The 43972-nt window shown below is 35.3% G+C and carries 39 protein-coding genes (1 of these 39 running past the window's edge); 20 read left to right on the top strand and 19 right to left on the bottom strand.

The annotated features are described in order from the left end of the window. Positions 1-61: 61 nt before the first annotated feature. Entirely contained in the window at positions 62-1423 is a 1362-nt protein-coding gene (locus ACYQZV_RS01110; RefSeq protein WP_459892322.1) for an MFS transporter, read from the top strand. Positions 1424-1449: 26 nt separating this feature from the next. Here the strand turns inward: ACYQZV_RS01110 and ACYQZV_RS01105 are convergent, their stop codons facing one another. From ACYQZV_RS01105 to ACYQZV_RS01070, 8 genes are all read right to left on the bottom strand, one after another. Continuing rightward, positions 1450-2019, bottom strand: coding sequence for a sulfurtransferase TusA family protein (locus ACYQZV_RS01105; protein ID WP_459892320.1), 570 nt, complete (start codon positions 2017-2019; stop codon positions 1450-1452). A gap of 64 nt (positions 2020-2083) precedes the next feature. Then, positions 2084-3205: a bifunctional phosphopantothenoylcysteine decarboxylase/phosphopantothenate--cysteine ligase CoaBC gene (coaBC, locus tag ACYQZV_RS01100; protein WP_459892318.1), complete on the bottom strand. Its 1122-nt coding sequence runs from the start codon at positions 3203-3205 to the stop codon at positions 2084-2086. Further along, the gene (locus ACYQZV_RS01095) at positions 3202-4656 is read right to left on the bottom strand and encodes a GspE/PulE family protein (protein ID WP_459892316.1); all 1455 of its coding nucleotides are present in this window, start codon (positions 4654-4656) and stop codon (positions 3202-3204) included. Before ACYQZV_RS01095 ends, coaBC begins: the two co-directional genes overlap by 4 nt. A gap of 1 nt (position 4657) precedes the next feature. After that, positions 4658-4948 (bottom strand): 2Fe-2S iron-sulfur cluster-binding protein, encoded by a 291-nt coding sequence (locus tag ACYQZV_RS01090; protein WP_459892314.1) that lies wholly within the window; start codon positions 4946-4948, stop codon positions 4658-4660. 14 nt (positions 4949-4962) lie between these two features. Further along, a complete protein-coding gene (locus ACYQZV_RS01085) occupies positions 4963-5811 on the bottom strand; it encodes a zinc metalloprotease HtpX (protein ID WP_459892312.1) in 849 nt (282 codons plus the stop codon). Beyond that, positions 5808-7532, bottom strand: a complete 1725-nt coding sequence (gene rpoD / locus ACYQZV_RS01080; protein WP_459892310.1) for an RNA polymerase sigma factor RpoD — start codon at positions 7530-7532, stop codon at positions 5808-5810. Before rpoD ends, ACYQZV_RS01085 begins: the two co-directional genes overlap by 4 nt. A gap of 43 nt (positions 7533-7575) precedes the next feature. Beyond that, a complete protein-coding gene (gene dnaG, locus ACYQZV_RS01075) occupies positions 7576-9252 on the bottom strand; it encodes a DNA primase (RefSeq protein ID WP_459892308.1) in 1677 nt (558 codons plus the stop codon). Positions 9253-9297: 45 nt separating this feature from the next. Continuing rightward, positions 9298-12066 (bottom strand): AAA family ATPase, encoded by a 2769-nt coding sequence (locus ACYQZV_RS01070; protein ID WP_459892306.1) that lies wholly within the window; start codon positions 12064-12066, stop codon positions 9298-9300. A 156-nt stretch (positions 12067-12222) separates the two neighbouring features. Here ACYQZV_RS01070 and petA point away from each other — a divergent pair, with 156 nt between their 5' ends. Genes petA through ACYQZV_RS01055 form a run of 3 tightly spaced genes read left to right on the top strand, consistent with a single transcriptional unit; the run spans position 12223 to position 14686 of the window. Beyond that, complete coding sequence (gene petA / locus ACYQZV_RS01065; RefSeq protein WP_459892304.1) at positions 12223-12774, top strand: ubiquinol-cytochrome c reductase iron-sulfur subunit; 552 nt, start codon at positions 12223-12225, stop codon at positions 12772-12774. 17 nt (positions 12775-12791) lie between these two features. Further along, a complete protein-coding gene (locus tag ACYQZV_RS01060) occupies positions 12792-13979 on the top strand; it encodes a cytochrome b (RefSeq protein ID WP_459892302.1) in 1188 nt (395 codons plus the stop codon). Next, positions 13976-14686 (top strand): cytochrome c1, encoded by a 711-nt coding sequence (locus ACYQZV_RS01055; RefSeq protein WP_459892300.1) that lies wholly within the window; start codon positions 13976-13978, stop codon positions 14684-14686. Before ACYQZV_RS01060 ends, ACYQZV_RS01055 begins: the two co-directional genes overlap by 4 nt. A 75-nt stretch (positions 14687-14761) precedes the next feature. Here ACYQZV_RS01055 and alaS read toward each other — a convergent pair whose 3' ends face one another. Further along, entirely contained in the window at positions 14762-17326 is a 2565-nt protein-coding gene (alaS, locus tag ACYQZV_RS01050) for an alanine--tRNA ligase (protein WP_459892298.1), read from the bottom strand. A 77-nt stretch (positions 17327-17403) separates the two neighbouring features. On the opposite strand from alaS, the gene ACYQZV_RS01045 reads away from it, so the two are divergent. Together ACYQZV_RS01045 and ACYQZV_RS01040 are read left to right on the top strand one after the other, a co-directional pair. Further along, positions 17404-18078: an ATP-binding cassette domain-containing protein gene (locus tag ACYQZV_RS01045; RefSeq protein ID WP_459892296.1), complete on the top strand. Its 675-nt coding sequence runs from the start codon at positions 17404-17406 to the stop codon at positions 18076-18078. 68 nt (positions 18079-18146) lie between these two features. Further along, the gene (locus ACYQZV_RS01040; RefSeq protein ID WP_459892294.1) at positions 18147-20423 is read left to right on the top strand and encodes a heavy metal translocating P-type ATPase; all 2277 of its coding nucleotides are present in this window, start codon (positions 18147-18149) and stop codon (positions 20421-20423) included. On the opposite strand, the gene metF is transcribed toward ACYQZV_RS01040, so the two are convergent. Together metF and thiE are read right to left on the bottom strand one after the other, a co-directional pair. Then, entirely contained in the window at positions 20420-21283 is an 864-nt protein-coding gene (metF, locus tag ACYQZV_RS01035) for a methylenetetrahydrofolate reductase [NAD(P)H] (protein ID WP_459892292.1), read from the bottom strand. The genes ACYQZV_RS01040 and metF overlap by 4 nt on opposite strands. Next, positions 21280-21924 carry a thiamine phosphate synthase gene (gene thiE, locus ACYQZV_RS01030; RefSeq protein WP_459892290.1) on the bottom strand — a complete coding sequence of 215 codons (645 nt, stop codon included), beginning with the start codon at positions 21922-21924 and terminating at the stop codon, positions 21280-21282. Before thiE ends, metF begins: the two co-directional genes overlap by 4 nt. Before the next feature lie 58 nt (positions 21925-21982). Between thiE and ACYQZV_RS01025 the strand changes: the two genes are divergently transcribed. Continuing rightward, complete coding sequence (locus ACYQZV_RS01025; protein ID WP_459892288.1) at positions 21983-22852, top strand: LptF/LptG family permease; 870 nt, start codon at positions 21983-21985, stop codon at positions 22850-22852. Between the two features lie 3 nt (positions 22853-22855). Here the strand turns inward: ACYQZV_RS01025 and flgF are convergent, their stop codons facing one another. Next, on the bottom strand, positions 22856-23617 hold the full coding sequence (gene flgF / locus ACYQZV_RS01020) for a flagellar basal-body rod protein FlgF (protein WP_459892286.1): 762 nt from the start codon (positions 23615-23617) through the stop codon (positions 22856-22858). A 3-nt stretch (positions 23618-23620) separates the two neighbouring features. Further along, on the bottom strand, positions 23621-25225 hold the full coding sequence (gene pyrG / locus ACYQZV_RS01015; RefSeq protein WP_459892284.1) for a CTP synthase: 1605 nt from the start codon (positions 25223-25225) through the stop codon (positions 23621-23623). Positions 25226-25321: 96 nt separating this feature from the next. Here pyrG and ACYQZV_RS01010 point away from each other — a divergent pair, with 96 nt between their 5' ends. Beyond that, positions 25322-26860 carry an ATP-binding protein gene (locus ACYQZV_RS01010; protein ID WP_459892282.1) on the top strand — a complete coding sequence of 513 codons (1539 nt, stop codon included), beginning with the start codon at positions 25322-25324 and terminating at the stop codon, positions 26858-26860. 31 nt (positions 26861-26891) lie between these two features. After that, positions 26892-27527: a hypothetical protein gene (locus tag ACYQZV_RS01005; protein ID WP_459892280.1), complete on the top strand. Its 636-nt coding sequence runs from the start codon at positions 26892-26894 to the stop codon at positions 27525-27527. Here the strand turns inward: ACYQZV_RS01005 and ACYQZV_RS01000 are convergent. Genes ACYQZV_RS01000 through ACYQZV_RS00980 form a run of 5 tightly spaced genes read right to left on the bottom strand, consistent with a single transcriptional unit; the run spans position 27516 to position 31334 of the window. Then, on the bottom strand, positions 27516-27803 hold the full coding sequence (locus ACYQZV_RS01000) for a hypothetical protein (RefSeq protein WP_459892278.1): 288 nt from the start codon (positions 27801-27803) through the stop codon (positions 27516-27518). The genes ACYQZV_RS01005 and ACYQZV_RS01000 overlap by 12 nt on opposite strands. Further along, on the bottom strand, positions 27800-29035 hold the full coding sequence (gene mtaB / locus ACYQZV_RS00995; RefSeq protein WP_459892276.1) for a tRNA (N(6)-L-threonylcarbamoyladenosine(37)-C(2))-methylthiotransferase MtaB: 1236 nt from the start codon (positions 29033-29035) through the stop codon (positions 27800-27802). Before mtaB ends, ACYQZV_RS01000 begins: the two co-directional genes overlap by 4 nt. After that, positions 29035-30018 carry a GTP 3',8-cyclase MoaA gene (gene moaA / locus ACYQZV_RS00990; RefSeq protein WP_459892274.1) on the bottom strand — a complete coding sequence of 328 codons (984 nt, stop codon included), beginning with the start codon at positions 30016-30018 and terminating at the stop codon, positions 29035-29037. Before moaA ends, mtaB begins: the two co-directional genes overlap by 1 nt. Next, the gene (locus ACYQZV_RS00985) at positions 29987-30406 is read right to left on the bottom strand and encodes a molybdenum cofactor biosynthesis protein MoaE (RefSeq protein ID WP_459892272.1); all 420 of its coding nucleotides are present in this window, start codon (positions 30404-30406) and stop codon (positions 29987-29989) included. The genes moaA and ACYQZV_RS00985 overlap by 32 nt, the downstream gene beginning before the upstream one ends. A 49-nt stretch (positions 30407-30455) precedes the next feature. After that, positions 30456-31334, bottom strand: coding sequence for a F0F1 ATP synthase subunit gamma (locus ACYQZV_RS00980; RefSeq protein ID WP_459892270.1), 879 nt, complete (start codon positions 31332-31334; stop codon positions 30456-30458). Positions 31335-31419: 85 nt separating this feature from the next. Here ACYQZV_RS00980 and ACYQZV_RS00975 point away from each other — a divergent pair, with 85 nt between their 5' ends. From ACYQZV_RS00975 to ACYQZV_RS00935, 9 genes are all read left to right on the top strand, one after another. Next, positions 31420-34392, top strand: coding sequence for a valine--tRNA ligase (locus ACYQZV_RS00975; protein WP_459892268.1), 2973 nt, complete (start codon positions 31420-31422; stop codon positions 34390-34392). Beyond that, complete coding sequence (locus tag ACYQZV_RS00970) at positions 34389-34895, top strand: murein hydrolase activator EnvC family protein (RefSeq protein WP_459892266.1); 507 nt, start codon at positions 34389-34391, stop codon at positions 34893-34895. The genes ACYQZV_RS00975 and ACYQZV_RS00970 overlap by 4 nt, the downstream gene beginning before the upstream one ends. Positions 34896-34941: 46 nt before the next feature. After that, positions 34942-36318, top strand: a complete 1377-nt coding sequence (locus ACYQZV_RS00965; RefSeq protein ID WP_459892264.1) for a hypothetical protein — start codon at positions 34942-34944, stop codon at positions 36316-36318. Positions 36319-36405: 87 nt separating this feature from the next. After that, entirely contained in the window at positions 36406-37287 is an 882-nt protein-coding gene (locus ACYQZV_RS00960; RefSeq protein ID WP_459892262.1) for a hypothetical protein, read from the top strand. Positions 37288-37294: 7 nt separating this feature from the next. Then, positions 37295-38080 (top strand): YMGG-like glycine zipper-containing protein, encoded by a 786-nt coding sequence (locus tag ACYQZV_RS00955; RefSeq protein WP_459892260.1) that lies wholly within the window; start codon positions 37295-37297, stop codon positions 38078-38080. Then, positions 38077-39399, top strand: a complete 1323-nt coding sequence (locus ACYQZV_RS00950) for a caspase family protein (protein ID WP_459892258.1) — start codon at positions 38077-38079, stop codon at positions 39397-39399. The genes ACYQZV_RS00955 and ACYQZV_RS00950 overlap by 4 nt, the downstream gene beginning before the upstream one ends. A 12-nt stretch (positions 39400-39411) precedes the next feature. Further along, entirely contained in the window at positions 39412-40278 is an 867-nt protein-coding gene (locus ACYQZV_RS00945) for an ABC transporter permease family protein (RefSeq protein WP_459892256.1), read from the top strand. Between the two features lie 10 nt (positions 40279-40288). Then, positions 40289-41182, top strand: coding sequence for a tetratricopeptide repeat protein (locus ACYQZV_RS00940; protein WP_459892254.1), 894 nt, complete (start codon positions 40289-40291; stop codon positions 41180-41182). Positions 41183-41200: 18 nt separating this feature from the next. Then, entirely contained in the window at positions 41201-41740 is a 540-nt protein-coding gene (locus ACYQZV_RS00935) for a DUF996 domain-containing protein (protein ID WP_459892252.1), read from the top strand. Between the two features lie 50 nt (positions 41741-41790). On the opposite strand, the gene ACYQZV_RS00930 is transcribed toward ACYQZV_RS00935, so the two are convergent. Continuing rightward, complete coding sequence (locus ACYQZV_RS00930; protein WP_459892250.1) at positions 41791-42456, bottom strand: Bax inhibitor-1/YccA family protein; 666 nt, start codon at positions 42454-42456, stop codon at positions 41791-41793. 182 nt (positions 42457-42638) lie between these two features. Here ACYQZV_RS00930 and ACYQZV_RS00925 point away from each other — a divergent pair, with 182 nt between their 5' ends. Together ACYQZV_RS00925 and ACYQZV_RS00920 are read left to right on the top strand one after the other, a co-directional pair. Next, on the top strand, positions 42639-43739 hold the full coding sequence (locus tag ACYQZV_RS00925; protein ID WP_459892248.1) for a tRNA (guanine(26)-N(2))-dimethyltransferase: 1101 nt from the start codon (positions 42639-42641) through the stop codon (positions 43737-43739). Next, positions 43730-43972: the beginning of a polysaccharide deacetylase family protein gene (locus tag ACYQZV_RS00920; protein ID WP_459892246.1), read on the top strand. The gene runs 777 nt beyond the window's last position; 243 of the gene's 1020 nt are visible here — the first part of the coding sequence; the start codon lies at positions 43730-43732; its stop codon lies off the right edge, out of view. The genes ACYQZV_RS00925 and ACYQZV_RS00920 overlap by 10 nt, the downstream gene beginning before the upstream one ends.

Raw genomic sequence — 43972 nt, 5'->3', positions numbered from 1 at the left:
GGTTTACAATTTATTATATGCTTAATAAAATATTAAAAAATAGGTGATATTATATTTATAAATGAGGAATCCCTTTGAGAGCATTGATAGAACTAATTTAAACGCTTTTCATATAAAAAGCCTTATAATATCTGCCATTGGAACCTTTACTGATGGTTATGACCTTACCGCTCTTGGCTTAGTGCTTCCTTTTGTTTTATCAAGCTTTCATATAGACTCTATCACTTCAAGAGAGGGTATATTCTGGGCTACTTGGCTAAATGCTATACCTATATTTGGATTTTTTATAGGGGCTCCTCTTTTTGGGTTTTTGTCTAATAAAGGTAGAAAGAAGCTTTACGGTTTTGACCTGCTACTCATGAGCTTAGGGGCTTTTATGCAGATGTTCTCTAAATCTTTATACGATTTGGCATTTTATAGACTTATCATGGGGATAGGGCTTGGAGGAGATTATGTGATGTCTCCTATGATACTATCTGAGAACGCTACCGCTAAAGATAGAGGAAGGCTTTTGGGTATAGGTTTTGGCGGGTTTTGGGTGTTGGGTTCTTTGGTAAGTAGCCTTGTGGCTATATTTTTAAAATATCTTGTAAATGCTCATGTAATTTCTTACGATTATTACTGGCGACTTTTATTGGGCTTTGGTGCATTGCCACCTATAAGTGTTGTTTATTTTAGAAGAAGATTACCAGAAACTCCTAGGTTTTTAGCTCGTATATTGGGGGATAAAGAAGGATTTAAAAGTGTTGTATTTCATATATCAAAGAAAGAGGTTGAAACGGAAATCTCTCCAGAACTCAGAAGCTCTTTTGAGCTTTTAAAAATCTATTGGAGGTATATACTCCTTGGAGCTGTTCTTTGGTTTTTGTTCGATATACCAGCTTACGGTCAAAGTTTTTTCATATCTTATATATCAGATATTATCCATTTTGGAAATCCACCACTTTTGCAAGCTATAAGCGTATTGTTTGTATTTGTGGGAGCCGTAAACTTTTGGTATTTTCAGCCAAAGCTAGGTTCGAGGTTTATGCAAGTTATTGGGTTTTTGGGCATGGGTGTTACCTTCTTCTTATTTGCGGTGCTTATAAAGCTAAACCTCATAAATGCTCTTATTGGTATTTTTCTGTTTGGCCTCGCAAAATACTTCAGTCAGATAGGTCCAGGTTCTGTGGTAGCTGTTGGAGCTTACGGTGTAGAGCTTGTGCCCACCAAAATAAGAGGTTTATCAGGTGCTGTAAATACCATAGGTGGAAGGTTGGGAGTTTTGGTATCGACGTTCTTGCTTCCTAAAATGCTGTCTTCTACCGCTCAGTCCGCTTATTATTTCATGGGTGCAGTGGCTATAATAGGGGCTATAATCACATATCTTTTTACCCCAGAGACTGCCAATAGAGGTTTAGAGGAGATAACTAAAGAACTTTGATATGTTGAAATCTTTATAAGTTAATGTTATGTTAGCTTCGGATACTTACCCTTTTCTATAGAAAATATGTCTTCCACCGCAAATTTGTTTTGTTTTAAGAAGTTGTAGGTTTCAAAGGCTTTTTCTTTTGATGAAAAGCCAAATACAATGCCGCAATGAGGGTATATCTCCTTTGGGACTGGTAATTTTACGTAAGAGTTCATGTTTTTTTCTTGCAAAAATTTATCTGCTCTAACACCTTCTGATACGGACACAAAAGTAATTAGGTATTTGGGTTTTCTAAAGGGTACTATATCAAGTAGGTGTTTTATAGCATGTAGCTTAACTCCTAAGGCTATAAACTTTATCTTATCTATCAATTTTTCACCTTTAAAACCTTTGCCACGCTCTACTATAGCTACATAATAGCCGTTTTCTTCTTTAAAATCTATAAGCTTGTTGCCAGATTCAAAAGCCCATATCTCTATATCTTTTTTGAAGGCTTTGTCATCTGCCATCACCATGAGCTTTTCGCCCACTGGAATTTCCTTTAGCTTTCTCGATACCAACGTAAGTGGCAATGGACAAAACAACCCTCTCGTATCCACAGTTTCCATAAGCGCTCACCTCACAAAATTATAAATATAACACAACATTTTCACAATAAAAGGATAAAAATCATCATAAAATATCACCAAGGGCTTTTAAAATCTCTAAACTAGCCAAATCCTTCGGCATCTTTTTTATGCTTTTAACAGCTTTATTTGTTATTACAAAGCCTTCAAACTCTTCAGCACCCATCACAGATATAGGGTTTGCCACGATAGCATCTAAATTTTTGTTTAACAGTTTTGACTTGGCATTTTCTATGAGATTTTGCTCTTCTTCCAAAGCAAAGCCTATTAGCTTCTGGTGGGGTTTTTTCATATAGCCTAGTTCTTTTAATATGTCTTTTGTTTTTAAAAGCTCCAAAACTAATTTATCTTCGTTTTTCTTGAGCTTTCCTTTATATTTTGAAGACACCTTGTAATCAGATATGGCGGCGTTCATCACAACAATATCGTAGTCTTGAAAAATATTTGTTATATAGCTGTAGGCTTTTTCAACGTCCATATTTGACACATCAAGGAAATCAGCTTTAGCTCCTAATGCTTTAAATCCCATCGTCAGATACTTTGCCATTTTACCAGAAGACCCATTTGATATAAACCTCACATCGTCTATATACTCTTTCGTGGCTCCTCCTACTACAAGAGCTTTTTTACCTTTAAAAATAGGCTCGTCGTTGGCACTTTGTATATAAAATAGTATTTCTTCTGGTTCTGCCATCTTGCCAACGCCCTCTTCGTTGCAGGCAAGAAGTCCATATATTGGTTCTATGATTTTAAAATGATATTTTTCTATATCTTTTATGCTCTCTTGGGTAATATCATTTTCATACATAACGGTGTTTGCCGAAATTGCCAAGAGAATATAGCTTTTGTAAGCTAAAGCTGTGGTGGTGAGAAGGTTATCGGCAATGCCATGTCTTAGCTTTGAAAGGGTGTTTATAGTGCATGGGGCTATTACAAAAGCCTCTGCCCACCTTGCCAAATCTATATGGCAAAGGGGGTAATCTTTCCATATTTCATCGGTGTAAACTTCATCTTGGGAAAGGGTTTTTACTATCATGGGACTTATAAACTCTTTGGCAAAATTTGTCATGATGGTTTTTACGTTGTGATGTTTTTTCTTTAAAAGCCTTATTAGTTCTAAGGTTTTATAGCAAGCTATCCCACCGGATATGCCAACGAGCACATTCATTGAGATTCCTCAATTTTGCAAACTTGGAGCACCTCTTCTGTGGTGGTGATACCTTTTAATATCTTCTCTATACCATCTTCTAAAAGGCTCTTGTAGTTTATATGGTTTTTGATATATTCCCAAGAGGGGTTTTGAGATATTAAATTTTTTAGTTTATCATCTACGCTTATTATTTCGAAAAGCCCAATACGACCTTTATATCCAGAGTACATACAGTGCTCACATCCCAAACCTTTGTAAAAGGTATAATTTCCTTGTAATCCAAGCTCTTTTAACTCTAACTCTGACGGTGTGTAGGGGCTTTTACAATGAGGACAAATTTTCCTTACGAGCCTTTGGGCTATTAGCCCTTCCACTGAAGAAGCGATTAAAAACGGCTCTATACCTATATCAAAAAGCCTCGTAATGCTTGATAGCGCATTTTGGGTATGAAGGGTAGATAGCACCAAATGACCAGTGAGAGCTGCTTGAATGGCAATCTCTGCAGTTTCTTTATCTCTTATTTCTCCTATCATTATTATATCTGGGTCTTGTCTTAGTATAGACCTAAGTCCAGATGCGAATGTAAGTCCCACTTTTGGATTTACTTGAATTTGTGATATACCTTCTATCTGATACTCCACCGGGTCTTCTATGGTGATGATATTTTTTGACGGGTTTTTTAGCTTTTTTAAAAAAGCGTATAGACTTGTGGATTTTCCGCTACCAGTTGGTCCTGTGACAAGTATAATGCCGTAGGGTTTTGAGATAATATTTAGTATTTTTTGATAATCTTCTTTTAAGAGCCCTAAATCTTCAAGTTCTAAAGCTGTGTTTGATTGGTCTAAAATCCTCAACACCACTCTCTCGCCAAACAAAGACGGTACTGTAGATACCCTTATGTCTATCTCTTTTTTGGATATCTTTATTCTAAATCTGGCATCTTGAGGAAGCCTTTTTTCCGCTACATTCATATTTGCTATAACCTTTATGCGAGATAGTACGCTTTGATAAAAACTGTTGGTAAGCTCCTCTGTGGTTATTAATTTTCCATCTATTCTCATTCTTACATATACGTTTTTTTCGTAGGGTTCTATGTGTATGTCGGACGCCCCTGTTTTTATAGCTTTTAGCAAGATGTTGTTAACAAATATGATAGCTGGACTTTCAAGCTCATCTTTTGAAAGGTCTATGGTTTCAAATTCTAACCTTATGTCTTGGTTATCCTCTTTTTGATAAGTTTGGGATAAAAAGTTGTTCCAATGCTCTAGAAACTCTTCTTCACTTAATACCATCGTTTTTATCTTTTTGTTTGTAAAAAAATAAAGGGCGTTTTTAATAAAAGCTACATCTTGAGTATTTGATAGCTCTATAGTTAAGCTATCTTCATCTTCTTTTAAGGGTATAAATCTTAGGCTTTTTGTTAAAGCTAATACGTTGTCCTCTTTGATATCTAAAAAAGAGGAGTACATTTTAATCTGTTTGAAGTTCTATAACATCGGTATCTTTCACTATTTCAAGCTGACATGTAAGCCTTCTATTTTCATCATACTCTCCTATACGCCATAGGGTATCTGATTCTTTTTCAGAAATCTCGTTTAAGGCTTCGAGCCCTTTTAATACGGTAGCCACGCAAACACCGCATTGGCCATCGGTGCATCCAAATTCAACACCAGCCTTTTCTATAAGATCGTGTATATCCTGAAACTTTGTTCCTACGTCAAAATTGCCTATAACCTTTTTGTTTACAATAAGTTTTGCCATAACACATGCTCCTTTTAGATTTGTCCCATTTCTTTTGCCATGTCAACCAGCCTTTTTATACGTTCTTCTGTGGGTGGATGAGTAGAAAAAAGCTGACCCAAACTACCCATAGGGTTTTCTATGAAAAGAGCTGCTGTACCTTGATTTACTTCCACAGGTGCTCTCTCTACATAATCGTGTATCTTTTTAAGGGCTTTTGCTAAAGACAATGGACATCCACATATATGAGCTCCTGTGGCGTCTGCGGCAAACTCTCTAGAACGAGATATTGCAAACTGTATTATAGATGCTATTATCGGAGTTATTATTATAAGAAGTATAGCTATTATGGGGTTTGAATTCCTGTCTCTGCCTTGCACTCCAAATATAAGGCTAAATTGAAATATGTTTACAAGAGCGCTTATTGCTCCTGCTATGGTGGCAGCTATGGTGGATATCAATATGTCCTTGTTCTTAATATGTGAGAATTCATGAGCTAAAACGCCCATTATCTCATCTTCGTTTAAAAGTCTTAAAAGACCTGAGGTTACAACTACCTTGCCATGATGCTCGTCTCTTCCGGTGGCAAAGGCGTTTGGCTGGTCCATATCTATTATATAAAGTTTTGGCGTCGGTATGTTTGCTCTTTGGGCAAGCTTTTCCGCTATTTTAAAAAGACCGGGGGCCTCTTGAGGTGTAAGCTCCCTTGCTCCATACATAGAGATAATAATAGAGTCTGAGTAGTAATAGCTTATAAAGTTTGTAAAAGCTGAAAAAATAAGCGCTAAAATAAGACCAGATTGGCCTCCCAACATATAACCCACTGCTAAAAATATACCTGTTAAAACACCTAAGAGTATGGTTGTTTTAAACAAGTACCTCATATCTCAAAGTCTTTTAAATACTTTGCCCTGCTTGGATGTCTTATTTTTCTTATGGCTTTTGATTCTATCTGTCTTATGCGCTCTCTGGTTAGGCTAAACATAGCCCCTACTTGCTCTAACGTATGCTCTATACCATCTACTAGCCCAAACCTATACATAATGACTTCTCTTTCTTTATCGGACAATGTGCTTATAATCTTTTCTATTTGCTCTCTTAGGAGTTTTCTAGCGGTGGTTTCTTCTGGATTTGATATGCTTGAATCTTCTATAAAGTCTTTAAGATGGGTATCTTCGTCATCTCCTATCGGTGTTTCAAGAGATATAGGCTCTTGTATAGATTTTAATATTTTCCTTACCTTATCTGGTGACATGTTGAGAACTTTTGCTATTTCTTCTGGGGATGGTTCTCTGCCATTTTCTTGGAAAAGTTTTTTAGATACTTTTGATATTTTGTTGATAGTTTCTATCATATGCACTGGAATACGTATGGTTTTGGCCTGGTCAGCTATAGCTCTGGTAATGGCTTGCTTTATCCACCAAGTGGCGTATGTGGAGAATTTAAAGCCTTTTTTGTAGTCATATTTATCTACTGCTTTCATAAGCCCCATGTTGCCTTCTTGGATAAGGTCCAAGAAGTGAAGCCCTCTATTTATATATTTTTTAGCTATGGAAACCACAAGCCTGAGGTTTGACTTAACCATTATGTCTTTTGACTCTTTAACGCGTTTTCTGCCTTGCTCTATTATGTTTATAACCTTGTTTAGCTCTTCTGGTAAAACACCTAAGCGCCTTTCTATATCTTCTACCTCTTTTTGTAGAGCCAAGAAGTTTGACCTGCTTATTTCAAAGCTATGAAAAGGCATATGTTTTTCTATCTTATTTAATATTTCTTTGTTTTTATCATAATAAGAAAGCAGCTCCTCTATGTTTGGATGTATTGCTTGGAATCTTCTTCTTTGAATTTCTAAAGAGTTTAGTTTGCTCTTGTAGTCTTTACACAATTTAATAAACTCATCTGCTATTTTTTCATATCTTGAAAATTTAATGTTCATACCTTTTAGTGTTTTGTTCATCTCTGCATGAGCTTTTAAATACTCTGCTTTTGTTTTTCTGTCTTTATAGGTTAGGAAAAGCGTCCTTTTCTCAATTACTGTTTTGTATTTTTTGGCAAGCTCTATGCCTTTTTCTATGAAGACCGAGTCTATATGTTCAGCTTCTTCGTATTCATCGTAATCAGCATGTTCTTCCTGAATGTCCAATATCTCTTGGGATCTCATTTTGCCGTCGCATACTTTTGCCCAATATCTTAGGACCATATCTACTAAAAAAGATGTTCTTAAAAGCCCTCTTCTTAGCTGTTTTCTACCCATTTCTATATATTTTGCATGTTCTATTTCGTCGGCTCTTCCAAGTAGAGCGATTTTGCCCATCTCTTTTAGGTAGTGTCTTACAGAATCGTTGTTTTTTAAGTCGGCTTCCGTTATGTTGGCCGAGACTATCATTTCATCGTCTTCTTCAATGTCTTCTTCTTGATTTATATAAGCCTCTGTCTCATCTTCTAGTATCTGAATACCTTTTTCTGATAGTACGTCAAACAACGATTCAAGGTCTTCTGACTCTATAAAGTCTTCGCTAACATACTCGTTTATATCGTCGTATGTGACGTAGCCCTTCTCTTTACCTATTTCAAGAAGCTGTTCCTTGCCTTTAGCTTTTCCCATACAACCTCCTTAAACACTAAGCTATTTAAGATATAAATTCAAATTAACTTTTACCATGAGAAATGTAATATTTTTTTGCATAAGTTATTCTACTAATAGTGTTTTTTATCTTTACAAGATTTTCTTCTGAAAGACGCTTTTGTTCCTCCAGCGTTTTTATGAGGAATTTTTCCAAAGCCTCTTTAGGAATATAATTTAAAGAATCTAAGAGTTTTATCTCATCTTCGTTTAGCTCTTTTCCATATTTTATCTTTTCGGCAATGATTATTGAGTTTTTATCAAGCCAATTTATGTCTAAAGGATTTATATCAATATAGTGTTCTTGTTTGTCCTGGTCTACTTGTAAATCGTGGTATACTTGTGAATCGTGGCAGACTTGTGATGCGTGGTATACTTGTAGAGCTTTTAAAAGCATCTTGTCCTTCATTGGTATTTTGTCATATGGATTATCCTTATTCTCTTCTTCATATATGGGTTTTTTCTTAGCTATATACTGCTCTATTATATGCTTTGGAAGTCCTATAGAGACAAGCTTTTGAGTATACTGGTATACGTCTTGGGGATTTTGAAGGTAAGAGACTAAGTTTAGCGCTTTTTCTATGTCTTTTGATTCTATGCTCATATCTATAATATTTTTGGCTTTTCTTAAAAGCTCCAACAACCCTTCTTTACCGAATTTTAGTCCAAATTCATCTGGGTCTTTTGCATCCTCTATGCTTACATGCAAAGGCTCAATGCCTCTTGCTATTAGATAGGTAGAAGCTCTCAAGCTAGCACTTTTACCGGCGTTGTCGTTATCAAAAAGAAGATAAGCTTTTTTGGCGTATCTTGAGAGTATTTTTGCGTGCTCGTCGCCGAAAGCAGTACCAAGAGGGGCTACCACGTTTCTTACGCCTATTTGGTAAAGTCTTATAACATCAAAGTATCCTTCTACTATTATTACCTCTTCTTTTTCTTTTATATAAGGAAGTGCTGAGTCTATACCAAAAAGAAGCTGCGATTTTTTAAACACAAAAGAATCTGGAGAGTTTAAATATTTTATAGCCGATTTATCGTCGTACAAAATCCTACCACCAAATCCTACTACCCTCGAGGATATATCTCTTATAGGTATTATAAGCCTTCCTTCAAATATATCTCTTATGCTGTTTGAAGATTGATGCAAGTTTTGAGTGCTTTTATAAAGACTCAGATAATAATCAGATATATTTTGCAAAAATTCTATAACCTTGTAATGGTTTGGTGAATAGCCTATCTCAAACGCTTCTATTGTTTTGGGATTTATTTCTCTTTTCATAAGATATTCTATAGCTTTTGGGCTTTTGGTGAGTTCCTCGTGGTAAAAGCTAGATACTAAACCCATCACTTCGTAAATCTTTTGGTCCTTTTCCTCGTTTTTGATATTTATAGGTAGGTTATACTTGATGGCTAACTTTGAAAGAGCTTCCATATATGTGATGTTTTCATACAAAGATACAAATTTTACTACATCCCCGCCTTTGCCACATCCAAAGCATTTCCATATTTGTTTTTGTTCTGATACGGATAAAGAAGGCGTTGAATCATCGTGAAAGGGACATTTGCCCAAATAGTTGTTGCCGCTTCTTTTTAGTTCTATATAAGAGGATATTTCTTTTATTATATCTATTTTTCTTATAGCGTCTTCTATTGATATGCTACTAACTTTTTTCTTTTCTAAAACATCACCACTGTTTAGCATCGTAAATAAGCTAACCCGACTTTTAAAATTGTCAATGATGTTTTGTTAAGCATCATCTATTAGGGTTTCTACGCTTTTTCGTTCAAATAGGTTTGATACCTTTGGAAGTATCGTTGATTTTACCACTTCTTTAACGTTGTCAGACTCGTTTAGTTTCCTTGCGCATCTTATAGTATCCCTCATAGAAAATACGAAGTCTATCGCCTCTTCAGATTGTCCAGATTGATAGTCTCTATAGGCTTTTCTAATGGAAGAGGCTATTTTTAAAAGCTCAAAAATCTTGTAGAGATTTTTTATGGTAATTTCTGAGGTATTTATAATCTTGTCGTGGCTTATTCCGTTTATTTTGTCGTACCAAAGGTATATAAAGTCTTCTTTGGTAAGCCCTTCAAATCCAACCATATAGTCTTTTAGTATTATGGCTTCGTCTGGATAGTAGAAACCTTTTTCATCTTCAAAAGGCGGGTAGTCTATATACAATATATCTGCTCTTGATTTTATGTCTTGGGGAAGCTCTGATACTCCTAAGTAATTTTGTGGATTCATAGCGCCTACAAAAAGTACATTTTTTTCGGCTTTTACGATGCTATCGTAAGAAAGATACATGTATCTTCTATAGTCAAAAAGTGGATTAAAGACCTTTACAAGGGACGTAGGAAGCGTGTTTATCTCATCAAAAAATATTATGGCGTTTGGAGTTTCTAAAGCTTTTATGAGGTTTGACTTCGTTCTTTTGGTGCCTACTTTTGGGTCATACTCATACACAAAGGTTATATCCTCTTTTTCCATCTTTGAATGACAGGGGATTATAAAAAGCGGTCTTCTGGTAAGGGCGCTGTAAACTTCTATAAGAAAGTTTTTACCAACACCAGCGTCTCCTTCTATGATGACGATACCTTCGTTGTATTTTAGCTGTTCGTTTAGAGCTTTTGATAACATGCTTAAATTTTGGACAAACCACGGTGTATCTTCAAAGCTAACAGCAGGGTTTAAACTTATGCTATCTTGATAACCAAAAAGACCGTTTAGTTTTGAAAGGTATCTTGATATCCATTTGGGCTTATGTCTCATCTCATCTATGGTAAGGTAGTTGTTGTACCTTTTGGGTTCTCTCGTTATGCCATCTTCTCTTACAAAGGATATTTTGGAATAAAGCTTTTGTTCTATGACGATTTTTTCTTCTAACTTAATTTGCCATCTTAACTTTTTTCTTATGTTTTGAGGTATTTCTACCACTGTATCAGCTATTTTTATTATGTCTTTCTGTATGTCAATCTTATACTTTTCTAACCTTCTATTTATTATAAATCTTTGGATAAGCTTGTTTAACCTATCAAAAGCTTCGTTTTGCAAATCTCTAGGTAAGTTTAAAAACACTTCTCTTGCTTTTTTAACCTCTTCTAAAGACTCGGCGTCCATTTGATTTGCTACGGTATTTTTTGCTATAGCTTCTTCAACTTCTTTTAAATGCTTTTCTATAAGATTTTTCAAAGATGTGATAGCTTCTTGCTGAAGTTTCTCAAACTCTTCTTTGTAGTTTTCATCTAAATTCCTACCAAACTCTTGAAGCTCTTCGTAGATTTTTGCGTTCATGTTTGGTATTTGGCTTTTAAAAGCCTCAAACTTTAGCTCTATAATCTTTTGCTGAAGTTCTTCTTCAGCTTTTTCTATAAGTTCTCTTATATCTTTAAAAGGATAGGATATAAGGGTTTTTAGCTCTTTTAGTTCTGGTATATCCTCAGTTTCGTTGTTGGCTAGTTTTTTCTTAAAATCTCTATAGAGTTTTTGGGCATTTTTCCTTATGGCTTCCTGACGTTCTTTTGGATAATATAAATTTAGCAAGTTGGTTTCAAACTTTTTAAGATAGTAAAGTTTGTTTTCTTTGTCAAAGAATGATGTGTATATAGAACCATCTGGTGATACTTTTACCACAGAATACCCACCCTCTTCTAAGCTTCCCATCTCTTCTCCAAGCTTTGTATCAAAAAACGTCAATTTATTTTCGTCTTTGTCTGCTAGCAAGACTATGTGCTCGTATACATCTATATCTGAGGGATTGCAAGATACTTGATATCTAAACGCCTCTGTTTTTGTGTTTAAGTTGTATCCCACTAGTTCTTTTCCTCCAAGGTACAATATATCATCTTTAAATGTAGCGCAGTTAGAGGGTATATTTAGCTCTTGCAATATATTTCCGTTTATATCTGTAATAACAGTCTTCTTTGGGCCAGATATAATGATGTTTCTATTTTTTAAAAGCTTAATAAACTTTATCTGTTCAAAATCCTGAAGTCTAAAAATATTTTTTGGTTCTATAAGGCCTTTTTCAAAATCAAGCTCTACTATGACTACTTGGTTAGAGATAGCACCGTATATTAAAATTCCATTTTCTATGTCTAACCCACCTGCTGGTCTTAGGCCTTCTTGGGAAAGTTTTATGCTTTTCCAGGTTCTTGGATTGTAAGGGTCTATCATGTCGTGCACGGATACGTAAGGTGGGCTTGATATGGCAAGGTACCTATCTCTAAATACAATGCTTACAACCGCTTGAGAAGGAGGTCTTGCCGGGAGTCTTACGATATGGCCATTGTATTTGTATAGGCTAAAAAGCCCATGTCTTCTGCCAGCTAAAAACCAATAACCATCTTGAGACGCTGCCATTGTCTCTATCCAGTACTCTTCTATCCTTGCATCCTTGTCTTGCTCTAAATAACCCGGACTTATTTCTATATTTTTAACGTATATGATGTTAGATTTTAATAATTGGTTTTCTTCTTTTTGCTTTCCCAACAGTTTTTCAAGTATACCTTTCATAGCATAATAAATTTATAAAAAAAATTAATCCATGTTATAACTTTAGCTTTAGACTTTATAAGAAATTCTTTATATAAGCAAATGCTAATATAGGTTATATTTAAAATTTGTATGTTTTATGGTATACTTTTATCCTTAGATTGATAGGAGGTAGTTATGGAAGCATCAAGACGCGATTTTATGCAATATGTTGTAGGTGCTTTTGGTGCGGTAGCTGCTGTAGGCGCTGCTTATCCTATACTTAAAAGTTTGGGACCAAGTGCAGCGGCGGCGCTACAGTCAAAGGTGGACTACGATGTAAGTCAGCTGAAACCAATGGATGTAAGAGTGACGTCCTGGAAAGGTTTCCCGGTGTTTGTTATGATGTTGCCAACACCTTTTAACTGGAGTGGTCCAGAAAGAAACAACAAGTATAAAAACCACAATAGAGATATACTTGGCAACCACAACGTTTACGCCATTATAGGAAAGTGTACTCACCTTGGATGTATCCCTCTATGGAAACCAGATGGTGATCCTGGGGTGCATCTTCCAAATACTCCTATATTTCATTGTCCTTGTCATGGCAGTTTATATACCCCTTGGGGAGACAACATATCTGGTCCAGCACCGCTTCCACTTGGTATTCCACCGCAAGCTCTAAACGGCAATACCCTTGAGATAGGTACCCCTGGCTTTGTGAAGAAATTCTGGGATCCGTATGTTTAATAGGAGGAGGTTAATTTATGTTTGGTAAGCTTGCAAACTATATAGAAGAAAGAACACATTTAAGTCAGATTTTCCAAGAGCAGATGGTGGACTATAAGGTCCCCAAAAATCTTACTTTTCCTTATGCTTTTGGTGTATTAGCCATAATCGCTTTTACGGTACAAATACTATCTGGAATGATACTTTTAATGTACTATAAGCCTTACGATACACTGGCTTTTGATAGTGCGGCGCTTTTTATATGGAGAGTTATACCATATGGATGGCTCTTTAGAAGCATACATGCTGCTGGTGCAAACTTCTTTTTAGCGGTAGTTTATCTTCACATGTTTACTGGTATTTATTACAACGCCTATAAAAAACCGAGAGAGCTTGTATGGGTAATGGGATTCATAATATACTTCTTGCTTCTTCTTACTGCTCTTACTGGTTATGTGTTGCCATGGGGTCAGCTATCTTACTGGGCTACTGAAGTTACCGTTGAAATACCAGGTGCTATACCAGGGGTAATAGGAGAGACCATCTCACTTCTCATGAGGGGTGGATATACGCTTGGTAATATAGCTCTTGGTAGATTTTTTGCCCTTCATGTATTGATATTACCTCTTATACTTCTTGGCGTTGTGAGCATACATCTATTCTTGGTAAGGGCTGCTGGTATATCAAATCCAGATGGTAAGCCTTACGATAAGAAAAAAGAAGGCGTTCCTTTCCATCCTTACGTCACTTTAAAAGAAGGCGCTATAGCGATGTTTTACCTAGCTCTATTTTTCTTCTTTGTGTTTTTCTATATGAAAGAATTCTTACCAGGGACAAACTGGGAACCTGCCAATCCTCTACAAACTCCTGCTGAAATAGCTCCAGAGTGGTATCTAAAAGGCTATTACGCTATATTTAGATCTATACCCAACAAGTTTATAGGTTTTGTTACATTTAATCTCGTTTTGGCTCTTATACTTTTACTTCCTTGGTTAGATTTTTCTCCTATAAGAAGTGCTAGGAGAAGACCTTTATTCTTTGTGATGTATTTGGTGTTTATATTTGCTGGTGCTGGTCTTACTATAATAGGCACTTTACCGGCAACACCTCAAGTAGCTAAAGTTGGTTTAGCATTTACAGCGCTTTTATTCTCGTTCTTTATAGCATTGCCAATTATATCTTTTATAGAGCTTGGTTATGCAAAAGCTAAAGGGGGTGAACAATGAGCGTAGGAAATATCATAAAAACTATATTCTTTACTGTGTTTGTTGTAGGCTTTTTCTTCATCATATGGGTTAAAAATCCTTTTGTGCAAGAACAAGAGTATCCTTTGCCGGCAAAGTATAGGGCTATGATATATAGCGACAATCCTCAAATAATAGCCGCTGGTCGTCAGATAGTCACTCAGCAATGCGCCGCTTGCCACTCTTTGAGATACGACGGGGTTTATCCATTGTCTGTAAAGTCAGACCCAAACTTTCCTCGTATTATAAAGAAGTTTGCAAAACCAATACCCTCTGATAGCCTTCTTGCTCCTTTCCATCAAAAAACCAAAGGTTTTGCGATGTACTTACCACAGGATGTTTATGATTCAGCTTTTGTATCTGAGCTGCATACTCTAAAATCTCAATTTGGTAAAGTCCCACCAGATTTATCTACGATGTATCTTGCAAGAGGACCAGAGTATCTATTTAACTGGGTACAAGAACCTGGGAAGATAATACCAGGTACTGCGATGCCACCTATATTACAAGGTCAGCCCAAAGAAGCCGCTGAGGTAGTGGCTTATCTAAGAGCTGTAGACACACCAAGTCCAGCTGAACAAACAAGACGCTTTGAGATGGGCGTAGTTACGATCGCTTTCTTGATATTCTTCGGTATAGCTATATACCTTTATAGAGGTAGGCTGCTCGATAAAATGGGTTTACATTGATAAAGTTATCCCTCCCTTTGGGAGGGTTTTATTTTTCTTTAAAAAACCTAAAACTTTAAATCTATTAATGTTAGTTTAGAGGCTTTTCTTAAGTAAATCCAACGAAGCTTTAAAGCCGTTTATATCTTGAAACCCGCCCTGAGCCAAATCTTCCCTTCCACCACCAGAACCGTTCATGGGTTTTGCTACATCTTTTATAAGCTTTGACATGTCGTATTTTAAGTCTTTTGACCTTGCTAAAAGTATACTTTTCTTCGGGCTTTTAGAAACCAAAAATACCACAGTGTTAGGATGTTGTCTGTAAGAATCAGCTATTTCTCTTAAATTTTCTAAAGAGGCTTCTTCTAATATTCCGTAGTGGAGTTTTATGTTGTTTATCTCTTCTACATTTATAGAGGATTTTGCTTCCAATCTTGCTAGTTTAGCTTTTAATGTATTTATCTCACTCTCTTTTTCTTTTAGCTCTTCTTTTAGGGCCAAAATCCTTTCTAAGAGATTTTGCTTGTTGGATCCTATCTCTTGAGATATTGCTCTTATAAGCTCTTTATCTTCATAAGCTTCTCTTACGGCTTTTCTACCAGCTTTTGCTACAATGCGCCTTATACCAGCCCCTACAGAGGACTCTGATATTATTTTGAAATAGCCTATATCTCCTGTTCTTTTAACGTGAGTTCCACCGCAGAGCTCTTTTGAAAAATCCCCAGCACTTATAACCCTCACCGTATCTCCATATTTTTCTTCAAATATAGCCATAGCCCCCGTTTTTATAGCTTCTTGATAAGGCATTTCTTTTATAGACACCTCTTCGTTTTTCATAATCTCTTCGTTTATTATAGCCTCTAGGGCTTCTAACTCTTCTTGTTTAAGGCTTCTATAAAAAGTAAAGTCAAACCTCAAAAACTCATCCCCCACGTAAGAACCAGCTTGTCTTACAGATTCTCCAAACATGTTTCTCAAAGCTGCATGTAAAAGATGAGTAGATGTGTGATGTCTTTTTATATCCTCTCTTCTTTCTTTGTCTATTTTGGCGAATACATCAGCTCCGGTTTTTAATCTTCCTTTGATAAGTTTTCCTATATGGATGATTACGTCCTCTGTGGGTGTTTTTGTGTCGTTTACCACAAAAAGAGCATCGCTGTTCTCTATGATACCGCTATCTCCTATCTGGCCGCCTTTTTCCGGATAAAAGGGTGTTTTGTCAAGGATTATAATACCTTCTTCTTGTTCTTTTAGTTCATCCACAAGTTTTCCGTCTTTTACTATAAAAAGCACTTTTGAATGCTCTTCGGTGTTGGTGTAGCCTGTAAATATTGATTTTGCCTTGTCTTTTATGCTAAGGTATATATCCTCTACAGCCTCTTCGCTTTTGAAATGCTTTCTTGATTCTTCTTTTTGTTGTTCTAAAAGCTTGTAAAAGGTTTCCATATCAAGGGTCATGCCTTTTTCATGGGCCATCTCTTGGAGTATATCAAGGGGAAATCCGTAGGTATCGTAAGCTTTAAAGATAAACTCACCGCTTACAACGTTAGTTTTGCTTTCTGCTACATATCTATCAAAAAGCTCCAAAGAGTTTTCTAAAGTTTCTAAAAATCTTGATTCTTCTGATTTTACTATATTTTTAACAAAATCTTTGCTCATTTGAAGCTCTGGATAAGGGTTTTTGAGGGTATTTACCACTACGTCTACAGTTTTGTATAAAAACTCCTCTTTTATACCTATCTTATAACCAAACCTTACGGCCCTTCTTAAGACTTTCCTTATCACATAGCCTCTTCCTTCGTTAGAAGGAATCACGCCCTCAGATATGGCTATTGTGCAAGCCCTAGAATGGTCTGCTATCACCCTCATCGCTATATCTATTTCTTCGTTGGTTTTATAGCTTTTCTTAGAAAGCTCTTCTACAAAGTTTATAATAGGCATTATAATATCTATTTCAAAGTTTGAGTCTTTTCCTTGAAGTACAGAAGCTATCCTCTCAAGACCCATGCCTGTGTCTATTGAGGGTTTTGCAAGAGGCTCTATGTTGCCTGATTCGTCTTTGTTAAATTGCATGAAAACAAGATTCCAAATCTCTAAGTACCTTTCATCTTGAGGGTATTTCTCTCCTCTATCTATGTAAATTTCCGATGAGTATCCGCAAGGACCCGTTTCTCCCATTTGCCAAAAGTTGTCCTCATCCCCAAGGCGCCATATTCTTTCCTCTGGGACATTTACAAGCTCTTTCCAAAGCTTGTAAGCCTCGTCGTCTTTTTGATGTACACTTACATATAGCTTTTCTTTTGGAAGCTTGAGGACTTCTGTTACAAACTCCCATGCGTATAGTATGGCTTCTTTTTTAAAGTAATCTCCAAAGGAGAAATTTCCAAGCATCTCAAAGAATGTGTGATGTCTTGTGGTTCTTCCGACGCTTTCGAGGTCGTTGTGCTTGCCAGAGACTCTAAAGCACTTCTGACAAGAGGTAGCTCTTTTGTATGGTAGTGTCTCAAGCCCTAAAAACACATTTTTAAAAGGTACCATACCGGCGTTTACAAAAAGAAGCGTTGGGTCGTTTTTTGGTACTATAGAGGAGCTTTTTACAACTGCATGTCCTTTATTTTCAAAAAAAGACAGGAATTTTTCTCTTATCTCATCTGTTTTCATACATCTATTTTACCAATATTTTAATTTTTTGGTCAATAAAAAGTACTTTTAACCCTTTGTTAATTTAAAATTGTATTATGCTTTTGGAAGTAAAAAATTTAAACGTATTTTTTAAAGGAAAGCACGTATTAAAAGATGTGAGTTTTAGCGTGGAAGAAAAAGAGATATTTTCCATTATAGGGGAATCTGGCTCCGGTAAGTCCACTATAGCAAAGGCTATAATGGGGCTTGTAAAGTACGAGGGGGTTGTAAATTGTAAAGGGGATGATATTTTTATGATATTTCAAGACCCAGGAAACTATCTTGACCCTCTTTTTAAAGTTTACTCTCAAATAGTTATGATAAAAGAAGCTGTAAAAAGCGTTGGTATGGATGTGGATAAGGCTATAAAACTTGTAGGACTTGATGTAGAGGAATTAAAGAGAAAGTATCCTCATCAGCTTTCAGGGGGGCAAAAACAAAGGGTGATGATAGCGATGTCTTTGGCAAGGGGTTCTTCGTTGGTGATAGCGGATGAGCCCACCTCTTCTTTGGATGTGCTGGTGCAAAAGGATGTTTTGTGTGCTTTTAAGAATATGAAAAAATACTTTAGCTTAATCGTGATAACGCACGATATAAATGTGGTATATAATATAGCGGATAGGGTGATGGTGCTAAAAAATGGTGTTGTTCAAGAGATATCTAAAAAAGATGATTTTTTTAAAAGCCCTAAAAGTGAATATGGTAAAAGTCTTTTGGAAAGCTTTTATTAATTTAACATTTATTTAGCATTTAAATCTTTTACTTGATTTTCAATGTGTTTGCCGGTAGATTTTAAAGTATGAGAAAGGTATTTAAAATAAGCGGAATGACCTGTGTAAATTGTCAAAGGACTATACAAATAGGCTTAAAAAAAACCAAGGGGGTGGAAGATGTTGATGTGTCCTTGGTGCTAGAGAGAGCCATAGTGAGCTTTGATGAAAATGTTTTGTCAAAAGAGGACATTGTAAAGAAAATAAAAGAGCTTGGATATGATGCGTCTGTTGTAGAAGAAAGCGGCAGTATAAACTTATACCTTGATAAAGTAGATTGTTCTTCTGAGTCTTGTGCTCTTCTTACAAAAGAGGATTTGGAATCTTTAAAAGGTGTAAAAAAGGCTATTTTAGACAACATCAAACAAACGCTTTACATAGAATACGATAAAGATACTATCTCAGCAGAAGATATAATGGCTTTTATAAGGTCAAGAGGTTATGAAGCATCTGTTTTGGAACTTGACAAGACAAGAGAAATAGCCCTAAAAATAGCTTTTGGTATACTAAGTGGAATTGTTATAATGGCTCTTAACTATACACATATACTCTACAAAGATTATATAGAAATGGTTTTAGCTATAGCAGTCCAGTTTTATACTGCCAAAGATTTTTACAAAGGAGCCATCGCTTCTTTGAAAGCAAAAGCTGGAAACATGGACCTTTTGGTGGCTTTGGGAAGCTTTGTATCCATAGTGTATAGCTCTTTTGTGGTGTTTGGGCTTTTAAAGGGAAGCACATTTTTTGAAACGCCTACTTTTTTGGTATCTTTTGTTTTAATAGGGAAGCTTATAGAGTATAGACTAAAGAAAAAAGCAAGTGCATATCTTAAAAATATCACATCTTTAAATTTAAGAAGCGCAAGGATATTAAAAGATGGTGAAGAAGTGATTGTAGACTCTTACTCTCTAAAGGAAGGGGATATCGTCTTGTTTAAAGCAGGGGATAGAGTATCTTTGGATATAGTAGTAAAAGAAGGAAGCGCCTACGTTGATACTTCTTTTATAAATGGTGAGTTTGAACCAATCCTTGTAAAAGAAGGGGACAACGTAATATCGGGGTCTTTGATAAAAAGTGGATATATAAAAGGAGCTGTTTTAAACATAGCTGAAAAATCTTTTATAAATGAGCTTGTAAGGGCATCAAACCTTAGTCTTGAGAAAAAACCAAACATACAACATATAGCTGATAAAGTATCCTCTTATTTTGTGCAAGCTATTATCTTGATATCATCTTTTGTATTTGTGGTGTGGAAAATCATTGGGGTACCTACAGAAGATGCTTTAAACTACGCTGTTTCCACTCTTGTAATATCTTGCCCTTGTGCTATGGGTATAGCGGTCCCCATATCTGTTATGGTGGCGGTTTCTATGGCTTTTAAAAACGGAATACTTGTAAAAAATGCAAGCGCCTTAGAAACCCTTTACAAAGCTGATACTTTTGTGCTTGATAAAACTGGGACTTTAACAGAAGGAACTTTTAGGGTAGTAAAAGAAGACATAGAAGATGACAAGGAGGAGGTGTGCTCTTTGGTAAAAAGCATGGAAAAGTTTTCAAACCATCCTATAGGAAAGGCTCTTTATGAACACTGTAAAGATTACAAAGATATGAACAACCTAAAATGCGAGGAGATAGAAGGTTTTGGTGTAAAGTGTGAAGATTTTATATTGACAGATGTATCTTTTTGGGGTAAAGACGCTTATCAAAAGGCTATAGGTGTAGGTACAAAAGAGAAACTCATGGGTGTTTTTTATCTTGAAGATGCTATAAATCAATATGCTTATGATTTTATCAAAAGCCTAAAACAAAGAAATAAAACTATCATACTCTGTTCTGGGGATACAAAGAAAAATGTAGAAAATGTAGCAAAAACCCTTGGGATAGATATTTATTATGATTCTATGAGCCCTGTTGATAAGTCAAACCTTATAAAGGATTTAAAGTCCAAAAACCACATAGTTTGCATGGTGGGTGATGGTATAAACGATGCAAAAGCTATGGCTTTAGCGGATGTAGGCATAGCTGTATCAAAAGCTCTTGATGCTGCCAAAGTAAGCACAGATATAGTAATATCAAGCGGAGGGCTTGAAAAGATAACATATCTTTTAAACCTCACTGACAAGTTTATGAGAAATGTAAAAGAAAATCTCTTTTGGGCTTTTGGCTATAACGCTCTTATGATACCTTTTGCCGCTGGGCTTTTTTCAAAGTACGGGCTTTACATAGAACCTCAGTTTGCTGGACTTTTGATGGGATTTTCTTCTGTAAGCGTGGTATTAAACGCCATGAGGTTATCAAAAGCCTAAAGTTTTATGGCTTTTAGTACATCAAGGGTTGCCTTTGATTTGTTTAGCGTGTAAAAGTGTATGTGTTTTACTCCGTTTTTTATGAGGTCTTCACATTGATTTATAGCTATTTCAACGCCCTTTTTAACAACATCTTCATCGTTTAGATTTTCTAAGGTATCTGTGATGTAATAGGGTATCGTTGCCCCGCACATGCTTGCAAACTTTGATATTTGTTTTATATTGGTAATGGGCATTATACCAGGTATTATTGGTATATCTATGTTTACTTTGTGGCATAAATCCAAAAACTCATAGTAGTAAGTGTTGTCAAAAAACATCTGGGTGATGGCAAAGCTTGCCCCAGCTTCTACCTTTTGTTTAAAATATTTTATCTCCCATTCCATGTTTGGAGATTCTGGATGACCTTCCGGGTAAGCAGCCACCCCTATACAAAACTCATCGTCAAAATGCTCTTTTATAAGCTCTATTAGTTCTTTTGCATGAGAGCAACCTCTTTTATCACCGTTTTTTGGTATGTCCCCTCTTAAAGCAAGTATGTTTTCTATATCGTTTTTCCTATAAAAGCCTAAAATTTCTAAAATCTCATCTTTTGTATGAGCTATGCAAGTAAGATGAGCCATTACGTTTAGCCCAAGGCTATTTTTAAGCTCCAAAACCGTTTCTTTGGTATATTCTATAGGTGGCTTTAAAGATGTGGAGGACCCGCTTGCTCCATGGGTTACCGAGACAAAGATTGGATTAAAGATTATCAGTTCTTTGGCGGTTTCTAGAAGAGCTTCCTTGTCTTTTTGGTTTTTTGGGGGAAAAAATTCAAAAGATACCCCCTTTTTGCTTTTGAGAAGCTCTATAATTTTCATATGTGCATGCTAAGGCTTTCTTTATACATTTGTTTGAAATCACTTGCCGCTCTTTTTACATCCTCAAAGCCAAGTATAGCGGAAACTACTGCTACACCTTTAACTTTACATTTTAATACGTCTTTTAGGTTGTAGTGAGTTATGCCACCTATGGCTATAATAGGTATTGATGTTATGTTGGTGGCCTTGCAAAGGGCTTCTAATCCTACATACTTGTAATCTTTTTTGGTTTGGGTGTGGAAAACAGAGCCAAAGCCTATATAGTCTATGGGCATAGTCATGGCATCTTTTAACTGTTCTAAATTGTTTACCGAGTAGCCTACTATCATATCCTCTGGTATTATTTTTTTACAAACATCTGGTGGTAAATCCTCTTGCCCCACATGTACTCCATCGGCTTTTATCGCTATTGCCAAATCTACTCTATCGTTTACTATAAGGGCAACTTTATTTTGCTTGGTGATATCCCTTAATATCAAAAGCTCCTCATACATCTTTCTAGAAGACTTGTTTTTAAACCTATACTGTATAGCCGTTACCCCACCTTCTATGGCTTGTTCTAGGGTTCTTACTACATCCCTATCTATAAAAAAAGCATCGTCTGTCACCAAATATATGCTGAAGTTAAAATCTTTAAACATAGGATTATTATATACGATTGGGCTTTGTATTTCAAGCTTATGTTAAAATAATTCTTTTATGAGGATGTTTTTATTTTTTCTTAGAGCCTTGCTTGTAAACGTGTATTTTTATACCATGATAATATGTTTTATATTTTTTTCTATAGAGTCTTTTTCTGTGGTTTATATGCTTAGCTATGTAAACATACTTACCGCTATTGGTTTTTTAGCTTCTTGGTTTTCTTATTACTTTATATATTTCTTACCCCTTGGCGTTATAATAAGTGTATTTTCTTTTTTTTATAAGCTTTTTAGTCAAAACAAAATACAAGCTTTTTATGTATTTGGAGTGAGCCCTTTTTATATATTAAGGCAAAGTTTTTATGTGATAGCTATACCACTTTCTATAGGGCTTTTGTTTTCGTTTTTCATTACAAACGAGGATATTACATACGCTAAAAACTATCTTGTGGAGGATTTTGCAAAGAAGGTCATAGAGTCAATACCACCAAAAACTTTCGAGCATATAGAAGGATACGCCATTTATTTTGATAACAAGTCAAAAGATTCTTTTCAAAACATGTTTGTGTCAGAAAACGGAAGATACATATATATGAAAAAAGCTTACTATAAAGATGGCATCTTGTATGCCAGCGATGGTGAGGCTATATCTGAGGAAAACTCAAAGAGCTACATAGTAGAGTTTAAAAGCCTTAAAATACAACTTTACAAGCTAACATCCTCCACTCTTTCCAAAAAATTAGTAAAAAAAGATATGTTGTTTGATATTTTGAATATCTTGCTAACTCCTTTTTTTATTTTGTTAGGATTTTACTTTGTGTCAAACATTAGAATGTCTTCTGGCACATTTTATACGTTTTTGGCTTTTTTCATAATAATCCACGAGGCTCTAATAACTGTTTTAAAAACTTTTATACTAAAATCCTAGAAACTAGCCAAAGTTGTTTGAGACTTTGGACTGGGTGGTTTCCAAGCCTTTTACAAGATTTCCATAAACCTGATAGGCTTTTGAAAGGTCTATAAGCTGAACCATCTCTCTTACGGGGTTTACGTTGGAGCCTTCTAAAGCTCCTTGTATTAGAGTAGAGGTTGTATCTGGGGTGGCGTTTTGAGCGGTGTAAAGGTCGTTGCCGGCTTTTTCTTCGTTTGTAAGGTCTACCAAGCCTATAGTACCAACCTGGGTGGGTGTTTCGTTGGTGCCTTGGGTTGTTATAAATACGTTTCCCTGGGGTGATATATGAATAGACGTGGCTATGGGTGGTATCTGAATAGGTTGATTTTTCGGACCTAATACCTTCATGCCGTAATGATTTACCAAATAACCGTTTTTGTCTAATTGAAAGTCTCCTCTTCTTTGGTAAAATATTTGCCCTTTGTCGTTCATCACTTTGAAAAAGCCTTTGCCATTTATGGCCAAATCAAGGGGATTGTCGGTTTTTCTAATGGGACCTTCGGTAAAATTTGTATATATTTTTTCCATGATAGGATAAACGTAGTTGTTGGATGGATTATCTGGGGCGGTGCCCGGTTCTTTGGTAGCATCCGGTGTATAGTAGGCTAAAGCGGATAGAAAGTCTTTTTTAAAACCAGGCGTATCGGCGTTTGCTATGTTGTTGGCTACTACATCTAACCTTCTTTGCTCTAAACTCATGCCGCTTGCCAATACATACATCGGTTGATAATCCAAAGCCATATCCTAACTCCTTTCCTTCTTATAAATATAAGCGTTTTCTATAAAAGATGCAAACAATTTGTGAGCTTTGAAAGGTTTGCTTTTAAACTCTGGATGGAACTGACATCCTATATACCATCTGTGGTCCTTTAGCTCTAATATCTCTACAAGAGATTTTTTTGGATATATACCAGAAGCTATAAAACCATTTTTTTCAAAATATTCTTTGTATTTGTTGTTAAATTCATATCTGTGCCTGTGCCTTTCGTATATGAGATTTTCTCGGTAAATTTCATAGGCTTTGGTGTTTTCCTTTATAAGGCATTCGTAAGCTCCCAGTCTCATAGTCCCACCCATATTCTCTATATTTTTTTGGTCTTCCATTATATCTATAACAGGGTTTGGCGTATTTGGGTCAAATTCTGTAGAGTTTGCATCTTTAAAGCCTAAAACGTTTCTAGCAAACTCCACTGCCATAAGCTGCATGCCAAGGCATATGCCAAAAGTAGGTATGTTGTGGACCCTACCATAACGAAGGGCTTTTATCTTACCCTCTATCCCCCTTTCACCAAATCCTCCTGGTATTAGTATACCGTCCATATGCTCTAAATCTTTTTCTTCAACATTTTCAGAGTCAAGCCAAATTATATTAACTTTTAACTTGTTTTCAATCCCGCCGTGTATAAGCGCCTCTATAAGGCTTTTGTAAGCGTCTTTTAGTTTTATGTATTTTCCTACTATGGCTATGTTGACGCTATCTTGCAAGCTTTCAAGCCTTGATACGATATCTTCCCATTTTGATAAGTTTGGTGATTTTTGTTCTAAGTTAAAAGCTTCTATGATTATTTTATCTAAGTTTTGGGCTTTTAGAATAAGAGGGATTTTATAAATATAATCAACATCGTAAGCGGATATGACATTCTCTGGTTTTACGTTGCAAAACATAGCTATTTTTGATTTGACATCTTTGGGGAGCTCGACTTCGGAGCGGCATATTATAATGTCTGGCTGTATACCTATAGCTCTTAGCTCTTTTACCGAATGTTGAGTTGGTTTGGTTTTTAGCTCGCCTGCCACAGATATGTAAGGGACATAGGTTAGATGTATAAAAAGCGTGTTTTGTTTTCCAAGCTCAAGCTGAAGCTGTCTTATTGCCTCTAAAAACGGTAAGCTTTCTATATCTCCAACGGTGCCACCAATTTCTACTATCGTTATATCTTTATCTTTTGAAGCTTTTAATATCATAGATTTTATTTCATCGGTAACATGCGGGATTACTTGCACCGTAGAGCCAAGGTATGCACCTTTTCTCTCTTTTTCTAAAACGCTATTGTAAATCTTACCGGCGGTTATGTTGTTTAGTTTGGATAAGCTTGTGTTGGTGAACCTTTCATAGTGCCCTAAGTCAAGGTCAGTTTCTGCGCCGTCTTCTGTAACAAACACCTCACCGTGTTGATATGGGTTCATAGTGCCAGGGTCTACGTTTAAATATGGGTCTAACTTCTGAAGGGTTATACCAAGCCCAAGACCTTCTAACAAGGCGCCTATGGATGCCGAGGCTACTCCTTTACCAAGAGAAGATAAAACACCACCTGTTACAAATATGAACTTGCTGTTTGAACCGTGCATTCTTTATTATATCATATTGATATTTTCAACATTGTATGAGTTAAAATACGTTATGAAAGTGTGGTATAATTTTTGTCTACACTGGAGAATTGCAAAATGAAAAAACTACCAATAGGAATACAGAACTTAAAAGAAATCATAACAGAAGGATATTACTATGTAGATAAAACAGCTTTTGTAAAAAAACTACAAGAAAAAGGAAAATATTTCTTTCTTGGTCGTCCAAGAAGGTTTGGAAAGTCTCTATTCTTAGATACGCTAAAAGAAGCGTTTAACGGAAACAAAGAACTATTTAAAGGACTTTATCTATATGAAAACTGGGATTGGAGTAAAAAATATCCTATTGTGATGATAGATTTAAGTGTTGTACTAACAGATACTGTAGAAAGATTAGAAAGCTCATTAAACTCTAGCCTAAATAAAGTTGCTAAAGAATACAACATAACTTTTGAAGAACAATATCCAAGTTTAAGATTTCAAGAGCTTATTCAAAAACTCTATGAGAAATACGATCAAAAAGTGGTAGTCCTTGTAGATGAATACGATAAACCTATCTTAGATGTTATAGAAGACCCAAATATGGCAAAAAACAATAGAGAAATTCTAAAGAAATTCTTTGAAATACTAAAACCCTCTGACCCTTACTTACATTTTGTATTTATCACTGGGGTATCGAGATTTTCAAAGGTGTCTATATTCAGTGGATTAAATCAGCTTAACGATATAACGTTAGATAGAGATTTTTCCACAATATGTGGATATACCCAAAAAGAACTTGAAACAGTGTTTGAGGATAGGATAAAAGATTTTGATAAGGAAGAGGTAAAAAGATGGTACAATGGCTATTCTTGGCTCGGAGAAACTGTATACAACCCATTTGATATACTTCTTTTATTTGATAAAAAAGAGTTTAGACCATACTGGTTTGAAACAGGAACACCCACATTTTTGATAAAGCTACTTATAAACAAAAAAGAATATCTACCTAAATTAGAAAATCTCAATGCAAACGAAGAGATAATGTCAAACCTTGATATAGACTTTATAAAACCAGAAAACATACTATTCCAATCAGGATACCTAACGATAAAAAATACCAAAAAGATAGGGGTAAAGACAACATATGTTTTAACATATCCAAATTTAGAAGTAAGAATAAGTCTAAACAGCAGTCTTTTAGATTATATATTTCGTGATACTCAATCATCAGAATACATCACAACAATAGGGGAATCTTTGCAAAATGAAGATTTGGAAAAAGTAAGGGAATACCTTTATAGCTTTTTTGCAAGCATACCAGTAGATTGGTATAGGGAAAACAACATTCAAGAATATGAAGGTTTTTATGCATCGGTAGTGTATGCACTATTTAATGGAAGTGGGCTCACAACCATTACAGAAGATGCCACAAACAAAGGAAAGATAGATTTAACCATTATAATAGAGAATAAGGTTTACATATTGGAGTTTAAGGTAATAGAAGAATCAGGCAAAGGACAAGCGTTAGGGCAAATCAAAGAAAAAGGATATCATGAAAAGTACAAGGGCAAATACAAAGAGATATACATAATAGGTATTGAATTTAGCAAAGAGAAAAGGAATATTGTTAATTTTGAAGTGGACAAGATAAGTTGATGAATAATGTTTTTAGTATTATAATAAAATCATGAAAATTTTTAAACTTTTAATTTTTATTCTCGGCTTTTGCGTGTTGTCTTATGCTTATCCAAATATAAGCGTAAAACTTACTGCTAATAAAAGCCTTTTACCAAGCGTTTATAAACTAGGTATTGATATAAATCATAATGCTCAAAACAGCGACGATATAATAGATTATCTTGGTAAGGTTGATAGTATGATAAGAGCTCTCAATATACCTTATAAAGGTGGTAATTTTAGCATCTTAAAAAATTGCTTTTACTCAAACAGCAAATACATATGCGAAGGTTACAAAGGGATTGATAACTATACTTTTTATATGAAAAATCCAAAAGACCAAGAGAAGATATTAAATGCTTTAAAAGGTATAAGCTACGAGATAACTTACTCTGGTTTTGTAGTACCAAAAGAAGAGCTTGATAAAACAAAAGATGATCTTGTAAAAGTTTTAGCTAAGAAATCCATTGATTATGCAGCGGAGTTTTCAAAGATTTTTAACAAAAGTTGCTTTGTAAAAAGCATCTCTTATGTAGAAAACGCCCCTAGGCCAATAGCTTTTTCTATGGTAAAAACTTCACCTTTACCGGCTGTCTCAAAGCAAAGCGTTAGTATGGATGCTTTGGTCAATATCTCATGTAGATAGAGCTTCTTGAGGAACGTTTGATAAGTATACTACGTCTCCTTTGTCTGTAAGGCCAAACTTGTCTTGAAACTTGTCTTTGTAGTTTTTTTCGTTGTTTATAAAGCGCTCTAAGCTTTTTGGTTCGTTGTGGGCTCTCATGATATACTCTTTGGTGGTGTTGTTTGAGAAGGTGATTAGTACTTTAAGACAGTAAAATTTTGAGTTTTCACCGTCAGAACAGCGCTCTATCTTGCCGTCTACTGGCTCTACCTTTACGCTTCTTGCCACTATCTTCATAACTTTACAAATATTATATCATTTATTTTTTCAAATTTATCCATATTAAGCTCGTTAGGGGTTAGCTCTATGTAGTTTTCTGTGATGGCTTTAGAATGTGATAGCGTTATAGCTCTTAGTGTTTTATCTTTCATACTTTTTCTAAAATGTTCTCTTTTTTCTTTGTCTAGATTGTGGAGGATGTTTGAACGTTCTTTTTTGGTTTTCGGGTCTATTTTCGGGTTTAGTTTTTGGGCTTTTGTAAAGGGCCTATCTGAATATGTAAATATGTGAAGGTAAGCAAAGGGAAAATCCTTTAGGAAGTTGTAGGTGATATTAAAATCTTCATCGGTTTCTGTTGGAAATCCTACTATTATATCTGTTCCTATGGCGCTGATTGGTCTTTTTTTAAGGATATAATTTACAGTCTCTTCATACTCTTTTAGCGTATATTCTCTTTCCATGGCTTTTAATATCTTATCGCTGGCGCTTTGAAGAGAGAGATGAAAATGAGGCATTATATTCTCTTCTTCTGTGATAAGCTTAAGTAAGTCTCTGTCGCTTTTGATTTCGTTTACATTCATAGAGGATAGTCTTATAAATATTGGTATTTTTAGCAGTTTCTTTAAAAGCCAAAATAAAGACGTGCCCTTGTCGTGTCCATACTGGCTTAGCTGTGTGCCAGTGAGCACCACTTCTTTGTAGCCTTTTTCATAAAAGTTTTTTACGCTTTTAAAAACAAACTCTTCATCTACGCTTCTTGATTTACCCCTAGCAAAGGGTATTACGCAGAAAGTGCAAAAGCTGTTGCATCCTTCTTGAATTTTCAAAAAGGGTCTTTGATTTTCAAAAACTATATCCTCATGAAAGGTTATATCATTTTTTCTAAAGATGTTGTCCACATAGGATATTTTCTTACGGGTTTCAATGTGATTTTTTATAGCTTCTAATATATCTGTCCTATTTGCATTTCCTAAGACTATGTCTACTTCTTTTAGCTTTTCTAAAGCTTCTTTTTGAGTTTGTGCATAGCATCCTGTAGCTATTACAATTGCCTTTGGGTTTTCTTTTTTAGCTTTATATATTGCCTGTCTTGAGCTTCTATCCGCTTGAGATGTTACAGTGCAGGTGTTTATTATGTATATATCTGGCATATCTGACTTTTCATAACCTTGTTTTAAAAGCCAAGAGCTTATAAAATCTCCGTCAAATTGATTCATCCTACATCCTAAGTTTATGACTTTAAACTTCATCAGCCACCTATTGAAGTCATAGCTCTGTTGCAATCTAAAAATTCGTAGTCGTTGTTTATTATATATTCGTTTGACAGGTTTTTTTGCTTTATAATCTCTGGCATCATGTTTTTAAAAGCTTCAATACCCTCTTCCCTTATTATCTTTTTGAGGTTTACGCCAGTGTTTGTCCTAAGGCAGTACATCAATGTACCTTCTGGAGTTAACCTCAACTTTGAACACCCATCGCAAAACGGACTTGATATTGGGCTTATAAACCCAACTTCTGTATTTATAGACTCTATCAAGAACCTTTTGGCACTCTTAGAACCATCTGGTGGTAAAGCCGTTAATTTTCCATAGGTTTTTTCTAAAAGCTCAAAAACGTGATGGTTGTAAACGATTTTTGATTTATTGAAAAAATCAAGCTTTCCCACTGGCATTAGTTCTATAAACCTTATCCTTGCGTTTGTGCTTCTTGCAAACTCCACAAGGGGTATAACTTCTTCGTCGTTGAAGTTTCTAATAAGCACTGTGTTTAATTTTATGTTAAAACCTAATGAAGAAGCCTCATGTATACCCTCTAAAACAGGTTTTATATCGGTTTTGGTAATGTGCTTAAATTTACCTTGGTTTAGTGTATCTAAGCTTATATTTATAGTGTCAAGACCAGCATCTTTTAAAAGTTTTCCATACTCTTTTAGGTATGTGCCGTTGGTGGTCATTGAGATGGACTCTAAGTTTTGGGCTTTTAGCAAAGATATCAAGTTCCAAATTTGTGGTCTTAAAAGTGGTTCTCCGCCGGTGATTCTCACTTTTTTAAGACCAAAATCTTTCATGACATCAACTATATCTCTTATCTCTTCGTAAGTCAACATTTCTTTGTGAGGTATGTAGTCTAAGTTAAAAGGTCTACAATAGTTGCATTTCATATTGCATTTATCTGTAACGGATATCCTTAAATACGTTATTTCATGCACCCATGACCCATTTTGAGCTTCCATCTCTAAAGACCTCCTTTTTCCATATGGGAGCTTCTTTTTTTACCTCGTCTACTATAAACCGAGAGCCTTTGTAAACCTCGTCTCTATGAGAGCCAAGCACCAACACGAAAAAAGACACCTCACCCACTTTTACGCTTCCTATTTTATGGTATATGTAAGCATCCACAAGAGAAAACTCTTTTATAGCTTTTTGTCTTATGTCTTCAAAAATCTTTAAAGCCATGGGTTCATGGGCTTCGTAAAAGAGTTCTACTATATCTCCGTCTTCTTTTGAAGCTCTTGCTATTCCTAGAAATGTTAAAGAAGCTCCTACCTCTTTTGGGACAGACTTTAGTATATCTTCTTCGTTGGCTATAAACTCTACACCTATAGAAACCCTAGGAATCATCAAATTTAATATATCTAAAAGCTCAAAAACTTCTATGTAGTATATTAGCTTAATCCATGGCTTCGGCGGCTGTCACTATATCTATTAGCTCTGCTGTAATAGACTCTTGACGGGCTTTGTTGAATATCAAAGTCCATTTTTTGATGAGGTCTGATGCGTTTCTGGTGGCGTTATCCATGGCTACCATACGGGCAAAGTGTTCGGCGGCGTTTGATTCTAGCATGGCTCTATAAAGCTGATAGTTCATGTATATGTTTATAATACCGTCCAGTATATCTGTTTCGTTGCCTTCTATGTTGTATACGGTGTTGTGGTCCAATGGGCGTTCTTGTATATTTATATCTTCTTCTCTTATGGGTAAGAATCTTCTTTCTTTTGGAGCGTATGTGGCTTTTGTTATCATTTCGTTGTTGAAAAGCACAATGAGGTCAGTTTGTTCTTCTTTGTATCTTGCCATAAGCTTAGCGCTTAGTTCTTTTACTATGTCAAAGTTTATTTCTTTCTTAAATACATCCTGATAGGAGCTTATTATGTTGTATTTTCTCTTAGAGTAATACTGATTGGCCTTTTTACCTATCAGATGAAGATTTACTTCTTGATTTTGGCAAGATTTTAGATAGTTATCCACCTTTTTAAAAAGGTTTGCATTAAAGGCTCCGGCCAATCCTCTATCTGCGCTTATAACCACCAAGTCCACAGTTTTTAAATCCCTTCTTCTAAAAAGAGGATGAGAATACGTATCTATGTGGGCAAAAAGATGTGCCATTATTTCGTATAATTTATCTGAATAAGGTCTTGCCTTAAATATGGCTTCTTGAGCTTTTCTTAGCTTGGCAGCGGATACTACTTTCATAGCGTTTGTAATACGCATGGTATTTTTTATACCGGCTATTTTACTCTTTATATCCCTTGGTGATAGCTTTGGCATATCTTCCACCTCTTAAAAGTTTGCTTTATATTATATCATAAAAATAATATGCTTATAGGTGCTTATTTTGGTAAAATAATAGCTTATGAAAGAATATCTACCAAAAGAAGTTGAGCAAGAGGTTTTGGAAAATTGGGTTAAATCAAATATATACACTGTTAAAAGCCCAAAAAAGGCTTTTAGCATGGTGATACCACCGCCAAATGTGACAGGTTCTTTACATATAGGACATGCTCTTAACATAACCCTTCAAGATATAATGGCAAGGTTTAAAAGGATGCAAGGTTTTGACGTGGTGTGGGTGCCAGGTTTTGACCATGCGGGGATTGCTACTCAGTTTGTGGTGGAAAGAGAGCTATCGAAAGAAAATAAATCAAGGCTTGAGATAGGAAGAGAAGAGTTTTTAAAGAAAGTGTGGGAATGGGTTTATAAATCAAGGGACAACATTAAAAATCAAGTGAAAAGGCTTGGAGCCTCCGTAGATTGGTCAAGAGAGCGTTTTACGATGGACGAAGGCTTTTCAAGAGCCGTAAGACACGCTTTTAAAAAGCTCTACGAGGAAGGGCTTATAAAAAAAGATACATACATTGTAAACTGGTGTCCAAAAGATTTGACGGCTTTATCAGATTTGGAGGTAGAACACGAGGAGGAGAAAGGAAAGCTTTACTATATAAAGTATCCAGTTTTAAACACCGACGAATACATAGTGGTAGCCACCACAAGACCAGAAACGATGCTTGGAGATGTGGCGGTGGCTGTAAATCCAAACGATGAAAGATACAAGTACCTTATAGGTAAAAAGCTAAAGCTTCCTTTGGTGGATTGGGTAAGATACGATATAACAGGCACTGAGGTAAGCCCAGAAATACTTGTTATAGCGGATGAGTTTGTGGATATGGAGTTTGGCACTGGGGCTGTCAAGATTACCCCAGCTCACGACCCAAACGACTACGAAGCAGGTTTAAGACAAAGTCTTCCAATAGTAAAAATAATGGATGAAAGAGCAAAACTCACCAAAAATGCTGGTAGATTTGAAGGTTTGGATAGATATGAAGCAAGAGAAAAGATAGTGGACGAGCTCAAAAGTTTGGGGCTTTTAGAAAAAGAAGAAGAGCATACCCATGCGGTAGGAAAATGCTATAGATGTAAAACCACCATAGAGCCTATGGTATCTACTCAATGGTTTTTAAAAGTATCCACAAAAAAAGACGAGTTTTTAGATATAGTAAAAGCCAAAAAAACGAGGTTTATACCATCAAACTGGGAAAAAAACTATACAGATTGGATAGAAAACATAAAAGATTGGTGTATATCTCGTCAAATATGGTGGGGACATAGGATACCAGTATGGGAGTGTGAAGATTGCAAAAAAGAGTCTATATACACCGATGATGATTTTAACTATGTTCAAGATAAGCTTATTTTTAACCTTTTGGCAGATGGAAAGATAAAGAAGATTTTTACACCCAAGGAGATAGACAATATTCTAAACGGCAAAAACTTTGTACATCCTGAGATGACCACCCTTGATTTTTACAAACACTTTGCTTATAAAAAATATTACGCTACTGGTATAAACGAGTTTTCCATATGGCAATACATGGCAAATAGAAGAGATTTGTACAAATATCACAAAGAAGTTAAAGGTTTTGAGTTTTTATTAAAATGTAAACACTGCGGTTCTAACAATATTAGGCAAGTGGAAGATGTACTTGACACATGGTTTTCATCGGCTTTGTGGCCCTTCGGAGTTTTTTCTTGGCCAGAGCAAAACAGCGATTTGGGAGCTTGCTATCCTAACAGTTTGCTTGTAACGGCCTTTGACATACTCTTTTTCTGGGTGGCTCGTATGATAATGATGAGTAAAATGCTAAACGACAAAGAGCCCTTCAAAGATGTTTATATACACGCTCTTATAAGAGATGAAAAAGGCCAAAAGATGTCAAAAACCAAAGGAAACGTTATAGACCCAATAGATGTGATAGAAAAATACGGAGCCGACAGCCTTAGGTTTACGCTGGCCTCTCTTAGCTCTGCCATAAGGGACATAAAGCTTTCCGAACAAAAGTTTGAGGCTAGCAAATTTTTTGCCAACAAAATATGGAACGCCGCAAAGTTTGTTATATCAAACACACCAGGAAACTTCCTAACAGATATCATATACGCTGATATGTACGAAAAAGAAGATTATTGGATAATCACCGCGCTAAACCTCACCATAGGGCAAATCACCGAATATCTGGAAAATTATCAGTTTAGCCATGCCGCTCAAAGCATCTACAACTTCTTCTGGAACGAGTTTTGCGATTGGTATATAGAGTTTTCCAAGCTTCGCATCTACGAAAAGCCCTTAGAGATAAAAGAGGATATGCCTGATGAAGAAAAATCAAAGATAGAAGAACTAAATCAAAAAATACAAAAACGAAAGCTAACGGCTTTAGCGGTTTTAAATACAGTTTTATCCAAAGCTCTAAGGCTTTTGCATCCATTTATGCCCTTTATCACAAGCTATATACACGCTAGGACTATGTTTAACGACAAAGATATCTCTTTGAAAGAGTTTCCGGTTTTTGAAAAAGAAGCCATTGATATTAAAAGCTATGAAACCATAGAAAGATTAAAAAGAGTTATTTCTTTCATAAGAAAGATAAAATCTGATTTTAAAATAGAGTCAAAGATAAATATGTATTTTGAAAGCGATAGCTCAAAAGAGTTTTTAGAGGAGTTTAAGCCTCACATAACAAATCTCTGTAAATTAAGCTCCTTTGAGATACTCACAGACAAAACCAGCATGCTTTCAATACCTTTTGAAGACATAACCCTTTATATACCAGAAAAAGATTTTGATAGAGAATCTCTTTTGAAAGATTACGATAAAACACTAAAAGATTTAGAAAAGCAGCTATCTATATATACGTCAAAACTTCAAAACAAAAACTTTGTAGAAAAAGCTCCACCAGAAGAAGTAGAAAAAGCAAAAACCACCCAAGAAAGGCTCCAGCAAGAAAAAGAAAACGTAGAAAGGCTTATAAACATACTAAAATCTGATAAAATATGAGTATGGTAAAAAGGCTTTTACTACTTTTCGGTTTTGGGCTTTTAATAACATCCTGTGCTCAAGTAGAAGTAAAAAGCACCGGTCCTAATAGACTAGCCGAACTCACCAAACCTCTTCAAAATATCATCCCAAAGAAAAAGCCCCAAAAACCACCAAAACCAAAAGTAGAATCCATTTACCCAGTAAATGCAAAACCGGTATACGTCGGCAACAAAGTATATTTTTATACAGATTGCGGTGCAATGGTCCAAGCTATAGCCCCCGGCCAAGTAATATACTCCGGTAGGACGTTAAAAGCCTACAACTACATAGTCCTCATAAAAACCCCTCAAAACTTAGTGGATGTTTATACATACTTAGGAAAAGTTTTCGTTGCAAAAGGAGACTACGTCAAAAAAGGTGCTATAATAGGAGAAGTGGGCGTAGACCCAATAGACAATGTTTGCAAACTCTTATATGAAACCAGAAACACCAACGGTGATATTGTAAATCCAGTGTTTTAACAAGTTTTAAAAATGTTTATAAAGTTTACGTTAAAATATTATATGTATGAAGAAAATTAATTTAAAAAGCCTACTTGCTATAAGTCTTTTTACGGGAACTTCTCTTGTATTATCCTGTGGTGGGGGTGGTAGTTCTTCAAACGGCTATACTCAAAACGGCTATTATACTCTTAACGCTACCATGACGCTGGCAAATCCACCGGCTTATTCTGTGGGTTTACCAAGTTATACAATACCAATAGACACTTGGAATGTAAACTTAAACCTCGCATACTCTGGTAATACATCAACTCTATCAAATACTTATGCCACTATCACATCCGCTTCTATTTGTTTTGGCGATCCTACTATACCAGGGGGACAATGTCAGCCCGTATATCTTCAAAGCTATATTTTACCGTTAAACAGTAGCGATAAAGAAAGTATAACGCTCTCCAATAATTATAAACTTGGAGCTCTTGGGCTTATAGCAAATCCTTATCAAAATACTTTAAGTAGCTCTACTGTAGTAGCTCTTACTATACTATCGTCAACAACTTTAGTAAGCAACAGCATTTTAACTTTACCACAAAATCTATTTCCTGGTTCATTGCAAATAGGTTTTACAGCTACATATCAGGTACAAACATCAAACACTAGCATAACATCTATTACTAATATATACAACGGTAATAATCTAGTAAGCTCTTCCACGTCTGCTTCAAATTTTAGTGCTAATGCAATAGCATCATCTTATACTATTTCGGGCTTTTGTATAGACAATGGAAGTGGAGGTTTCTATCCACAAGCTTCTGGATTATCCACTTCATACAGCATAACCTGCAGTGGTAGTATAAACTACAACCAAGGGACTGTTTCAAACTTTTCAGTGAATCTACCTTCTACTATTAATATATCAAATACAAATTCATATGTTAATTCTAGTCTATCTTCTTCCACAAACGCCTCTTCTACAGCTTCTTCTACAACGATAGTTTTATCCTCTACTACATCGCTTTTGTCTCTTTCAAACGGATATCTAAACCAAAATCTCAATGTATCCTATGCAAGTTTGAATGGCTTTGGCGCAGGAAATTCTTTTTATGCATATTTACCGGTATTACCAACTAGTTTATATTATTACTTATATTATCTGCCCCAGTATGTTGTAGTAGGAAGTGCTACTATACCTTGCTCTCAATCCACTTGCCAGGTCATCCAAACCCCCAAAGGGTACTTGCTCCAAATTCAAAACATTTCTTTAAGCGGTGTAAGCGCCTCAGCTGTTTTGGGACAGTATGTGACTTTTAATCCGTCCGTTACAGTTTCAACGCATCTACCGGCTTCTACCATACCTTACACATTTTATGTAAATGCTATATTACCAGATGGTGATACAATGAGTGCCTCTTACAGCAGTGCTGTTGTAATACAAGCGCCTTAAATTTTAATTTAAGCTTAGTGATAGATATCATTGAAATTTGTAATACATTGCTATATAATTTTTCCATAGATATTGAGGAGGTAGGTTATGAAAAACCTAAAATACTTTACTTTATCTTTCTTGATGGTAGGGGGTCTTACTGTTTCCCTTATCAACCCAGCATTTGCCGCCGATGCTAGAGCTCTTTTTTTAAGTACGGCAGGTACAGAGATAAACTATCAAGCTAAACAAAATAATACACAGAATAATACAGAACACGTTGCTGAACATAAAGTAACCCACAAAGTCGTTCCTCATAAAGCCTACGCCTATAGACCTAGGTATCATAGAGTGTACCATCGTGTAGCATTGCAAAGAGTTTCTGAAAAAATACCGGCAGGTTTATCTATAGAGGTATTAAAAGTGGCTTCAAATGGCGTTGCTATACCTGTGGATCCATCTGTTTACAGATTTAGAAACGGTGATGAGTTTGCGGTTTCTTTTGAATCAAATACCCCAGGTTACGTTAGAGTATACAACATTAATCCTTCTGGCGATGTAAATTATCTAGGAACTTATGCCGTGCCGGCTTTTATGAGAGTGCAACTACCTAAAAACGGATATTTCAAATTTACCGGAGAAAGAGGAGAAGAAAAGCTGGTATTCCAATTGTATCCTTGTAGATATGAAACTAACTCTTATGGAGCATCTTCTTCAAGGGACATAGTATTAACTTCTTCAAACGGTTATGGTAGAGTTAGTGATAAAGTTTTAGAATCTTTACCGGATTGTGAACCTACAAATAATGGTTTAAAGGTAGGCTCTCAGGTAGTAGCTTATAATGACAATACTATGTCTAGGGACATAGTTTTGAGCGGTTCTAATCCCAAGTATTCATCTTATGAGGGTGGAGCTACTTACTATGTCGATCAGATAGATAGCAAAAATGTAAAGCCTATAACAGCAGTTATAAACTTCTTGCATAAGTGAAATTAAAATGAGATTAAAAGGTGTCTTTTGTCTTTTAATCAGCGCCAGTTGTTCTTTTGCTTTTGATTTTAATAGCTTATTAAATACTGTTCAAAACATTGAAAAGGCTTTACCGGTTAAAAATACAAATACTGCTAACTCAGCACAAAGTAGAAGTTTAAATTTAAACTCAGCACAAACTAATGCAAGCAATCACGAAGTAGTAAAAAGTGTTAATAGTTCTTGTAAGTATATGCTTGAACATTCTCCAAAAGACTCTGTAGTAGAAAGTACAGCTAAATATATGATAGGTGGAGCTATTGCTGGCGCATTGGCAGGAGCTTTACTAGACAAAAATAGAGCTCAAGGAGCTATTGTTGGAGCTATTGGTGGGGCTTTAGCGGGAGTGGGTTATTCTTATTATAAGAACCAAGAAAAACTTAGAACTTCTCCAGAGGATTTGGCTAAAAAAATAAATTATGATTATAAAAGCCCATATTTTAGATTTGAAAATATAATAATAAACGGAAATGCTTTTAGCCCTGGTCAGTACATACCTATGATATTTAGGTTTGATATATTAAAACCAGATAAACATGAAGGAGCGTTGGTAAGCTACTATGCTACGTTGTATAGAAACAATATACCTATATCTTCTTTTTATGATGTTATTACGCTACCTCAGGGAGGAGTGTCAGATGTGTTTGCTATACCGGTTTGCAAAGGTGCTGTGCCCGGTAATTATACTCTTTACGTGAGAGCTGTAAGCTCTGGTATACAGGATATAAAAGAGGCAAGTTGGGTTGTAAAATGAGTAGACTAAAGGGATTATTTTTAAAAGCTTTTGTCTTAGTGGCTTTTGGTTTAGCTTTTTCTTATGCTGATAGCATTCAAGAATATATAGATGAAATAAATAGTGTTTATCATAAAATAGGTCTTCAAGGTTTTGGCAAAGGTGCATATGTACAATTAGGAAGCAACGGTAAAATAGACTTAAAAGGTGATTATAAAACTTATAAAGATTTTGAAGAGGCGTTTTATATAGCAGAGTCTATAGCTGGCGTGTCAAACGTAAATCCAGCTTTTAACGTTATAAATGCAAACATTGTAGAAAGGCCGATGGAAGAATGCATAGCTTATTCTATGAAAAATGATGCTTACAAATGTTCGAATATTATAAGTGCTATAAGCAATATTCCAAGTGGAACTAAAAAATTAGCTATCCTGATAGCTGTTGGACAGTTTGAACATAATCATATACCCTATTTATATCCTGGTCCAGAAAATGATGCTAACTTAGTGGCAGATACATTAAGAAAAAAAGGCTTTGCGATAGAAAAGCTATATGATAAAGATGCAACTTTACAAAACGTAGAGAATACAATAAAGAATGCAATCAAATTACTGCCAAATGGATCAACGTTAGTAATATATGCTTCAAGTCATGGTTCACCTGATACTCCCATAGGAGAAACTGGCGTGGTATTGTACAATTCATATTTGGAAATACATAAACATGGAGGATGTAATTATTCCCAAAATCCAAAAACTAAAGAGGCTATGTCAAGAGATATAGTTATAGCTAATGCGGTTGATTCAGCCCAATCTATGTGTTACATAGTGCATAGCTCTCTTTTGATATCAAGAGATGTTTTACCACTTATAGCTCAATCTGGCAAAGACATAAACCTTGTAGTTATAGAGGACATATGTTATAGCGGAGCTACATTTAAAAATCTTATTCCAGATGCTAAAATAGATGATGTCTATGCACCCACCAAACTAGTGGCTGAAAACCTGGTGGGACTAGACCCATATCCTATGATACTTATAACATCCGCATCCGGCGAACAAAGAGCCGAACAAGCAAAAATAAATACGATGAACGGTAAAGTATGTCCAGATAATAGTAAAAACAAATATTGCGTAACTCATGGAATATTTACCTATTACTACTTCACTGGGCTTCCACCTAATGATTATTATCTTTATAAGACTTATAAAAAAGAATTTCCTATAATAGAGGCTACCGGAGGCAGTCTTAAGAAATCTATTAGCGGTCAGAATAATAAAGATAAGACTCAGACACCACTATTTATATCAAATAAGAATTTAAGCGATTTTAAATTCTAGGAGGAGTATTTTATGGCATCAAAACCTCAAGGTTTAGTTCTGGAAGCAGGTAAAAGAGCTGGTATAGAGAACCTCAACTCTGGCTCTGATATATTTGCTGATCCAAAAGCTATTTATGATAAAGAGCAAGAAGGCATAAAGAAATATATAGAGAACATGAAGTACGACAACGAAACTAAAAAGGATATAGTAGACATATGCAAAGATCCCAGCGATGAAAAATCAAAACAAAAGATCAAAGAGATTGCTAACAAGCTTAAAGAGATATATACCGAGAAGTTAGATATCGAGAAGGTTAACAAAATAAGAAATATGGAAAGTGGAATATACAGACAGAAGTTCACACCTAGTAGTAAAATATTTTTATTCCATTTTCTGTATTTTATGACGGTGATGGCAGAAATAGCCATATTAGTAATTATAGGAATTAGTGAGGGGGGGTTTAATCCAGTCATATTAGTTTATGGGCTTTTAATATTACTAGGTTCTTTTCTAATAGGTTATGGCTTAGGAGATATATTTTACAAGAGTGAATTAGGAAAACTTGGTCAGAATGAAAAAAGTTTTGGTATGCACGAGCATTTATCAAAGATATATATCGTTTTAGGCTTACTATTGCTTTTATTTGTAGCGTTTGTAAGAGCTGCCGGATCAGATTCTTTCATTCAAGTTTTTCTACTTACATTATTTTTGGGACTTGTAGCTGCTATATTTGAAGGTACTGCTTGGAGAATGCACAATCTCAATAACTGGGCTATACAAAGACAAGAAGAAGCCATGAGATTGTATGCTTCTAAGCTTCATGCAGAAGATTTTTCCGATGAAAAGTATGAAGGTCACATACTTAACTTAATGAAAGAGATATGTCAAAATAGTTGATGGAGGCGATATGAAGAAAAAACTCTTGCTTACAGGTCTTTTGGCTTTGACTTTGTTATCTTGCGGAGGGCCTAAGAAGACTGTATTGCTTGAAGGTGGCAATGCTTACGATTTACTTCAGCAATACATAAGTAAAACCCATACGAAACCTGGGGATTTAAGAGTAGAAGTTTGGGATGGTAAGAATATCAAAGCATATACGTTGTCATGGCAACAAACCCTAACTGGCGCTGATTATATGACATTATGGAAACAAAAATTAGAGCATGTTAATGCTCTTTATAAACCTGGCTTAGACAAAGAGGCTAAAGCAAACCATTGGGATGTGTATATCTCACCGTTATATTCTTTGGAGAATACAGCTTACAATACTTTGTCTAAGGTTCAAAACGCTATAAATAACGCTGTCAACAGCAATTCTAACAATAACTCATCTAATACTACAGCTAACAACGGTTCTAATAACAGCGCTTGCAACAATCAAGCAGGTTCTGATATAAATCTTGGCTTACAGCTTGTGACTCAAGGAGATTTCAAAGGAGCTAGCAAGCAATTCAAACAAGCTGTAAAAGACGATTCTAAATGTTCTTTGGCTTATCTTAATCTAGCTTCCGCTTATCTTGAAAGGAAAGATTATGATAAAGCTATAGATGTTGCTAAAGAAGGTTTAAAAAACGCCGGTGAGAATAAAGATTTAGAGTATGTGTTAGCTGAAGCTTACTCAGATGATAATAAATTAGACTATGCGGAGGATGCCCTTAAAAAGGCTTTAAAAGATGGTTTCAACGATCCAAACAAATTAGCTCATGACCCAGATTTAGAGAATTTAAGAAAACAAAGAAAAAGTGATTTTTGTGATATTTTAAATAAATATAAGATAGCCATAAAGTATTGTCTCGTATAAATATGGGAGGGTAAATATATGAGTGGAGAACAGTTGTCGGCTTCTACCGAAAAATCAAAAGTTAATATATCCTCCGCCAAGACTTTAGGAGGGATAGGTGCTATACTTGAATTTTTTCTACCTTTTATAGGTTGGATATTAGTTTTAATAAGTATATCTCAAATATCCGGTGCTGTAAAGAATTCAAAAATAATAAAGTCTTACATAATGGGTATTGTATTTGCGATTTTAGGGTTTATAATATCTTTCTTCTTTTTTGTGCCTAGTTTGCTAGCTTTATTTAATGATAATAGTGCAGGTTTTGGATTAGGTGGTATTTTATTCTCTGCTATAATCGCTTATGTATTTTGGATTATTGCCAGTGTTTATATAAGAAAGTCTTATGATATGTTGGCAGATGTTACAAAAGAAAATATGTTTAAAACAGCTGGTACCCTGTTTTTTATTGGGGCTATAACTACATTCGTATTTATAGGTTATATTTTGATTTTTATTAGCGATATTTTCTTGATTGTGGCTTTCTTTTCAGCTCCTAATGAAGTTGAAATAAGTTCTTAAATTTTACATTATTTTTATAAAAGCCCCCACTCTTATTGGGGGCTTTGTTTTTAGTTCCTTCTGTTGCCTGAAAACTCTAAAAACAAAAATAGGATATTTACAAATAAGTTTAGAACATCAAGATATAGTGCCAAAGCTAAAGCTATTGCTGGGGCATTCGGGTCCATGCTTAAAATACGTGCTGTATCGTAGCTCACATATAAGCTAAAAAGCACTGTCGCCACTATGGATATTACAAGAGCTGCCACTCCAGAGTGGAAAAATAAATTTAGCAAACTTGCTACCACTATAGCTATAAGACCAGCAAACAAAAACCCGCCCATTCCAAGGACATTTACCCTAAATACTATTGGCACCAAGCTCATACCTACAAAAGTAGCAGCCGTTGTTACAAGAGCATAAACTATGGCAGTAGGATTTACAGCCAATGCAAAAGAAAGTATGGGGGCCAATGTGAAACCTGTTATGAAGGTGAATACGTTTAGAAGAATAAACCCCGGTAAAGCCATTTCTTTGTTTTGACCTACTATGGATGTGGCAAATACTAACACAAGCTCAAGTATTGCAAACAACCAGAAGTGAGTTGCCACCATCGCTACATGAGAAAGCCCTACCACACTTCCCACTACGGCTGAGGCTATAGAAAAAGCCAACAACCCATATACTTTGCTAAGAAGCCCATAATCCCTTGTCGTTACACTATTAAACCTTTCCATAATACTAAATATAGTAATTTTTTGTGAAAATGCAATGAATGAGATAAAATATTAGATATGATAAGAAGCGTTTTAGAGGCTTTTTAGAGCAATCTTATGACCTATGAATATTCTAATGAACATCACAAAATAAAGCTAGAGACCAACAATCCTATTACAATTAAAAATACAGTGGATTTAATATGATGCTAAAAGAAGGTTTGGCGGAGTTTTTTATACCGGATTTGCCAGATGTCCTATCAAAAGAGATGCCAGTTTTTTATAACCCTTTTATGTCAATAAATAGAGATTTCACAGTGCTTATGTTAAAAGCTTACTCTAAGCTAAAAGCCAAAAAACTTTTTGTAGCAGACCCAATGAGTGCTTCTGGGATTAGGGTTTTAAGGCTTTTAAAAGAAACAGATGTGATAGAAAAAGCATTTTTAAACGATATAAAAAAAGAGGCTATAGAACTATCTAAAAAAAACCTTGAAGGATATCAAAATATAGAGTATTTTAACAAAGACGCAAAGATATTTTTGCTTGAAAACAAAGGTTTTGATTACATAGATTTAGACCCTTACGGAAGCCCTATACCATTTTTAGAGAGCGCTATAAACGCTTTAAAAACAGGAGGTCTTATAGGTATCACTGCTACAGATACAGCATCTTTGTCTGGGTCTTATCCTTTCAAAGCTTTTAGAAGGTATGGCTCTAAACCACTTGAGAGCGAGTTTTACCACGAGAGTGCGTTGAGGATACTTATAAAATCTGTAATAGAGGCTTCTTTTAGGCTTGATGTGGTGCTTAAACCTATATTTGGTTTTAGCTATAGACACTTCCTAAGGATATTTTTTATAAAATTAAAAGGCGTATCAAAAGCCATAGATATATCTACAAGCATAGGTTATATAGGTTATTGTCATAGTTGTAAGTTTAGAGAAAGCTATACTTGTATTCTTGATTTGCCTAAGTTTTGTCCGTTGTGTGGTGATTTTTTTGATTACGGAGGACCTTTGTACATAGGCCCCATTTATGGCGATGAGTTTTTAAACATCATAAAGAATGAAGATTTTACATACTTTCACAAAGATACTGTTAGGCTTTTCAAAACGATTTTAAAAGAAGCTAGCGTAAAATCTCCTTGGTTTTACAAGGCAAATATCTTTGGAAAGGGTACTATGCCAAAGCTAAAAAATATATTAAAAGATTTAAATGCAAAACCCACTCATTTTAGTCCGGAGGGTTTTAAAACAGATTTAGAGTTTAAATATATAAAGGAGTATTTTGACAGATGGGTGTAATGGTATTTTGCTATCATAAGATATTTCCTAAAAAGTCTTACGATGTAGACTTGTCTTTGTTTGAAAAGCATATAAAAATTTTGGATAGCTTTTATGAGGTGCTTAGCTTAGAACGGTTAAAAGCCTACATAGACGGGCTTTATATCCCAAGAAAACCAGCGGTGGTGCTTACTTTTGACGATGGTTATGTGGATAATTTTATATACGCTTACCCTATATTAAAAAAATACAAA

Source organism: Hydrogenobaculum acidophilum, from assembly GCF_054656715.1.
Note: the sequence above shows the minus strand (reverse complement) of the source record. Positions and strands in the feature narration are given on the sequence as shown.

What these genes read in the sequence shown, in the direction of transcription:
- ACYQZV_RS00985 (WP_459892272.1), bottom strand. Translation starts at nt 30,406, where the DNA reads ATGATTCCTAGGGTTTCTATAGGTGTAGAGTTTATAGCCAACGAAGAA.
- pyrG (WP_459892284.1), bottom strand. Translation starts at nt 25,225, where the DNA reads ATGCACGGTTCAAACAGCAAGTTCATATTTGTAACAGGTGGTGTTTTA.
- petA (WP_459892304.1), top strand. Translation starts at nt 12,223, where the DNA reads ATGGAAGCATCAAGACGCGATTTTATGCAATATGTTGTAGGTGCTTTT.
- ACYQZV_RS01085 (WP_459892312.1), bottom strand. Translation starts at nt 5,811, where the DNA reads ATGAGGTACTTGTTTAAAACAACCATACTCTTAGGTGTTTTAACAGGT.
- mtaB (WP_459892276.1), bottom strand. Translation starts at nt 29,035, where the DNA reads ATGAAGTTTAAAGTCATAAACTTAGGATGTAGGATGAATCAATTTGAC.
- ACYQZV_RS01060 (WP_459892302.1), top strand. Translation starts at nt 12,792, where the DNA reads ATGTTTGGTAAGCTTGCAAACTATATAGAAGAAAGAACACATTTAAGT.
- metF (WP_459892292.1), bottom strand. Translation starts at nt 21,283, where the DNA reads ATGAAAATTATAGAGCTTCTCAAAAGCAAAAAGGGGGTATCTTTTGAA.
- flgF (WP_459892286.1), bottom strand. Translation starts at nt 23,617, where the DNA reads ATGGCTTTGGATTATCAACCGATGTATGTATTGGCAAGCGGCATGAGT.
- ACYQZV_RS01070 (WP_459892306.1), bottom strand. Translation starts at nt 12,066, where the DNA reads ATGAAAGGTATACTTGAAAAACTGTTGGGAAAGCAAAAAGAAGAAAAC.
- ACYQZV_RS01105 (WP_459892320.1), bottom strand. Translation starts at nt 2,019, where the DNA reads ATGGAAACTGTGGATACGAGAGGGTTGTTTTGTCCATTGCCACTTACG.
- ACYQZV_RS01025 (WP_459892288.1), top strand. Translation starts at nt 21,983, where the DNA reads ATGAGGATGTTTTTATTTTTTCTTAGAGCCTTGCTTGTAAACGTGTAT.
- rpoD (WP_459892310.1), bottom strand. Translation starts at nt 7,532, where the DNA reads ATGGGAAAAGCTAAAGGCAAGGAACAGCTTCTTGAAATAGGTAAAGAG.
- ACYQZV_RS01095 (WP_459892316.1), bottom strand. Translation starts at nt 4,656, where the DNA reads ATGTACTCCTCTTTTTTAGATATCAAAGAGGACAACGTATTAGCTTTA.
- moaA (WP_459892274.1), bottom strand. Translation starts at nt 30,018, where the DNA reads ATGGAAGCTCAAAATGGGTCATGGGTGCATGAAATAACGTATTTAAGG.
- ACYQZV_RS00935 (WP_459892252.1), top strand. Translation starts at nt 41,201, where the DNA reads ATGAGTGGAGAACAGTTGTCGGCTTCTACCGAAAAATCAAAAGTTAAT.
- coaBC (WP_459892318.1), bottom strand. Translation starts at nt 3,205, where the DNA reads ATGAATGTGCTCGTTGGCATATCCGGTGGGATAGCTTGCTATAAAACC.
- dnaG (WP_459892308.1), bottom strand. Translation starts at nt 9,252, where the DNA reads ATGCTAAACAGTGGTGATGTTTTAGAAAAGAAAAAAGTTAGTAGCATA.
- ACYQZV_RS01090 (WP_459892314.1), bottom strand. Translation starts at nt 4,948, where the DNA reads ATGGCAAAACTTATTGTAAACAAAAAGGTTATAGGCAATTTTGACGTA.
- ACYQZV_RS00975 (WP_459892268.1), top strand. Translation starts at nt 31,420, where the DNA reads ATGAAAGAATATCTACCAAAAGAAGTTGAGCAAGAGGTTTTGGAAAAT.
- ACYQZV_RS00950 (WP_459892258.1), top strand. Translation starts at nt 38,077, where the DNA reads ATGAGTAGACTAAAGGGATTATTTTTAAAAGCTTTTGTCTTAGTGGCT.
- ACYQZV_RS00970 (WP_459892266.1), top strand. Translation starts at nt 34,389, where the DNA reads ATGAGTATGGTAAAAAGGCTTTTACTACTTTTCGGTTTTGGGCTTTTA.
- ACYQZV_RS01000 (WP_459892278.1), bottom strand. Translation starts at nt 27,803, where the DNA reads ATGAAGATAGTGGCAAGAAGCGTAAAGGTAGAGCCAGTAGACGGCAAG.
- ACYQZV_RS01040 (WP_459892294.1), top strand. Translation starts at nt 18,147, where the DNA reads ATGAGAAAGGTATTTAAAATAAGCGGAATGACCTGTGTAAATTGTCAA.
- thiE (WP_459892290.1), bottom strand. Translation starts at nt 21,924, where the DNA reads ATGTTTAAAGATTTTAACTTCAGCATATATTTGGTGACAGACGATGCT.
- ACYQZV_RS00955 (WP_459892260.1), top strand. Translation starts at nt 37,295, where the DNA reads ATGAGATTAAAAGGTGTCTTTTGTCTTTTAATCAGCGCCAGTTGTTCT.
- ACYQZV_RS00960 (WP_459892262.1), top strand. Translation starts at nt 36,406, where the DNA reads ATGAAAAACCTAAAATACTTTACTTTATCTTTCTTGATGGTAGGGGGT.
- ACYQZV_RS00980 (WP_459892270.1), bottom strand. Translation starts at nt 31,334, where the DNA reads ATGCCAAAGCTATCACCAAGGGATATAAAGAGTAAAATAGCCGGTATA.
- ACYQZV_RS01055 (WP_459892300.1), top strand. Translation starts at nt 13,976, where the DNA reads ATGAGCGTAGGAAATATCATAAAAACTATATTCTTTACTGTGTTTGTT.
- ACYQZV_RS00940 (WP_459892254.1), top strand. Translation starts at nt 40,289, where the DNA reads ATGAAGAAAAAACTCTTGCTTACAGGTCTTTTGGCTTTGACTTTGTTA.
- ACYQZV_RS00925 (WP_459892248.1), top strand. Translation starts at nt 42,639, where the DNA reads ATGATGCTAAAAGAAGGTTTGGCGGAGTTTTTTATACCGGATTTGCCA.
- ACYQZV_RS01010 (WP_459892282.1), top strand. Translation starts at nt 25,322, where the DNA reads ATGAAAAAACTACCAATAGGAATACAGAACTTAAAAGAAATCATAACA.
- alaS (WP_459892298.1), bottom strand. Translation starts at nt 17,326, where the DNA reads ATGAAAACAGATGAGATAAGAGAAAAATTCCTGTCTTTTTTTGAAAAT.
- ACYQZV_RS00945 (WP_459892256.1), top strand. Translation starts at nt 39,412, where the DNA reads ATGGCATCAAAACCTCAAGGTTTAGTTCTGGAAGCAGGTAAAAGAGCT.
- ACYQZV_RS01110 (WP_459892322.1), top strand. Translation starts at nt 62, where the DNA reads ATGAGGAATCCCTTTGAGAGCATTGATAGAACTAATTTAAACGCTTTT.
- ACYQZV_RS01005 (WP_459892280.1), top strand. Translation starts at nt 26,892, where the DNA reads ATGAAAATTTTTAAACTTTTAATTTTTATTCTCGGCTTTTGCGTGTTG.
- ACYQZV_RS00930 (WP_459892250.1), bottom strand. Translation starts at nt 42,456, where the DNA reads ATGGAAAGGTTTAATAGTGTAACGACAAGGGATTATGGGCTTCTTAGC.
- ACYQZV_RS00965 (WP_459892264.1), top strand. Translation starts at nt 34,942, where the DNA reads ATGAAGAAAATTAATTTAAAAAGCCTACTTGCTATAAGTCTTTTTACG.
- ACYQZV_RS01045 (WP_459892296.1), top strand. Translation starts at nt 17,404, where the DNA reads ATGCTTTTGGAAGTAAAAAATTTAAACGTATTTTTTAAAGGAAAGCAC.